Below are 55,575 nucleotides of genomic sequence, written 5' to 3'. Positions count from 1 at the left end.
GACTTTCCGGCGCTGGATGGCGCTGCCGATGGGGCTCACCGCCCTGGCGCTTGGCTGGCTGGTGTGGCGATTGGGAGGCAGCTTCTACCTGATCGCGATGATGATCTGCGCACTCGTCTTGCTCGCGCTTCTTGCCTCGCTTGGACAGCGGCAGCGCAGGGGACAGGGCGGTGCGCGCCTCTATGGCTTTGCCGTGGGTGCGATTGTGATTTTCGCCATCTTCTTCATCCCGCAACCCGATCCAAGTGAAGGGAGGCCCGCCTCCGCACAAAGCATTCTCGCGCCGCAGGAATTCAGCGCGGCGGCGCTTGCCGCGGCGCGCACATCGGGCAAGCCGGTATTCGTCTGGTTCACCGCCGACTGGTGCGTGACCTGCAAAGTCAACGAGCGCGTGGCGATCGAGCGCGAGGCAACGCTCTCCGCCTTCGAAGACGCTGGCGTAGTTTCGCTGCGCGGAGATTTTACCCGGCGGGATCCGGAAATTGCCCAGTTCCTGGCTGACCAAGGCGCGGCCGGCGTGCCGTTATACCTGTGGTACGAGCCAGGCAGTGAAGCACGGCAATTGCCGCAGGTGCTTACTCCGGATTCGCTGGTCGATCGGGCGCGTCGCTAGGCTGGCCTTCCGCCGCTGCGCGGCAGGCGTCGATCAATCGTGCGGGAGCATTGCTGGCATTCAGCCTGAGCGTACCGGCCCCCGGGATGGTCGCCTCTACGGCATTCCTGCCGGTGAGGACTTCGAGCCGGTCATTACCGACAGGAGTGCTGCCTTGCCAAAGCGTCGCCTCACCCATTTCGGTGGCATCCACCTTGAGCCGCGCAACATGTCCGTTCCCGATCAATGCCATGAAAGCCTTCGCCCCTTCATCGGCGGGAGCGTAGCGCGTGAATTGCACGTGCTCCCCTCCATCGGCCTCGATGCATGCCAAGGCAAAGAGGGGTTGCTCTCCGGGCTTGCCATAAAGAAGGCGCTGCGCGCTGGCCGCTTCGGCCCAGACAGCGCCCTGCGCATCGGGAGAGGGCAGGGGCGCGCTTGCCTGCGCGGATTTCTGGTCTGAAGCCGGTTTGCGATCGACATAATTTTCCGCCGCCGGCGGTTGGCAGCCCGCCAGCGTGATCGCCAATGCGAGAATCGGGAATCTAACCTGGGCGGCCCTCATGCTCACGCCACATAGTGATGAAGTCGCGCCGTGTCTTGGGGCCATAGGTCGCAAAGCTGGGGTTATTCTCCGCTCGGTGCGCCTCGCGTACATTATCGAGCTTGCGGCCGGCTAGTTTCTCGACATCAAGGCCATATACTTCGGCACCGTTGAGCCCGAAAATGCGCCGCTTGGCCTGCGCGGTGAGAGCGGGATAGCCGAATTTCTCCTGGTATTCCTCGCTGATTTCGAAGGCCCGGAACGCCTGGATCTGGTCTTGCGGGCTGCCATACCAGATGCTGTCTGTTCCCCACATGATGCGATCCTCGCCGAAGTATTTGAGCAGTTTACCCATGACATGCGCGGCCTCGTCGGGTCTGCCCATGAAATAGCGCCAGGTCGATCCAAGCTCGGCATAGAGATTGCCCTCGTTGGGCTTGAGGCCGACATCCTGGTGCGCCTTGATCAGCCGGTCGATACCTGCGGGGCTTTCGGGTCTATAGGCACCCTCGGTGACCTGTCCCGGCTCGAAGCCGGAGTGATAGACCAAGAAGGTCAGGTCCGGATTCTGGACGGCAGCGCGGCCCATGTCGCGCGGGTCGGAATAAGCATATTCGAGGCCGTAAAGCGGCACTCCTTTGTGGACAGCGATAGTGGTGACGCCCAGCCGCCGCGCTTCTTCGAAAGCGCGATCCGCATAGTCGCTCTGGTCGAGGAAGAAGCCTTTCCCGTCCGGTCCCCACTGCGGATACATCTTCCAAGCATCGACTTTGTGGACCTTCGCCTTCTCTTCCATAGATTCAAGATGGCCCGGATCGTTGGGCAAGAGACCGCCGTGGATCAGGCAGCGCGCCCTCCCATTGCTATTGGCCCCGCCGATCGCTTCGATGATCTCGCGCGCTTCGGCGGCGTAGTGCGTGGGCGTGGGATTGCTCTTCTGGCTACCCCATAGCGCGCTTACCACCGCGACATCGGTATCGCTGTCGAGATAGACTTCCTTGGCGAGCGTCTGCGCCGAATAGCAATCATACTGCCCCGCTTCGCACTTCTGCGCCTGGCCGAAGGCTTGCGAGAGTGCTGCTTGCCAGATCTGCCCGTCCTTGCCCACGGCCCATGCGCCGGAGGGATCCACACAATGTGTCTGCACATCGAAGATGAACTCGTCGCCGGTAAGGACGCTGTCAGCAGCCGCTTCGTCGAGACCGGCTTCCGCGGGCAGGGCATAGCGACCGCCTGCATCGGGATTGGCCGAGTTGCAGGCGGCGAGGGTGGCGGCAGCCCCCGCACTGGAAGTCAGGAATGCGCGCCTGCCAAGCCCTAGTCTCCGTGAATTCTCGTCCGCGGCTTCATGCGCGAGTGCATTGGCGCGCTGTTGGCGCGGCGTGAGCGACAGCGGAAAGAACTCGCCATTGCTGGTTTCGTCGATGCGGATGGGAAGGCGCGTGCCTTCAGGATCGAGATCGTGTTTCATGCGCAGCCTCCCTCTCTTTCGAGAAAGCTACCCGATCATGAGGTATTGGCAAATCGGCTTCGGCAAAGAGGTGCTGGGGGTGGATGGGCAGCTACCGTCCCTACTTCCGCTGCGTTCGGCCATACCGCATCTTGCGCGTGCCGGGCTTGCCTTCGGTCGCGCGGCCAATGAGCGGCGCTTTCTTCTCGCCATCGGGAATGCCGAGCTCGTCATTTTCTAGACGGCGGATTTCATCGCGCAGGCGGCCGGCTTCCTCGAACTCGAGGTCGGCGGCGGCTTCCCGCATGCGTTTCTCCAGGTCCTCGATGTAGGCGCGCAAATTGTGGCCGACTAAGTTGTTGACCTCGTCATCACCCGTATCGACCACCACGCCATCGCGGCTGGCGGCATGCGCGACGATATCGGCTATATCGCGCTTGATTGTCTGCGGGGTGATCCCGTTTTCCTCGTTGAATTCGCGCTGCTTTTCGCGGCGGCGATCGGTTTCGGCAATGGCGCGTTCCATGCTGCCGGTGATCCGGTCAGCATAAAGGATCACTTTGCCATCGACATTGCGCGCTGCGCGGCCGATCGTCTGGATGAGGCTGGTCTCTGAACGAAGGAAACCTTCCTTGTCGGCATCGAGGATACAGACCAGACCGCATTCAGGAATGTCGAGCCCTTCGCGCAGCAAGTTGATTCCGACGAGCACATCGTAGACGCCGAGCCTGAGGTCGCGGATCAGTTCGATCCGTTCGAGCGTTTCGACATCGGAGTGCATGTAGCGAACCCTGAGGCCCGCCTCGTGCATGAATTCCGTGAGATCTTCGGCCATCCTCTTGGTGAGCGTAGTGACGAGCGTGCGATAACCCTTGGCCGCGGTTTGGCGGCATTGTTCGATGCAGTCCTGCACCTGGTCTTCGACCGGGCGAATCTCTACCGGCGGATCGATCAGGCCGGTCGGGCGGATGACCTGCTCGGCGAAGACGCCGCCGGTCTGCTCCAGTTCCCACGACCCGGGAGTAGCAGAAACGCAGAAGGTTTGCGGACGCATCGCGTCCCATTCGTTAAAGCGCAGCGGACGGTTGTCGATACAGCTGGGCAGGCGGAAGCCGTATTCCGCCAGCGTGATCTTGCGGCGATGATCGCCCTTCGACATCGCGCCGATCTGCGGCACGGTCTGGTGGCTTTCGTCGACGAATAGCAGCGCGTTTTCCGGCAGGTATTCGAACAGCGTGGGCGGAGGCTCGCCGGGTAGCCGCCCGGTTAGGAAGCGGCTGTAGTTTTCGATCCCCGCACACGAACCGGTCGCAGCGATCATTTCAAGGTCGAAATTGGTGCGCTGCTCGAGGCGTTGATGTTCGAGCAGTTTTCCCTCCGCTTCAAGTTCCTTGAGCCGCTCCTGCAGCTCGAACTTAATCGCTTCGGTGGCCTGCTTCATCGTCGGGCCGGGGGTGACGTAATGCGAATTGGCGTAAACGCGCACCTTGTCGAGGCTCGCGCCCTTCTTGCCCGTGAGCGGATCGAATTCGCTGATATCCTCGATCTCGTCACCGAAGAAGCTGATCCGCCACGCCATGTCTTCATAATGCGAAGGAAACAGTTCGAGACTGTCGCCGCGCACCCGGAAACAGCCGCGCGCAAAGGCCGTGTCATTGCGTTTATACTGCAGCGCGACGAGTTTGCGGATCAGCTCCCGCTGGTCGACCGTGTCGTCCTTTTTGATGTCGAACACCATCGCGGAATAGGTCTCGACCGAACCGATGCCATAAAGGCAGGATACCGACGCCACGATGATCACGTCATCGCGCTCCAGAAGTGCGCGTGTGGCCGAATGACGCATCCGGTCGATCGCCTCGTTCACCGAGCTTTCCTTCTCGATGTAGGTATCGCTGCGCGGCACATATGCTTCGGGCTGGTAGTAATCGTAGTAGCTAACGAAATACTCGACCGCATTGTTCGGGAAAAAGCTCTTGAATTCGCCATAGAGCTGCGCGGCGAGGATCTTGTTGGGTGCGAGCACAAGGGCAGGGCGCTGCAATTCCTCAATCACCTTGGCCATGGTGAAAGTCTTGCCTGAGCCGGTTACGCCCAGCAGGACTTGGGTCTGCTCATCGTCGCGGGCGGCTGCGACCAGTTCCTTGATAGCGGTCGGCTGGTCCCCGGCTGGCTCATAGTCCGAGACGATCTCGAATTTGCGCCCGCCCATGGATTTCTCCGGGCGTGCGGGCTTGTGGGGGACGAACTCGCCCGAAGTGTCCGGCTCTTCGAGCCCCCTGCGAATTACGAGTTCAGCCATTGCGCACATATGGGGAACAAATGCCGGGTTCGCAACGGGCGGTTTGCAGTGCGTCCCCACAATGGTAGCGTGCCACCGTTTCCACGTTGGAGGGTCACGCGATGAATTACAGAATGGCACTTGTTCCGGTGATGGCAGCTGCGCTCGGCGCGTGCGGCAGCGATCCGGTCGATACCAATGCCGATGGCGAGATCTCGGTTGCCGAGGCCGCGGCCCGCGCCGAAGCGAGCGGGATGAAGCCGCTTGCAGGTGAGTACAAGGTCACCGTCGAAGTCCTAGAGGTCAATATTCCCGGTGCGCCTGCCGATATGGCAGACATGATGCGCAATGCCATGGGCAGCAGTTCACACACCTATTGCATGACGCAGGAAGAGGTCGACAAGGGTTTCGAGGAGATGGCTCGCCAGTCGCAGGAAGGGCAGGACTGCAGCTTCGAACGGTTCGAAGTCGATGGCGGAGAAATCGACGGCAAGATGATCTGCAATGTCGATGGCCAGGGCAGCATGACCATGACCATGAAGGGCACCGGAGGCGAGACGCGCTCGGAAATGGACATGACGATGCAAGGCAATGTCGCCGGCATGGGTGACATGACCATGCGCATGAAGACCACGCATGAGCGCCAGGGCGATTGTGCATAGGGAGTCTGGCGGACAGGTTTGCAACCGATGATCCGTGAGCGCGTTCGCCTCGCTAGCCAAAAGCACGACGGGACCAGTGTCCCGCCTTCGCGCGCGCGATTTCTTGGCGAGGCGAGTTATGCGTTCTCGCCGCTGGCCATCCGGCTGGGCCGGCGTCCCGAAGTTGCTCCAAGCGATCGGCAGCGATCGGTCCTCATCCTGCCGGGGTTCCTCGCACATCCCGTATTGACCCGGTATCTCGGGCAACAGGTAGCGCGCGCCGGTCATCGCACGGCGCAATGGCAGCTGGGCGTGAACTTCGGTCCAAGCGAAGCGCGCATGGCAGGAATGGAGCGGCAAGTCCTCGAATTGCAGGAACTCCACTGCGAACCGGTGGTCCTGCTCGGCTGGAGCCTGGGGGGTATCTATGCGCGCGAGATAGCCAAGCGGCAGCCCGAAGCCGTCGCCAAGGTGATCACGATGGGTTCGCCGTTTTCGGGAAATAGACGTTCAAACAACGCCTGGCGCCTATACCAGTTCGTGACGGGCCATTCGGTCGATGCGCCGCCAATCGAAGCCGAGCTGCATGTAAAGCCGCCTGTTCCCACAACAGCAATCTGGAGCCCGCGTGACGGTATCGTCAGCCCGCGTTCGGCTTGCGGCCGGCCCGGCGAGCGCGACCGGGCAATAGCGCTGCGGTGCACCCATATGGGATTTTCCTACGCCCCCGAGTCAATAAATGCTGTCCTCTCGGAACTCGAAAGCGATTGAACCTTTATCAGTGGGAGTGCACAGTTCGCTTTCGGGTGGGCAACAGGACAGCCTTTTTCGCCTACCGCTTGGGGATTCATGACCGGTCATTCTGACCATTTCGACGAAATGCATGGTGCTGACGGATCCATCCGTTCGGCCTACACGCAATATGGCCAGTGGTTTGACGAGCAGGATCCGGCTGCGCTGCGGCGCAAGCATGGCGAGGCCGAGTCCAACTTCCGCAAGACCGGCATCACCTTCAACGTATATGGTGACGATGAAGCAGAGGAACGGCTGATCCCGTTCGACATGGTTCCGCGTATCATTTCGGCGAGTGAATGGCGCAGGCTCACGCGAGGGATCGAGCAGCGCGTAAGCGCGCTCAATGCGTTTATGCATGACCTCTATCATCGCCAGGAGATCATCCGCGCGGGAAGACTTCCTGAGCGGCTCTTGCGTGATAATGCGGCATGGCTCGCCAATATGGTGGGCTTCACTCCACCCGGCGGCGTCTACACCCATATCGTCGGGATCGATCTGGTTCGCACGGGTCCCGACGAATTCTACGTTCTTGAAGACAATGCGCGCACCCCTTCGGGCGTGTCGTACATGCTTGAAAATCGTGAGACGATGATGCGCATGTTCCCGGAACTGTTCCTGCGTGCCCCGATCGAAACTGTTTCCAATTACCCCCGCCGCCTCGCCAAGAGCCTGGCTGCCTGCGCGCCTCCGAAGACAGATGGTGACCCCGTCGTCGCGGTGCTGACGCCGGGAATCTATAACTCGGCCTATTTCGAACACGCCTTCCTGGCTGACCAGATGGGTGCCGAACTGGTCGAAGGTAGTGACCTGCGCGTAATCGACGGACGGGTTGCCATGCGAACCACGCGCGGTTTCCAGCCGGTCGATGTGATCTATCGACGTGTGGACGACGAATTCCTCGATCCGCTGACGTTCAACCCTGATAGCGTGCTCGGTGTGCCAGGTATCATGGACGTCTATCGTGATGGCGGGATCACGATCGCCAATGCACCGGGGACGGGAGTCGCCGATGACAAGGCGATCTATTCCTTCATGCCTGAAATCGTCGAGTTCTACACCGGTGAGAAACCGCTGCTCCCCAATGTCGAAACGCACCGCTGCGCCGACAAGGAGACGCTTCAGTATGTACTCGATAACCTTGCCGAACTGGTGGTGAAAGAAGTCCATGGTTCAGGCGGCTACGGCATGCTGATCGGTCCGACATCCTCCAAGAAGGAGCTAGAGGATTTCCGCAAGAAGCTTACCGCGCATCCTGAGAATTATATCGCGCAACCCACTCTTTCGCTCTCCACTTGTCCGATCCTGACCAAGCAGGGCCTCGCGCCGCGCCATGTCGACCTGCGCCCCTTCGTTCTCGTATCTCCCGACAAGATCGAGATCACTCCGGGCGGTCTGACGCGCGTCGCGCTCAAGAAGGGCTCACTGGTGGTCAATTCGAGCCAGGGCGGCGGCACCAAAGACACATGGGTGCTCAAAGACTGATGGCGGGCGCTCACTCATGCTAGGCCGGACTGCCAATGGCCTTTTCTGGATGTTCCGCTACCTGGAACGTTCGGAAAACGCCGCGCGCTTGATAGATGCAGGCCTGAGGATGTCTCTTACTCGGGACGAGGAAGCAGCCGAAGCCGAGTGGCGCTCGGTTATCGAGACGTCGGGACAGCGCGCACAATATGAGGCGCATCACGGTAGTTACACCGGGGTGCAGGCCTGGAACTACCTGCTGCGCGAGAAAAACAATCCGGCAAGCGTGCGCAGCATGCTGGGGCAGGTGCGGACAAACGCACGGCTCGCCCGAAACGTCATCAGCGACGAGCTGTGGGAAGCGGTCAACGAGAGCTGGATGCAGATCGACGAGCAAATGTCTCGTCCAGTGGGTCAGAATTCTGTTGGCGACGTCGTCGCGATGATCAGGCTGGCAGGGACTCGGACCCACGGCGCCATGGCCGGCACCTTGCTGCGCGACGAAGGCTTCCATTTCGCGCGCGCCGGGACAATGATCGAGCGCGCCGACAGCATATCGCGCATCCTCGATATCAAATATTACTTGCTTTTGCCCTCGCTATCCTACGTTGGATCGAGTCTCGATACGGGCCAATGGGACAACATCCTGCGCTCGGTATCGGGGGACCGCGCCTACACTTCTGTCTATGGCGGTCAGATGGATTCTCGGAAAATCATCGAGTTCCTCGTCCTAGATGATCGTTTTCCACGCAGTTTGGCCTTCTGTCACAGCGACCTTCGCCAGAACCTTGCCGCACTCGCACTGCTCCATGGCAAAGAGGGCGCATCGAACGAACTGATGCGCGAGTCCGATATCCGGCTGACCGACCTGACAGTCGACAAGCTATTCGAGATTGGCCTTCATCAGTTCCTGGTGGAGTTCAGTTCTACTAATGCCGCGATCGCCCAGGCGATTGCCGAAGATTATCGGTTCCTCGCCTGATCCATGCGCCTCTCGATCCGCCATACCACTCGCTATTCCTACTCGCAGCCGGTCGTGCACGCGTTGCAACGATTGCGGCTTACCCCGAAGCACACACAGGGTCAGGAAATCCTGGAGTGGAACATGGAATATCAGAACGCGACAGCCGAGCTGGAGTATGACGATCATCACTTCAATACCGTCACGCTGCTCTCGCTCGAACCCGACACCACCGAGGTGGTGGTCACATGTAGCGGGGTCGTGGACACTGAAGACAATGCCGGGGTGATCGGCCAACATTCTGGCCACATGCCCCTTTGGAGCTTCCTGAGCCAGACGCCGTTGACAAAACCCGGGCCGACTATTCGAGCGATGGTCAAGGAAGTCGAGCAGGAAACACAGGACAAGCTCGAGCAACTGCACGCAATGTCGAGCGCTGTGCTCGGCAAGGTTGACTACCGCATCGGTACAACCAACGTGACCACCACTGCCGAGCAGGCTGCCGAGGCTGCCAGCGGGGTATGCCAGGACCATGCGCACATCTTTATCGGCGGCGCACGCCTGCTTAATATCCCGGCCCGCTATGTCAGTGGCTACTTGATGATGAATGACCGCATCGACCAAGAGGCGACGCACGCCTGGGCCGAGGCCTTTATCGAAGGGCTGGGCTGGGTCGGCTTTGATATCTCTAACGGAATCAGCCCTGATGCGCGTTATGTCCGCGTTGCAACCGGATGCGATTACCGCGACGCCGCGCCGATCACTGGCATCAGCTTTGGGGCGAGTGCCGAAGTTCTGCAGGTCAACGTCGCAGTGGAACAGCAGCAACAACAGTGATTCTGCCGGCCAACAATGTTGGCAGGGCATGAGCGCTTGGCTAAAGGCGCGCGCCTGAGCGCGAAGCGCGGAACAGAGGAATAGTATGACGTATTGTGTGGGAATGGTGCTCGACAAGGGGCTGGTGTTGATGAGTGATACCCGCACCAATTCAGGCGTCGACAATATCTCCGTCTTCCGGAAGATGTTTTATTGGCAAGTGCCGGGAGACCGTATGATCTCGGTCATGACGGCGGGCAATCTGGCGACCACGCAGGCGGTTATCGGCCAGCTCGAGGAACGAACCAAAGCGCCCGAAGATCGGGACAACGTTCTCCTCAAGGCGGGTACCATGTTCCAGGTCGCAACCGAGATCGGCAAGCTGTTGCGCTCGACAGTGCAAGCGACCCAGAGCTCAAACGGGGAGAAGGGTAAGGGACGCTTCACTGCCTCCATTATCCTCGCCGGGCAGATTGCCGGAATGGAGCCGCGTCTGTTCCTGATCTACCCGGAAGGCAATTTTATCGAGGCGAGCTTCGACACGCCCTTCTTCCAGATCGGTGAGACCAAATACGGCCGCCCGATCCTGATCCGCGGCTATGATCGCGAAATGAGCTTTGAAGATGCCGTGAAGCTGCTGATGGTGAGCTTCGATTCAACGCTCAAAGCCAACCTCTCTGTAGGCCTGCCGCTCGACTTGCTGGTTCTCGGCCGCGACTCTTTCGAACCGGTCCATGAACGCCGCATCATGGCGGACGATCCCTATTTCACGGCGATATCATCAAGCTGGGGCGATGCGCTGCGAAATGCCTTCCATGCGTTGCCTGATTACAGTTTCGAACCTCCGGAATAGTACCTAGGGGCGGGGGCCTAAGCGCTCCTCCGGATAAGGGTTCTGGCCTAAATTCGCTCCAATTTGGTCCGAATCCAGTAGCTTAGCGCCGCGATCCATTGGCCCCGGCGGGTCCGCTATCCATCCAAATCCGTTTCAATCCGGCGTGATTGCGGCTGCTCGCCCTGCACAATGGTGTCCATGGAGAACAGGCGCACATTGCATATCGTTGATAGCTCGAGCCGGGTCAGGGCGGAACTCGCACGGATCGGGTTCAATCTCGGTCATCACGCGGAGGTTTACGGCAATCTGGCCGAATTTACGCACCATCCCCCGCGCAACGGGATCGTGCTGTTGCGCGATGATCCGCTTTCTCCGGCGCTCGAAGCCGTGATAGAGCAGCTGGCGCATTCGGACATCTGGCTTCCGGTGCTGGCGATGGATACCCAACCAAGCACCGCGCGGGTGGTTGCAGCCATCAAGGCGGGAGCCCTTGAATATCTCTCGCTGCCCATCGATTCAGCCTATCTGAGCCGAGTGCTCGCCAGTATTGCGGAGGAGGCTGAAGCCTACGGCAAGGCACGGCGCCGCATAATCGAAGCGCGCAACCGGATCACTTCGCTTTCGAACCGGGAGCGCGAGGTGCTCGATTGGCTCAGCCGTGGAAGCAGCAACAAGGTGATTGCTCGCGAGCTCGAAATCAGCCCGCGTACGGTCGAAATTCACCGCGCCAACATGATGTCGAAACTTGGCGCGAGCCATGCCGCCGATGCCGTGCGGCTCCGGATCGAAGCAGGTCTTGCGCAAGGAATGGAGTTTGGTTTGGGGCAGGGGCTGGACAAAGCATCTTGAAGGCGATGAGCCTTTCGGGTTCGCGGCTCTCCGGCAAACGGAGCGTCACTTGCAGTAGGCCGGTCCCTGTCCCTCCTGCAGGCTTCGTTCGAAATGGAAATGATCGTGGTGAGCGGTGTTGTAGTCAGGCCCGAGTACCGTCCCGAACCGCTTGCAGGCGCTCTGATGTACGATCCGCAGGAAACGGCGCTCGGCATTGGTGCCATCGTCCCAGTCGTGCTTCACGCTGATCCTGCGACCGTCTTCCAGCACAAAGGCGGCCACATCGATGGCTTCGGAGCGCGAGTGGGCTGAAAGTCGCGTGGTTCCCGCCACATTGCGGCAAGAATAGCTCCCCATGGTCTCGATCCTCGCCAGGCCGCTGCCGAGGTGCTGCCGCGCCGCACGGTCGACACCGAACCGTGTCCAGCCCGCGAACGTCTGCGCGATGGGGCAAGCCAGCGGACCGATATTCGTGATCGCTATGCTTCCGTCATCTCCCGAAAGCCGGTCAAGCTGCACTGTGCCAAGCTGGTGGCAGCCGGGTGCCAGATGCCGGTCGGGCAGGGCGGAAAAGCGTGCCCCCGCCTGCCCAAGGTCGGAAATACAAAGGCGCGCGCTTGTTGACCGCGTACCGATAGCGCCGGCTGAGTGAGATGGCAGGGTTGTTTGGCTTTGTGCAGGCCGCGGGGCAATGCCAGACTGCGGCACAGCGCCGCACGCCGTCAGTACGAAGAGAAGCCCAAACATTGCAAACCGGCTGAACATGGCAGGGATTGTCGCGCAAACATGGTTAATGAACCCCTAATTCCGGTTGCGACGAGTGTGATTATCCAAAGAGCCGGCAAAAAACTTGCGCTTCTTCGTTATTTCGCGTATTAGCTAAATACCAATGAACGATGTTTTTGACGCTCTTTCGCACCCGATCCGCCGTGAAGTGCTGACCTTGCTGAAAAGCGGGGGGAAGAGCGCGGGAGAGCTCGCAGAGCAGTTTCCCGTCTCCAAGCCGACCATGTCGGGCCATTTCACCAAGCTGAAATCGGCTGGGCTCATTTGCGGAGAACAGCGCGGCGGATCGATCATCTATACTCTCAACTTGTCGCTTCTCGAGGAAGCCTTGCTTGGTTTCGTCGATCGTATGGGAATCGATCCTGAAGGAGCGTCGCACCGGAATATCGGGGAGTCCGCATGAATATTCGTCCGCTTGCTATCGCATCGCTGATGCTGGCCGCGTCGCTGGCGATTTTCGCTTTTGTCACGGCTTCTCGCCTGCCCGCGGGCGCCGAATTGCCGATCCACTGGAACGCAGCCGGCGAGCCGGACGATTATGCACCCGCGCTCATGGCGCTGCTGATGCCGGTCGGTCTCGTACTGTTCGTGACTGCTCTTTTCGCGATCATTCCGCGGATCGAGCCGCTGCAGGAGAAGCTCGAAGGCTCTGCCCCGGTCCTGCGCGCAAGTTGGATCGGTGTCCTACTGCTCTGCGGTATCATCTCCTTGACCATTGGCCTGCCGGCCTACGGGATTTCATTGCCGATCAAGACCGTGTTTATCGCGACAGGCCTGTTGCTGGTGCTAATTGGCAATGCCCTTCCCAAAAGTAGGCCGGGATTTTTTGTCGGTATCCGCACGCCTTGGGCCATCATCGATACCGACAACTGGATTGCGACCCACCGCCTTGGTGGACGTCTTTTCATTATGGCAGGATTGGCGATCGTCCTTGCCGGGGTCCTGCCGATTGAGGCCGAAACGACAGCAATTGTGCTCATCTTGGCAGTCGCCGCCGCCGCGGTGATACCCTTCGTTTACAGCTGGTGGCTGTGGCGTCGGTCGAAGGATCTGTCAGCGTGACGGGGAATAGAATACGAAATTCAATGGTCGCTATAGTTGCTGCCATTGCCACTTGGAGCCCTCAAGTCATTGCACACGAAGCGCAGCAAGTGACGGTGCAGCACGAGGGTATCGTTGGTCCGCTTCATGGCACGCTCCTCGCGCATTTGGGTGCAGAGAATACCTCCGCAGTACTCATCATTCCCGGCTCCGGACCCACCAACAGAGATGGCAACAACACTCTTGGCGTACGAGCGTCCACCTACCGACTGCTGGCCGAAGCGCTGGCCAAGAAGGGGATCAGCAGCCTGCGGATCGACAAGCGCGGCATGTTCGCCAGCGTAGGTGCGGTGGCCGATGCCAATGATGTGACGGTTGGAGAATACGTTGCTGATACGCGCGCTTGGATCAGCAAGTTGCGCGAGGCGAGTGGGCAAGATTGCGTCTGGCTGCTGGGCCATAGCGAAGGCGGGTTGATCGCACTGGCCACAGTTGCAGCTGATCCTTCGGGCATATGCGGTCTTGTCATGGCGGCGTCTCCCGGAAGACCATTGGGAATGGCACTGCGCGAACAGCTCGAAGCCAATCCGGCCAATGCACCCATTCTGAAGCAGGCAGAAGCCGCGATATCTGCGCTTGAAAGAGGCGAGGATGTCTCGGTCCAAGACCTGCATCCCGCGCTGCTGCCGCTATTCGCACCGCAGGTTCAGGGATTCATGCGCAGCTTGTTGGCGCAGGATCCTGGCCGAATGCTGGCCGACTACAAGGGGCCTGCTTTGATCTTACAACCGGGAGAGGATTTGCAGACAGGCCTCGCCGAAGGCCAGGCGCTCGCAGCCGCCAATCCCGCTGCAAAGCTTGTGGTTCTTGAAAACGTCAATCATGTGCTCAAGCAGGTTCCCGCAGAAGATCGAGCAGCAAACCTTGCTACCTACGCCAATCCAGACTTGCCGCTCGCCGACGGTGTTGTGCAAGCGATCGCCGAATTCGTACTCGAGAACAGCTCTGGTTAGGGCAGTTCCTCCGCCACCTGTTCCCATAGCTCGATCTTGACGCCGTCCGGATCGAGCAGCCACGCGAATTTGCCGTAGCCCTCATCTGCTGTGTCTAGCACCTCGACGCCCTTGGCCTCGAGCTGCTCGACCATGCCATCGAGGTCATCAACCCGCAGGTTGATCATAAAGCCGCCTTTGCCGGGCTTGAGATATTCTTCGTCCTTGAAGTGGCTGATAAGCGAATAGGGATTGGGCTTCTTATCTTCCTCCCAAGCGAGTTGCGGGCCGTACTCGCCATCGACACCCAGCACATCACGATACCATGCCCGTGTCGCTTCGGGGTCTTTGGCGACGTAGAATACGCCGCCCAGTCCGGTAACCTTCGCCATCTCTTAACCTCCTGCTGCTCCTACTGCTCTTGCTGCACCTTGCATCGCAGCGCGGCGAGGCGCAACACGGACGCGATGAGCATGAGCTACATCCTGCTAACCGGACTGATGGCCGCCGCTTTTGCAGCGATCCACTTGTTTATCGGCAAGATTGCCCATTTCGAGCGCACACCGCGTAATGGCTGGTTGTCCTTTGCGGGCGGCGTGGCAGTCGCTTATGTGTTTCTTAATGTGCTGCCCGAACTGGGCGCGCATGGCGAAACTTTTGCCGATAGCCTCGATGCCCGGGCCGAGCGGGCCGAGGTATGGGTTTATGGATTGGCGCTGGCTGGCCTCTCACTGTTTTATGGTCTCGAGCGTGCGGTCAAAGGATCGCAGGAAGATCGCCGAGCGAGTAGTAGCCGAATGAGCGACCGAGTATTGCTGGCTCATGTTGCGAGCTTCGCTACGCTCAACCTCATCATCGGCTATCTCCTGGTCCACCGCGAAGACCCCACGCTTCCCGGTCTTTCGCTGTATTTCGTGGCGATGGCACTCCACTTCGCCACCGCCGATTTTGGCATGCGCTCCGATCACCGTGACGCTTACGACCGGTTGGGCCGCTGGATCATTGCGGTCGCGGTTTTAGCCGGCTGGGCGGTCGGCCTGCTGGTCGAATTGCCCAAGATTGCGATCGGCTGCCTATTCGCATTCGTTGCCGGCGGCGTGGTCCTCAACGTGATGAAAGAGGAACTGCCCGAGGATCGCAAAAGCCGCTTTCTGCCGTTCGCGCTTGGCGTCTTGGCATATGGCGCGCTGGTGTTTGGCAAGACTATGATTTAGCTGCTCAATACCCTGCAGCCTGCCCATCCTTGCGCATTTCGGTCGCCCCGATCAGCACGCCGGTTTCGGGATCGCGCGCGATGGCATTGTAGCCACCGAAGCTTCCATCGCCGTGAATTTCGACCTTGTGACCCATTGCGCGAAGGCGTTCGACAGTTGCGTCGGAGTAGCCGGGTTCGAGACGCAGAATGCCAAGAGGGTCCAACGTTGGACCTGTAAGCCCTTCGGTCGCCTCGCGACCGCCGGAGTGATAGATGCGCGCAGCATCGCCCGCTTCCTGCAAGTCCATACCGTAGTCTACAATATTGATCAGGACCTGCACATGGCCCTGCGGCTGCATATCGCCGCCCATCAGGCCGAGTGTCATGTAAGGCTCGCCGTCCTTCTTCACGAACGCCGGAATGATGGTGTGATAAGGCCGCTTGTTCGGCTCGTATGCGTTGGGATGATCAGGATCGAGACTGAAGAACTCGCCGCGATCCTGGAACATGAAGCCGAGCCCGTCCGGCACCAATCCGCCCCCCATGCCGCGGAAGTTGGACTGGATCAGGCTGACCATCATGCCTTCGCCATCGACAACTGTGAGGTAGGTCGTGTCGCCATCGCGCTCCATCTCCGGATTGCCAGGTCCGAACTCGGGTGAAGCCTTCTCAGGATCGATCAATGCAAAGCGCTCGGCGCCGTACTCGTCCGAGAGCAGTTCGTCTGGAAAGCGCTCGAAATCGGGATCAGCGTAGAAGCGCGCGGCATCGGCATACGCCAGCCGCTTCGCTTCGGTGAAGAGATGGACGAATTCCGCGCTGCCCCGGCTCCATTGCGCCGGATCGACATTCTTCAGGATATTGACCATTTGCAGCGCGGCAAAGCCCTGTCCGTTGGGTGGCAGCTCGCACAACTCGTATCCGTCGCGGTAATGCACGCATGCCGGATCGACCCACTCGGTACGATGCGCCGCGAAGTCTTCGAGTGTGTATGCGCTGCCTTGTCGCTGCAGGTAGTCGACCATGATGCGGGCGAGCGCGCCCTCATAGAACGCGTCGCGACCGTTACGCGCGAGGATCTCAAGCGTATTCCCCAGATCGGGATTGCGGAACATTTCTCCTGCTTTGGGAGGCTCACCATTGGCGAACCAGACCTTGCGCGCATTCTCGAACTCGAAGTCGTATATTTCCCGCCGGCGCTCATAGGCTGGTAGCGCATAGCCGAAGAACATGCCGATAGTCGGCGCGATCGGGTGGCCTTCGCGCGCGTAGCGGATCGTCGGCGCGAGATTGTCCGCCATCGAAAGCTTGCCGAAGCGCCCGTGCATCGTAAACCACGCGTCGACCGTTCCCGGGATCGTGACCGAGAGGTGGCCGACTGGCGGGATCGAGGTCTTGTCGCCGGGCAACTTCTCAGTCAGCTGTTCAAGCGTTTGTCCGCTCGGCGAGCGACCAGAGCCATTGATGCCATAAAGTTTCTCGGTCTTTGGATCGTAGATGATGGCGAACAGGTCCCCGCCGATACCATTGCCCGTGGGATGCATCAGCCCAGTTGCGGCGTTCGCGGCGATGGCAGCGTCAACCGCAGTCCCGCCTGCTTTCAGAATATCAATTGCCACCTGCGTAGCCAAAGCGTGCTCGGTAGCGGCCATGCCATTGCTCGCGATAACGGGGCTACGTGACCAGTTGGCCCCGGAAAGCCGTCCGCCGCCGCCAACTTGCTCCTCGATTGGGGGTAATTCGACAGCATCAGGTTCTGCACCCGGCTCATCCTGAGCAACGGCTGGCGCAACCAGCGCCAGCGAAGCCGCGAGTATCGTGAAGGTCTTGCGCATTATGCTCTCCTGTCCCTTTCCGCCCGTTCTAAGCCCATATCGCAGGGGGGCAAGTCGGTTGGAAAGTCCGCGCGAAATCCTACGCGATGGAGCACATGGAGCACTGTCCTGAGGCAGAAAAATCTTATGGTATTGAGGTTCTTGCGAGTCGCTAGCGGGAACGGACAAGAGCACGGGCTCATGGCGCTAATTTATGCCTCGCAGGTCATGTAGGAAATAGCGGCGCCGTGACGTAGAGAATCGCGTCCGTGCTTGGCAACAAGGCAGGTAGGTATGCGACAGTGCCCGCTCTAGCGGCAGCGTTATCAGGAGGACACATGGGCTATTTCATGTCTAAGCCAATACTCGTTCCTACACTATTTGCTCTAAGCGCGTGTAATCCGGCGCAGGAACAACCAATGCCGGCAGAGACAACTGCAACGGCAAATGCCACTGCCGAGGCCATTGAGGTGTGCGGCGCAGATGGCACGCGCTTCGCGTCCGACCGGGAAGCGCTCGATACCGGTCTCGATATGGCGCTATTTGGCGCGACAATGTGTCCGGAATACCAGATGCACCCAAGCTGGGATGCCGATCAGGACGGTTCGAACGACTGCTATAACGATCAGACCTGCGACGTAACAGTCGATTACACTGCGCCCAGACCCACCGAATAGCTCGCGTCAGGCGGCTTCGGATTTGCGCGACTGGCGCTTGCGCTCGTGCGGATCAAGGTAGCGCTTGCGCAGGCGGATCGTCTTGGGCGTCACTTCGACCAGCTCGTCATCCTGGATGTAGGCAATCGCCTGCTCCAGCGTCATCCGACGCGGCGGAGTGAGGCGCACGGCGTCATCCTTGCCGGTCGAGCGGAAATTCGTGAGCTGCTTCGACTTGAGGGGATTGACTTCGAGGTCCTGCGGCTTGGCATTCTCGCCAATGATCATGCCCTCGTAGAGCTTGTCGCCAGGCGAAACGAACAGCACGCCGCGATCCTCGAAGGCGTTGAGCGCGTAGGCGACCGCTTCGCCCTGTTCCATCGAGATCATTGCGCCGTTCTGGCGGCCTTCGATCTTGCCCTTGTAGGGGCCGTATTTCTCGAACAACCGGTTCATGATCCCGGTGCCGCGCGTATCGGAAAGGAATTCTCCGTGATAGCCGATCAGTCCTCGTGACGGAGCCGAGAAGGTGATGCGCGTCTTGCCCGAGCCGGAAGGGCGCATGTCGGTCATCTCTGCCTTGCGCAGCGCCATCTTCTCGACGACCGTGCCGGAATACTCGTCATCGACATCGACCACGACCGTTTCGTAAGGCTCTTCGCGGCCTTCAGGGCCATCGCGGAACAGTACGCGCGGTCGGCTGATCGAGAGTTCGAATCCTTCGCGGCGCATGGTTTCGATCAGTACGCCAAGCTGCAATTCGCCGCGGCCAGCGACTTCGAAGGCGTCCTTGTCGGCGCTTTCGGAGATACGAATGGCAACGTTGCCTTCGGCTTCGCGCTCTAACCGGTCACGAATGACGCGGCTTTGCACCTTGTCGCCTTCGCGGCCCGCATAGGGGCTGTCATTGACCGAGAAGGTCATGGCGAGTGTTGGCGGATCGATCGGCTGGGCAGCAATCGGCGCTTCGATGACCTGATCGCACAGCGTGTTGGAAACGGTCGCTTCGGTCAGCCCGGCGATGGCGACGATGTCGCCTGCCTTCGCGCTGTCGACCGGAACGCGCTCGAGACCTTCGTAAGCGAACACCTTGGTAGCGCGTCCCGCTTCGACCAACTTTCCGTGCACGTCGAGTGCCTTGATCGCCATGCCTGTTTCGAGGGTGCCGGATTCGATCCGCCCGGTGAGGATACGGCCCAAGAAGCTGTCACGATCAAGCAGCGTCGCCAACATCGAAAACGCGCCATCCTGGTCGAGGCCTGGGGCAGGGACGTGGCTGGTGATCAGTTCGAACAGGGGCAGCAGATCGCCATCGCGTGCTGCGGGATCTTCGCTGGCGAAACCGGAGCGTCCCGAGGCGTAAAGCACCGGAAAGTCGAGCTGTTCGTCATTGGCGTCGAGCGCGACGAACAGGTCGAACACCTCGTCGAGCACTTCTGCAGCGCGGGCATCGTGACGGTCGATCTTGTTGACGACTACGATTGGTCGCAGGCCAAGTCCGAGCGCCTTGCCGGTGACGAACTTGGTTTGCGGCATCGGGCCTTCGGCAGCATCGACCAGCAGGATCACGCCGTCGACCATCGAGAGGATACGCTCGACCTCGGCGCCGAAGTCGGCGTGGCCGGGCGTGTCGACGATGTTGATGTGATAATCAACGCCGCTGGCCGAAGTCCACTCGACGCTGGTCGGCTTGGCAAGGATAGTGATCCCGCGTTCCTTTTCCAGATCGTTCGAATCCATCGCACGCTCTTCCACGCGCTGGTTGTCGCGGAAAGTGCCGGATTGGCGGAACAGCTGGTCGACAAGAGTGGTCTTGCCATGGTCGACGTGGGCGATGATCGCCACGTTACGAAGATCGGACATGTGTGAGCCTTACGGGTAAAAGTCGCCGCAAATTGTGCAGCGCAATATTTGTGCGCGCCCCTAGCCGAGCGCGGGCATAAGAGCAAGCGTAGCGGGAAGGGGAGCGGAGCGGGTTTTACAGAGCCCTGAGCGCCTGTGCAGGTTTGGCGCGGAGCAGCGGCAGCGAACCACCGATGGCAAAGCCGAGTACTACGGCGATCCCGGCTGCCAGCACTGCGAGCACCATGTTCCAGTCCGGTAGCCAGTCGAATTCGAACAATTGGGTCACCACGAGCCATGCGGTGAGGCTGCCGAGTGCTAGTGCTACGACAGCGAGAAGGGCTGCCAGCAGTGCGTATTCGGCGAATTGCATGAGCAGGATCTGTCCGCGGCTGGCGCCCAGCACTCGCAGGACGACGGTATCGTAGGTGCGCGACGCTCTGGCTGCGGCGATACTCCCAAGCAGCACGGCAAGGCCTGCGAGCACGGCAACGGATGCGGCTGCAAGAGTAGCGAGGCCCACCTGCTGGAGGATCGTGCGGGCTTGCGAGAGGACCTGCCCGATCTCGATCACTGAGCTCGAAGGGAAATTGCTGACGAGGCTGCGCAGGAGCGGGCCGGTCTCGGCGCCTTCGGGCAGCTCGATTGTTGCGGCGATATTATGCGGGGCGTCTTCCAGCGCATTGGGAGAGAAGACGAGCGCATAGTTGAAGCCCATGCTTTCCCAGTCGATCCGGCGCAAATTGGCGACGCGCACAGTGCGCTCGACACCGAGCAGCGCGATCGTGAGGTAATCGCCGATCTCGAGATTGATCGAATCGGCGAATTCCTCATCGATAGATACCAACGGTTCGCCCGAGTAATCTTCCGACCACCAATCGCCTTCAGTGAGCGAATTGCCCATCGGCAGCGTTGCTGAATAGGTCAGTCCCCGCTCGCCGCGCAGCGCCCATGCACCTTCGGGAATGCGCTCCATGTCAGCGACGCGGACCATGCTGTCTTGCTCGCCATAGGCGGTGATCGAACCGCGCAGCGCCGGGACTGCCCGGATGACCGCGTCGGGCTGGTCGGCAGCCACAAGGCTTTCGAATTCGTCCAAACGGTCGCGCGGGATGTCGAGAATGAAGTAGTCGGGCGCTTCATCGGGAACGCGGCTCTGGATATTGCCGTCGATGGCGGTCTGGATTGCCGCAAGCACTACGAATGCGGCGAGGCCGAAACCCAGGGCAGTCACCAGCGCGCCGGTGTTCGATCCGGGGCGATGGAGATTGGCGAGCGCATTGCGCAGTATCGGATTGCTTGGCCGCCCGACGCTCCCGGCCAGCTTCTTGATCCCGAAGCCGAGCAGAAATAACAGAACGAGCACAGTGCCCGCGCCCATGAGGAAATAGAGCGACAGCAGCGGCTGGCTTGCAGTTGCAAGCGCTATCGCCACGATCATGAACAGCCCTGCGACTACCCAGCCAATCGCGGCCTTGTCGCGCGCGAGCGGGGCGATGCGTGACCGCATGAGTGCCATGGCAGGGAAATGGCGTGCCCTCACGATGGGCGTTGCGGCGAATACGAGCGCTACCAGCATGCCATAAGCGAGCGCGGTCAACAGGGCAGCCGGAGCGATGGTGATACCGCCTTCGACAGGGAGCAAGCCGCTGAGCGCCTGACCGAGCAAAGGCGTGATCGCGATCCCGGCGATCAGTCCGAGCATTGATCCGATGAGCGCCGCCGCGCCGATCTGCAGCGCATAGATGCGGGCGATATCACCGCTGGTCGCGCCAAGTACCTTGAGCGTCGCAATGCTGGTACGCCGCGCGTCGAGATAGGACGTAACGCCGCCGCCAATGCCGATGCCGGCAATGACCAGTGCCGCCAAGCCCACCAAAGTGAGGAAATCACCCATACGGTCGACAAAGCGGTCCGCGCCAGGCGATGCGCGGTCGCGCGTGCGAATTTCGAAGCCCGAAAGCGGGAATCGCTCCTCCAGCTCCTCGCTTGCAACGTCAGGATCGACGCCGTTCTCGAAGGCGATGCGGTACTTGCTGCGGAACATCGAGCCGGTCACGAGCAGACCGGCGGCTTCGGGCACGTTCTCAGCCACGATCACGGTTGGGCCGAGCTGGAAGCCTTCGCCAAGCCTGTCAGGCTCTTGCGCGATAGTTCCGGCAGCCAGCAATTCCACTCCACCGACTTCGAAGCGATCACCTTCGGAGATGTCGAGACGGTCGAGCGCGCCTTGCGCCAGCCATGCTTCGCCTTCCCCGGGTGCGCCGACTTCGCGCCCATCGGTGAGCAAGAAACGTCCGTAAAGCGGATAGGCTTCGTCCACAGCCTTGAGTTCGACCGGAGCGGCATTGCCATCCGCATTGGCCATGACTTGCAGGCGCACGCCGCCTGAAACTTCGCCAAACTCCTCCATCGCGGCGACTTCTTCGCCGGTCGGTTCGCGCTGCCAGACCGAAACCTGCATATCGCCGCCGAGCAATACCTGCCCGCGCGATGCGAGCTCATTCTCGATCGCCGATGTCAGAGTGCCGATGGCGGCGATCGCGCCGGTACCAAGGAAAAGGCAAACGAGCAGCAGCCGCAGCCCCTTGAAGCGGCCACTGAGATCGCGGCGCGCGATCTGCCAGGCCTTGCCCCATGACAGGGTGCTGCCCATCAGGTGGGCATGTCGCTGGCGATCCGGCCGTCAGCCAGCGTCACAATGCGATCGCATTTTTCGGCGAGCTCGGGATCATGCGTGATGACCAGCAAGGTGGCGCCGGTTTCTGCGCGGCGCGCAAACAGCACATCGATGATCTCGTGACCGGTCGCGGCGTCGAGATTGCCGGTCGGCTCGTCAGCGAAAATCAGTTCAGGGCCGGGGGCGATTGCGCGGGCAATGGCGACTCGTTGCTGCTCGCCCCCCGAAAGCTGTGTCGGATAGTGATCGAGACGGTGTCCCAATCCCACTGCTTCAAGCTCGGCGATGGCGCGATCCCGCGCGCCCTCCATGCTGGCCAGTTCCATCGGCGTCGCGACATTCTCGGCGGCGGTCATGGTCGGGAGCAGGTGGAAAGCTTGCAATACGATGCCGATCTTGCCGCGCCGGGCAAGCGCCAAGCTGTCTTCATTCATGGTCGAGAAGTTCTCTCCTGCCACGGTGAGCGAACCGCTGGTGGCGCGCTCAAGGCCCGAAAGTACCGCCATGAGCGAGCTCTTGCCCGAGCCGGAAGGGCCAAGCAGGGCGAGCGTTTCGCCCTTGGGAACAGAGAGGTCGATACCGCGCAAGATCTCGACGGGAGCGGTTTCGCTGCCGAGTGTAAGCGTCAGTTCGTGCGCGGAAATTGCTGGAGAGGGGGTTGTCACCAGCGCCGGATGGCATAGGCAGGGTTTCGATACAAGGAGGTCTGCCGATGCGATTGCGCGTTTCGTCGATAGGTGTTGCTCTTGCAACCTTTCTGCTGGTGGCGTGTAGCGACGCTGCGCCGGATGCCGATGCGGGCAGCGCCGCCGGAAACGACCTGGAAGCCATCCCCGTCATGGGGCCTGAGCAGCGGATCCTGGCATTCGGTAACAGCCTCTTCGCTGGGTACGGGGTAGACAAGTCGGACAGCTATCCCGCGAAGCTGGAGGCTGCTTTGCGTTCCAAGGGAATCAATGCAGAAGTCGCCAATGCGGGCGTATCCGGCGACACGAGTGCAGCGGGTCTCCAGCGGCTGGCATTCACGCTTGATGCGCAAGCGGAAAAACCCGATCTCTTCATTCTCGAGCTGGGCGGTAACGATCTGCTGCGCGGGATTTCGCCGGAAGAAACCCGGGCCAACCTCGCGGCGATGCTCGAAGAGCTTGGGAAGCGTGAAATTCCCGTGCTGATGATGGGCATGCGCTCGCCGCCCAATTATGGGCCGGAGTATCAGGCGCAGTTCGATGATCTTTATGGTGACCTCGCCCGGGAATATGATGCCGATCTGATCCCGTTCTGGCTGGAATCGATATACCAGAGGCCGGAATTGTTCCAATCGGATCGGATTCATCCGACCGAGGAAGGTATCGAGGAACTGGTGGCCACCACTTCGGCGTCGGTGGCCGAGGCGCTTTCCTAGCCCAGAGTTTCGACCGAGCCATTCGACACGCGCCAGCCAGCAGAACTGCTCAGTATCGCTTCGAAGGGTGCGGCTTCGGTGCCGGTCATCCAGACTTGCGCTGCGCCGGGTGCCAGCCGTTCGAATAGCGCTTTGCGCCGGACCGGATCGATATGCGCGGCAACTTCGTCGAGCAGGAGCACGCTCGGCCGGTCGCGGGCCGCGAGGTCTGAATGCGCCAGAGTGATGGCGATGAGCATCGCTTTTTGCTCGCCGGTCGAACATTGGGCTGCGGGCATCCCGCTGCGCGACATAGTGACTTCCAATTCGTCACGATGCGGGCCCGCGAGCGTGCGGCGCGCGGAGCGGTCGCCACGGCGCGAACTGCGCCACAGGGTCTGCAAGTCCTGCGGTGAGGACGCCTCGGTCGTCACGTGGGACAGGGCAGGGCGGGCGAACGGTTCTTCGGGAACTTCCGCGAGCGCTGCGCCGACCTGCTCGACGAGCATTCGCCGGCCTTGGGTGAGCGAGGCACCGTGCTCGGCCATTTGCGCTTCGACCCCTTCGAGCCACGACGGATCGGGTTCGACGTCGTCGGACAGCAAGCGGTTGCGCTCGCGCAACGCCGCCTCATAGCGCGTAGCATGGCGCGCATGCAGCGGATCGAGCGCGACGGCGAGGCGATCCATATAGCGCCGCCGTGCGCCCGCGCTGTCGGCGAAAAGGCCATCCATCGCCGGGGTAAGCCAGCTGATGGCGAGCCATTCTCCCAGCCGGGTTGCTGCTGCCGGTGCGCCGTTGATCTGGACCAAGCGCCGGTTGGGAAAATCTGGTTCGACATGTGTCGCGAGGCGAACATCGTCTCCTGCAGCCCCGAGTGAAGCGGCAACGGCAAAGCCGCCATTCCCGCTCTCCGAGGCCATTTCGCTGACCTTGCTACGCCTTAGTCCGCGTCCGGGCGCGAGCAGCGAAAGCGCTTCAAGGATGTTGGTTTTCCCGGCGCCATTCTCGCCCAGCAGCAGGTTGAACTTTCCCGTCCCGTCGAGACGGGTCTCCTGGTGATTGCGGAAGCTGGAAAGGGTGATGCGATCGAGCGTCATGAAGGCTTGGGCGTTAGCGGGCGAAGCTGCGCTCCGCCACTGCGAAACACAGAAGCCAAGAGTTGGTGAAAAAGACCATAAGTTGGTATTCGTTAATGTGTCGTTCAGTCGAGAATTCCCGAAAAAGCGCCGAATTCTGGGGTTTTTCAAAACTGGCACACCCTATGCATTAGTTGGTGTGTCAGCGGAAATCACTCCGCGACAGTACAAAAAGGGAAATACAATGACTGATTTTTCGAGCCGTTTCGTCGCTGCATTCAGCTCACTGGCCGTTTCGGCGATGTTCCTCGCCATGGCAATTGCACCTGCAACGCCCAACCTCGCTGGCACCGGAGTTCTGGCATGAGCAAGATCGACGTAAGGCCGGTCGGGACATCGCCATCACGCAGTTTCCGTCTCGACCGACAGAATGACAAGATCTGGGGCGTGTGCTCCGGCATCGCAAACTACACCGGTATCGACGCCACATGGGTTCGCATCGGTTTCGTCGTCAGCGCCTTCATCAGCGTGGGTACGACAGCACTGGTCTACGCGGCAATCGCACTGATTGCCGACTGAGGGGGCGGGGTTTCCCGCCCTTTCACACTTTCCTTGCCCTGCGCCAGGCGCAGGGTCACATGGCCGAGATACCGCCGTCGAGCTTAAGCTCCGCGCCGGTCATGAAGCGGCTCTCGTCGCTCGCGAGATAAAGCACCGCATTGGCAATATCGTTGGGTTCGCCGACGAACCTGAGCGGGATCTGCCGCGCCAGCTTGTCCATCAGCACATCCTTGTCCAACCCCGAATTGATCGCCGTGCCATCGAGGATGGGCGTATCGACGAATGTCGGGTGCACCGAGTTGCATCGGATATTCATGTTGTTCCTGGCGCAATAGAGCGCGATCGCCTTGGACTGCATCCACACCGCAGCCTTGCTGGTATTGTAGGCAGGCATGTTGTGGCTTGCGATCAGCCCCGCAATCGAGCTGATATTGACGATCGAACCGGGCGCATGTTCGCGCATCAGCGGCAGGGCAGCCTGGCACGAATGAAAGATCGAATTGACGTTGACATCGAAGCAGCGCTGCCAGTCCTCGAAGGTACAGGTCTCGATATTACCCGCAACGCCCATTCCGGCATTATTGACCAGCACATTGAGCCCGCCGAGATTCTCGCGCGCTGCTTCCACTGCCGCATCCCAGGCGGCGCGGTCGGTCACATCGTGTTGAAGACTGAAAGCAGTCCCATCGCCCATCGCTTTGTTGATCGAAGCCGCGGTCTCAGCCGCACCTTCGCCATTGATATCGGTGCACAGCACCCGCGCGCCTTCCTGTGCCAGGAGGGCGGAATGCGCTGCACCCAGACCCTGCGCCGCGCCTGTGACCAGGGCCATCTTGCCCGCTACCCGTCCTGCCATATCAATTCTCTCCCGAAATCAGATCCGCGCCGAGCAGCAGGAGCAATCGCACATCGATGCCCACGCCTTCAGCTCGCTTGCTGGCAATAAAGCCCTCCAGTTCGCTCAGGGCAACCCTGTGCACGGTGATGTTCTCGCCATGGACACCGCCGCCTTCGCCGACCTTCTCCAGCAGGCGAGCCCGCACTAACGTAAAGCTCTCGCTGACCATGCCGGGAGAGGAGTAGAATTCTCCACAGTCCTCGAGGCGCCCAGCGCGATAACCGGTTTCTTCCTCAAGCTCACGGCCGGCGGCAGAGAGAGGATCGGTTTTCTCGCTTTCGTCGATATCGCCGATCAGGCCGGCAGGAAGCTCGATGCAGGATTTGCCGAGCGGGACGCGATATTGCTCGACAAGCAGGACATGCCCGTCCTCCACTGCGAGGATCACCGCTGCTTTGATCCCGCGGCTGCGCGAGACATATTCCCAGCGGCCGCGGCGCTTGGCTGTTACGAACTTGCCTTGCCAGACAATTTCTTCGGGTTCGTTCGCGTCGATATCGCTCATTTGCAGAGCGTTAGACTTCGATCAGGCGATCCGGCAACTCATTCTGGTCGTCTTCGGCGCGCGGGAAGTGTTCGGACAACACGTGACCGACATCGCGCACCCCTGCGGCCAGACCTTCGGCGATCCGGCCCTGCTTGATCTCGACCAGCATGTCGACCATCGCTTCGCCCCAGACTTCCGCATTCACCTTCTCGGCAATCGGTTCGTCCGCGACGATTTCTGCGCGATGCTCGCGCATCGAGAGATAGAGCAACACCCCGGTGCGGCCATGCGTGCGCCGCTCGGCACCGACCTTGAAATGGACGATCGCGGCCTGATGCGCACGCGCGGTTTTGACCGGGCCAGGGATGAGCGCGAAGCGCAGCGGCTGCCACAGCTGAGCGGCCCATGTCGCGATGAATGCGATCAACCCCAAAGCAATGGTCATGCTGGCCAATTCGCCCGTGGTCCATTCGTGGCTCCAGCCGCCGATGAGCCGATCCCACAGGTCCAGGAAGGGCTGAGGGAAGAGCGCAAACAGGCTCATCGCAGTAAAAGCGATTGCTGCTGACCAGACAAGGACGACATCGGTGTATCCATCCGATCGATCGGCCAGCACGGTGACGATCTCGCCCGAAGTTGTAAGCTCAGCCGAAGCCACCGCCTGCGTGACGATCGCGTGCTGTTCCTCATTGAGATAAGCCATGTGCTACCACCCCCCAGAGGCGCCGCCGCCTCCGAAACTGCCGCCGCCGCCCGAGAAGCCGCCACCGAAACCGCCACCGAAGCCTCCTCCGCCGCCGCTGCTACCGCCGCCAAGCGCACCGCGCGCAATCGCCGAGCCGACTTCCCACAGGATGATGTCACGCGCGGTGTCCCCAAATTCGCGCCCGCGCCCGCCATAGCGCCGCCGTCTTCCGCGGCCGCGCAGCATCGGCAGGATGAAAAAGAAGAATATGAAGCCGAACCAGATCAGCCCGCCGATCGGGAATCCGCCATCACTGGCACGCTGCTCGCCGGCTTGTTGTGCGATCAGGCGCGCTTCGTCTTCTGGAAGGACGAGCTGTTGCATGATTGCGTCTGTGCCCGCGAGGATGCCGGCCGGCATGTCGCCGTCACGGAAACGCGGCAGGATCTCGTTCTGGATAATGATCGCGGAAAGCGCATCGGTCATGATGCCTTCAAGGCCATAGCCGACTTCGATCCGCACCTTGCGCTCATTCGGAGCCACAAGCAGCAGTGCGCCATCATTGCGTTCGGCATCGCCCAAGCCCCATTCGCGGCCGAGCTGGTAGCCGTAATCGGCAATGTCATAGCCTTGCAGGTCGGGCACCGTTGCGACCACCAACTGGCGCTGCGATTGGTCTTCAAGCGCTGCCAGCCGCTGTTCGATTTCCGCTTCCTGCGCCGGGCTGAGAAGGTCGGCATTGTCGACCACCCGCCCCGTCAGCTCGGGGAACTGCGGCTGCGCCAATACTGGCGACACGAATAGCGCCGCCAGCATGGCGAAGAGTAAGGCTATCCGCCGCATCAGGCGGCTCAGCTAGACGTCAGGTCGATTTCAGGAGCGACGTCAGCGCCTTCGGTGACAGATGCGTAGGGTTCCAGCGGCTCGGCACCATGGATGATGTTCGCCCCGATGATGTCCGGGAAGGTGCGGATCGTGGTGTTATACTGCCGCACGGACTCGTTGTAGTCACGTATGGCTACGGCAATCCGGTTCTCCGTCCCTTCCAACTGGCTTTGCAGCGCGAGGAAGTTCTGGTTCGACTGGATCTGCGGATAAGCTTCGAAGCTCGCCAACAGGCGCCCAAGGCCTTGACCAAGCTGGCCCTGCGCGGCGGCAAACTCCTGCATCTTGGCGGGATCGCCCAGATCATCGGCGCTGACATTGATGCTAGTGGCGCGTGCGCGCGCTTCAGTCACTTCGGTGAGAATTGAGCGCTCGTTTTCGGCGGCACCCTGTGCCACTTCGACGAGGTTGGGAATGAGATTGGCACGACGTTGGAACTGCGCCTCAACATCCGCCCACTTGGCCTTCGCGTTTTCTTCTGCAGCGGGGACCGAGTTGATCCCACAAGCGGCGAGCCCCATCGAGGCTATGGCGGCAAGTGCAAAGCGGCGCATGGAAGCAAGATTCATCGAATTCCCCTAGTCGTAGATGCTCCCGGCGGAGCATGAGTTACCTGTATTGTCTATATGGCACACCCTTGTGGATATTCAAGAAGTTGCCGCACTTGTGAGCCAATTCGGGCGCTGGCAGAAACCAGGCCACAGCAATGCGAGGAAGTCTCATGAGTATAGCTACGGAATTCAAGAAGTTTATTGCGCGCGGTAATGTCATCGATCTCGCGGTCGGTGTGGTGATCGGGGCGGCGTTCGGAAAAATCACGACCTCGCTTGCGGAAGGGGTCATCATGCCGTTCGTCGGCTGGTTGTTCGGCGATATCGATTTTTCAAACAAATTCATCCTGCTTGGCAGAGTTCCCGAAGGCTACAGCGGATCGCCCACCAACTATGCGGAACTCAAGGAAGCGGGCGCGCAAATGATTGGCTATGGCGACCTGCTCACGCAGGTTCTCAATTTCCTCCTCATAGCATTTGCCGTCTTCATGCTGGTGAGAGGCGTGAACAGAGCCATGGATGAAATACAAGACTTGGCGGGCCAGACCGAAGACAGCTCAAAGTCCAACGATGTCCCCACCGATCCGCAGCTTGATGTGCTCAAGAAGATCCTTGCGGAAATGCGTAATAGCAGGCCCGTTGCAGCACCCGCCTGAATCGTTTTCCACAAGCGGCTTGGCTTTCTGCCCCGAGAATGGAAAATAGCGCTCAAGCAGCGATCTAAAGGTGGAGGGACAAGATGCTTTCGGAATTCAAGGAATTCATTGCCAAGGGCAATGTGATGGAACTGGCTGTCGCGGTGATTATCGCGGGCGCATTTGCAGTGATAGTCGCATCAATGACTTCAGATCTGATCATGCCGCTGGTGGGCGCAATCTTCGGCAATGTCGATTTTAGCGACAAGTACATGGTTTTGAGCGGCGAAGTCGAAGCGGGCATGAGCCTCGAGGCTGCGCGGGAAGCGGGCGCCAATGTGCTGGCCTGGGGCGCATTCGTGACATCGATCATCAACTTCCTGATACTGGCTTTCATCATCTTCATGCTGGTCCGCTACACTAACAAGGTGAAGGCGCGCTTCGAGAAGCCGGAAGAGCCGGCAGCCGAAGAAGATGCAGGTCCAAGCGAGATCGAATTGCTGACCGAGATTCGTGACGCTTTGAAAAAATAGGGTTGTTTGATGTGTGCGGGCTGGACCTCCGTCCAGCCCTTGCGGCACCGGCCCACTCTCTCCCTCCCGATCACCCGCCGGATTATCCTGATTGGGTGGCCGGGAGGGGGAGTGGGCCGGCACCGCTCCCGGCGGCCCGCGGGAAGCAGCCGGGAGGCACCTATCCAGCCGCCTGAGAACGTGAATCTTTCACTCACTTCCCATTAACGTGAGATCGCCTATATAGGTCTCGCTCGCTTCGGCGGGCTATGGCGATAAATTGCGGTGTGCAATAGGCACAGCGGACCCGGGGGCAGTACCCGGCGGCTCCACCACAAAGCCCTGTTTCGGCAGGGAATTCTGACGGGGCCGAACTAGGATCGACGTGTGTTGAAAGGCACTGTTTTCGCCCGGGCTGAGTAACCCGTAATAGGCTCAAACACACAAGTGCCAATGATAATGAAGCACTCGCTATCGCAGCGTAATCTGACGGCCTAACGGCCTGATCTTACAAAGCTAAAGCGCGGTTGGACCCACCGGGCAACAGAAGCGGATTCCGGGGCTCCGGGGGTAGCTAGCAACAGAAACCCCCACCTATTCCCTAAATCACAAACTCCACGCCCAACCGGGTCTGGACATTGCGTTTTTCAAGGTCACCGCCGACCGCTTCACCATTCTCGATCGCTTCGAGGTTGGCATTGGTTTCTTCGCGCAAGAACACCGCGATCTCTGCTTCGCGCTCTGCGGCGAATGGAAATTCGTGCCACGTACCAAGGTCGAGCATCACACCTGCGCTGCCATCGAATGAGAGCGCAGTTACCTTTTCGAGATCAGGCACTTTGCGATCGTTCGGCGGGGCAAGCACCATAGTGAAGGGCGCTCCGTTGACCGGCATAAACACCTGCGTGTGCTTGAAATGCCGCTCCATCCAGATGACACTTCCCGGGCGAGGGCGCACGCGCGCAATCGAAATACAGGCCTGTTCGTCCGTTACCATACCGGGGATATCCCAGACCGCGACGGCGTCATTGTAGAAGGTAGTGTTCCTGCCGGCAGATCGGTTAGAACGGATCAATCGCCCGAAGGGCCGCATATTCTCGTCATCGGCGGGAGCGGGTTTAAGTCTGGTCTGTGTCACATCCATGCGAATCTCTTTATCCCTGCATGCTGGTCCGGACCAGTTCCGAGATTAATGGCCGCTCTGATTTGTCCAGACATAACGGTTCATCGCAGTTCGGGCTCGACATATCCGCCCAATTGGGGTTGCTGCCGGAACTGTTCATCTAAGAGAAGGGTTATCTTTCACAATCGCGCTTTTCCTCGTGAAATTCTGCGCCGTACTTGCAGAATGGCGTGAATGCACGAATAGGAATCTTTAAAACACAGCCGCTATGCATAGGCGGGAAATCACTTCCAAACGGGTCTGCAGATGGAAGTTATTAGGAGTAACACAATGAGTTTCGTATCCAAGGGTACAAAGGGCCTGGCTCTTTTCGCCGCGCTAACGCTGCCGATGTCGGCAAGCCTTTACGCGCAGGACCAGGTCGCTGCGGAAACCGTCCGCGACATTACCGTTGAGGGCATGGTGCCCACAGATTTGAGCGGATTTCCGGAAGGACCGGAAATCGAAGGCTTCATCTCGGCGCGTGCGCTTGACCGGATGCAGGTGACGGGCGTCGGCGGTACCAACACCACCGTTTCCATCAGCGAAGCTACCGAAGTGCGTGCCAAGGGCGGCTTCCTTGGCCTCAACCGCAACACGCTGGATGCCGGCGCGCTGCTCAATGGCTTGCCCGTCACTGTTGAGACGGTGCGCTGGAACCAGGGACTGATTGCAACCCGCGTAAAGGTCTCGAACAAGAACCTCGAAACTGCGGCGATGATCCAGGCCGGCACCAACCAGCGCTTCTCCGAAAACGAAGCGGCCATTGATGCTAACGCTGCGGCAACCGAGGCGCTGCGCGGCCGCGTAGCCAATATCGATCAGTACAATATCAAGGGCACCACCAACGTCTATTTCGACACAGGCAAGTGGAACCTTAAGCCGGGTGCCGCGCGCGAACTGTGCGATGCCGCGAACCAAGCCAACAACATGGACAACGCCCTGCTGCTGGTTGTCGGTTACACCGACAGTGTTGGCAACGAAGATTACAACCAGGTCTTGAGTGAGCGCCGCGCTGGCCGCGTCGTGAACTATCTCCAGCAGAAGTGCAGCTGGCAGCCCTGGCGCATGATGACGCCGACTGGCATGGCCGAAAGCGATCCGCTGGCGGACAACAGCACAGCCGAAGGCCGCGCGCAGAACCGCCGCGTTTCGGTGAATATTCTCGTGAGCAAGGCGCTCGAAGAAGGGTAAATTGTCGTAAGTGGGCGCTGCCCGCTACGCCGAAAAATCAGGAGGCGGGAGCTTCGGCTTCCGCCTCTTGTCGTTTGGCACCCTGTTCGTAGCGGATGGCATCGAGGATTTTTGCGCCGCCAAGGAATACTGCGCCAGCCGTAGCCGCAAAAAGTGCCCAACCGCCCCATCCAGGGTATTCGACTGTGTAATGCGCACCGCGGGTCATCGCACCCAAAGCCAGGGCGTAGATGATCAGATACGCTTCAAATCGCGTCTTGATCACAAATAGCCGTTTGACTTTGGCCAGCATGCTCTTCCCCTTGCAACCGAGCGAGTTGGTGCGGTTGGTTAATAAGGGGTTATCCTAAGCGCACTTGCGCCGAGGGCAAGGGCGTTAACCCAATTCTGAAAGGTCCAGTGCGGCCAACAGCGCATCGCGTGCCGAAACGACACAATCTTCCAGCTCGGCTGAGCCGATTTGCTCCGGATTAATGGTTTCGGGCCATTTCTCGGCGATAACCTGCTCGATTCGTGCAGCTTTTTCCTCGTCGAGCAAAAAGCGTTGGTCGACGGTGGCAGGATCGGCGACGACGCGTAGGCGCAGGCAAGCAGGGCCGCCGCCATTGGCCATCGATTGCCGCACATCGACCGGGATCACCTTGCGGATCGGACCATTGCTGGCAAGCATCCCTTCCAGCCAGTTCCAGACCGACGCGCTTTCCTGGCATTCGGTTGGAACCACGAGCGCCATCTCGCCGCTTGGCAAGCTCAGAAGCTGTGCGTTGAACAGGTAGCTCCTGATCGCTTCGGCGAGGCTCACCGCATCGGCCGACACTTCGACGATTTCCAGCGCAGGATAGGCAGCGCGGATAGCGCCGTAAGCGCCTTGCTGGTCAGCGAAGGCCAGTTCGTGGGTGAAGAGCACGCTGCCATTGGCGACCGACACCACGTCATTGTGGAACGCGCCGGCTTCGATTGCCGCTGGGTTTTGCTCGATGAAGACCGAAAGATCCGGATCCAGGCCGTGGAGGCGCGCGACGGCGCGGCTGGCCTGTTCGTGCTGGCGCGCGGGAAACTTGCCGCCGGGTTTGCCGTAGACAAACACTTCTACACCTGCGGCATCGTGGCTGGCACAGAAACGCATGTGGTTGGCCGCGCCTTCGTCACCGAACGCCGGGAGCACCGCATCATGCACGGTAAAGTGCTGCTCGTCACCGAAAGCGATCGCTAGTTGCGCCTGAGTGTCCTGCCATTCCTGGGCGCGGTGCGGCATTGTGACAAGATTAGCGGGGGTAAGGTGGCAGCGCCCGTCGGCCGTATCCGGCGCGGGGCTGACAGTCGCGGCATTGGCGGTCCACATGCTCGAGGCCGACCAAGCAGCAGCAAGCAACTGTCGCGGAGCAGTCTCATCAATGGCAAGGCCGCGGATCAAGTCGCCATTGGGGCGGGGTAGAGGCAGGAAGAAGCCCTGTGCCAACCCCAACGCCATGTTCGAGCGCATCTTGGCGATGCCTTGCAGTGCCGCCGCGCGCGGATAGGAGGTGTCACCTGCATGGCTGGTTGCTGCGAGATTTCCGAGACTTAGCCCGGCGTAATTGTGCGAAGGTCCGACAATCCCGTCAAAATTGATCTCGACCAGATCGCTCACCGCGCCACACTCCAGACCGGATCGCCTGTCCCGACGCTGAGCAGGTCTGCGGCATGCGAGTCGATTGCGAGCGACCCGTCATCGGCGACTGCCCGCGCGCCGTAGCAGCAGCGGAAATCACTCAGCGAGCCAGTTGCAAGCAACGAGCGTTCGCCCTCGGGAAGGTCGATGTCGGACACCGCGCGTGATTGCGACTCTGCAACGCTTTTCACGGCGTCGGTCCGAGCAATCATCGTCGGACCACCGTCGAAGATGTCGACATAGCCTTCGTAAGCGAAGCCTTCGTTTTCGAGCATACGCATCGCGGCACGCCCGGTCGGGTGCGGTACGCCAATGGTGCTCTTGGCGCTTTCGTCGAGCATCGCGATGTAGACCGGATGTTTGGGCATCAAATCGGCGATAAACTGGTTGCCGTTGATGGCGTTGAAATAGTCGGCTTCCTGAAAGCTCATGCCGAAGAAACGCCCTGCAACGCCGTCCCAGAAGGGCGAACCGCCGCGCTCGTCGATAATTCCGCGCAATTCGGCAAGTGTGCGCTCAGCGAAGCGCTGCCGGTGCGAGGCGATAAAGAGATATCGACTGCGTGCTAGGAGCAGGCCTAGCCCACCTGCGCGCTCATTCGGGTGGAGGAACAATCCGCCGACTTCACTGCAACCTTCAAGATCGGTCACTAGGCTGAGCATTTCCGCGCGCACCGTGCGGTCTAGCTCTTGGCTGTGCTGGGTCAGAGTGGTGAGGCGATAGGAATAGAATGGCCATTGCTGGCCGACTTTTGTCATCAACTGGCATGTGCCGCGCACCGCGCCGGTTTCGGCATTCTCCAGAACGAGTACGAATTGCTCGTCAGCCAGTTCATCGATGGTGTTGGCGAAGGCGGCTTCGGCGCGCTCAAGCTTTTCGGACAGCGCGTTACGGTCTGCCGGTAGGTTGGTGAACCCGCCGCCGGTCAGCTTGGCCATCTCGTACAGCGGCTCGAGATCTTTCGCGCGCGCGGCGCGGATAACAAAACTCACAAATGCTCTCCTGATGCCAGTCGCTGGAGGACAAGCGCGGACAAGGCCGCGCGTTCTGCCAGCGAGGCGGTGATGAGGAATTCCTGCGGGGAATGGATCGACCCGCCGCGCACGCCCATGGTGTCGACCACGGGTATGCCGCAGGCGGCGATGTTGTTGCCGTCGCACACGCCGCCGGTCGATTGCCAGCCAATCTTCTGGCCCAGCACTGCGCCGCAGTCCCTGACGAGGTCGAAAAGCTTTTGCGCGCGCGCATCGACCGGCTTGGGCGGGCGGGTAATGCCGCCATGGCAATGGATCGAGACGTCATGCGCAGTCTCAACCGCAGCGATCAGCGCCTTGAGATCGGCTTCGAATTGCTCGGCGGCTTCGACTGCCTTGGGCCGGATATTGAACCGCAGCACGGCATGATCGGGCACGACATTATTGGCCGCGCCGCCATCGATCTTCGCCGGGTTTACGGAGATTTTCTTCGTGTGGAGCGCCTTGAGCCGCACGGCCAGTTCGGCTGCCGCGACAATCGCATTGCGGCCATCTTCGGGATTGCGCCCTGCATGTGCCGATTGCCCGGTAACAGTCAGCGAGTAATTTCCGCTTCCGCCGCGCGCATGGGCGAGCGTGCCATCGGGTAGGGCGGAGGGTTCATAGGTCAGCGCCGCATACTTGCCTTCGGCCAGTTCAGCGATCAGCGCCGCGCTGGCGAGCGATCCTGTTTCCTCATCCGAGTTGACCATCACGTCGTAGCCTAGCTTGTCAGCATCCTCGCTCGCTTCAAACGCCTTGAGCGCATGCAGGATCACATCGAGCCCACCCTTCATGTCGGCCAGGCCCGGACCGTTGAGCACGCCGTCTTCCAGCCACTGCTGGTCCTGGAACGGGTGATCCTCGGGAAACACCGTATCCATATGACCGGTGAAGAGGATGCGCCGCTCAGCCTCGGGCCGCGCGCGCAAGATCAGGTGCTGTCCATGGGCTTTCTCGACCTCGCGCCCCTCAGCATCGACGACAGTCACTGGTGCCGGATCGACCAGTTCGATCTCACCAGGCAATGCGGAGAATGCATCGGCCAGCTGCCCTGCCTGCATTGCGAGCCCATCCAGATTGGACGTGCCGGTGTTGATCGCGCTCCACGCGCGGGTCTCCGACAACATCACGTCGCCGTCGATCGGCTCGATCAGGGCCGACTGGGAGGGAGTAAGTTGTTGCATTGGCAACCGCCTTTAGCGCCCGCCCGCCGCCAGTCCAACCCCGACTCGACACATGCCTCCAGGCGGTTGCAATCGTGTGGTCGATTGGCCATAGGCGCAGCGCTGTCCTCCCCGGTAAGGCATTAACAACTGACGCGTCTTCTGTGGCGTGGTTCTTGGCGAGGAATTATGAGCGAAACAATCGATAAATCCGGTCTTCAGGTCGATGCCGCGTTGGCGCGCTTTCTCGATGATCAGGTCTTGGCTCCGCTTGGCCACGATAGCGCAGCGTTCTGGACCGGATTTGCCGCGCTGGCAGGCGAATTTGGGCCTCGGAACAAGGCGCTTCTCGCCAAGCGTGACGAGCTGCAGGAAACGATCGATAGCTGGCACAAAGAACGGCGCGGCAAGCCGATCGACCAGGCCGAGTACCAATCGTTCCTGAAAGACATCGGCTATCTCGTTTCGGAGCCAGGCGATTTCACCATTGGCACCCAGCATGTAGATCCGGAAATCGCGACGATGGCCGGGCCGCAGTTGGTGGTCCCGATCCTCAACGCCCGCTTCCTACTCAACGCCGCCAACGCGCGCTGGGGCAGCCTATATGACGCCTTTTACGGCACCGATGCGCTCGATGCGCCCCCTCCAAAACCGGGCGGCTATGACGAGGAACGCGGCGCTGCGGTGATCGCGCGCGGGCGGAATTTTCTCGATGAGACGCTGCCGCTGAAAGAAGGCAGCTGGGCCGATCTAACTTGGGATGGTCTGGTGCATGATGGTCTGCCGATTGCTGACGAGAGCCAGTATGTCGGCGAGACCGAAAACGGCCGCCTGTTCAAGAATAACGGCCTGCATATCGAGGTGGTGTTCGACCGCGATCATCCGGTGGGGAAAGGCGACAAAGCCGGCATCGCCGATATCGTGCTCGAAGCTGCGCTCACCACTATCGCCGACCTTGAGGATTCAGTCGCAGCGGTCGATGCAGAGGACAAGCTGGTCGGCTATTCGAATTGGCTCGGGGTGATTCGCGGCGATCTGGAAGAAAGCTTCGAAAAGGGCGGTTCGACCATGACCCGCTCGCTCAATGGCGACAAGGGTTATACCGCGCCCGACGGGAGCAAGCACTCGCTTCCCGGTCGCAGCCTGATGTTTGTGCGCAATGTCGGTCATCTGATGACCAATCCGGCGATCCGCCTGCCCGATCGCAGCGAAATCCCCGAAGGGATTATGGACGCGGTTATCACCGGCGCAATCGGCGCGCATGACGTGCGTGGGCAGGGCAAACACGGAAATTCGCGCTGCGGCTCAATCTATATCGTGAAGCCCAAGATGCACGGGCCGGAAGAATGCGCCTTCACCAACGACCTGTTCGATGCGGTCGAAGACCTCATGGGTCTGCAACGTAACACCATGAAGGTTGGCGTTATGGATGAGGAGCGGCGCACCAGCGCCAACCTCGGCGCGTGTATCCATGCGGTGAGGGACCGGATCGTATTCATCAATACCGGCTTCCTCGACCGCACGGGTGACGAGATCCACACCTCGATGCAAGCTGGACCCATGGTCCGCAAAGCCGATATGAAATCGAGCGACTGGCTCACCGCGTATGAAGCGCGCAATGTCGGCATCGGCCTGCGCCATGGCCTCTCGGGCCGTGCCCAGATCGGCAAGGGCATGTGGGCCGCTCCCGACCTGATGGGGCAGATGATGATCGAAAAGATCGGTCATTTGAATGCTGGTGCGAACACGGCATGGGTACCATCGCCGACCGCTGCCACACTGCACGCGCTGCACTACCACCAGAAAGACGTGTTCGAAGTGCAGAAAGGTCTGGGTGATGTGCCGGGCCTCGAAAAGCTCCTGAACGTTCCGCTCGCGCAAGGCACCAATTGGTCCGAACAGGAAATCCGCGAAGAGCTTGATAACAACGCTCAGGGCTTGCTGGGTTATGTGGTGCGCTGGATCGACCAGGGCGTGGGCTGCTCAAAGGTACCGGACATCAACGATGTCGGTCTGATGGAAGACCGCGCAACGCTGCGCATTTCCTCGCAGCATATGGCGAACTGGCTGTTGCACGGCGTTTGCAGCGAAGAGCAGGTGATGGCATCGCTGCGGCGTATGGCGGCCAAGGTTGATGAGCAGAATGCCGGTGATCCGTTCTACGAGCCGCTCGTCGGTAATGAAGATGGCGTCGCATTCACGGCGGCCAAGGACCTGATCTTTAAGGGTGTAGAGCAGCCGTCCGGCTATACCGAACCGCTGCTGCATAAGTGGCGACAGGTGAAGAAAGCGAGCTGAGGTCTTTCGGTTTCTTCTGCCCCACGCTAATCTGAGTGCGCATGTCCGAGTGGTACCGCCAGACCGAGTGGAACGACGAGATCGATGATTTTTTCTTCGATAAGCTCTCTCGCGCCCGCTCGCAGCGCGATCAATACATCGTCATCCAGGCGCTGACGCTTTCGCAAAGCTTCCCGGAAGTCGCCTTGCGGCTGGTGGATTATTACTTCGAAACCCGAACCGACGATTTCCACGATGGCCGGGCTCGTGTCGCCGCATCAAACGCGCGCTTTGCCATGGGCGGCTACGAACAAGCGCTTGATGAGTATCTTGAGGGAATGACCGGGGATAACAGCGAAGGTGGGCTACTTGTCGGCTCGCCGATCAAGTTTGCCTTCCTGACCGCGCGGTACCGTTCGCAGAAGCATTACCTGCCGGCGCTAGATGTGCTCGACGGACTGGATGAACCGCCCGAAACGGCTCTGGAAGTGAGGTTCATGTATCTAACGAGCTATGCGCTCATTCTGCATGAGAGCGGCAAGGATCCGCTTGGCGCCGTGCCAATGGCGGAACAGGCGCTTGCCATGCCGCAAGAGTTAATCTCGACCTTTGCCGATGTGGTTTGGCGCCTGCGCGGTGTTACGCGCAGCTAAGCGCGCGCCCGATTGCGACGAACTCTTCGACCGAAAGCGTTTCGGCGCGGCGTGTCGGATCTATGCCAAGTGCATCAAGAGCATCTAGCGCTCCGGGAAGCCCTTTCAGGCTCTGGCGCAGCATCTTTCGGCGCTGCCCGAAAGCGGCTTCAGTCACGCGTTCCAGCATGCGAGCGGAAACGCCTTCAGGCATCTCGCTAGGCTCGATATGGACTATCGCGCTCATGACCTTCGGCGGCGGCGTGAATGCGCTGCGATGGACCTTCATCGCCAGCTTCGCCGACGAGCGCCATTGGGCGAGAACCGCGAGCCGCCCGTAGGCGTTGGTGCCGGGTGCGGAGACAATCCTCTGCGCCACTTCCTGCTGGAACATAAGCGTGAGTGAAGACCATTGCGGAGGCCATTCCTCACCGCCAAGCCAACGCGTGAATAGCGCTGTCCCGACATTGTAGGGCAAGTTGGCGACCACCGCGAAAGGCTCGCCCATCAGCTCTGCATGATCGAGTTTCATTGCATCGCCTTCGATCACATGCAGCTGCCCGGGATATGCCGCCAAAAGCTCGGCAAGGGCCGGCAGGCAACGGGCGTCCATCTCTATCGCGGTAACGCGTGCGCCGGCACGCAGCAGCGCGCGGGTCAGTCCGCCTGGTCCAGGACCGATTTCCAACACGGCTGTCCCCGCAAGATTACCCGGAATCGCCGCGATCCGGTCCAGCAGCTGCTCGTCGAATAGAAAGTTTTGCCCCAGCGCCTTGCTGGCGGAGAGGCCATGGCGCGCGATAACTTCGCGCAGCGGCGGCAGGTCAGTCATGCGCAGACCGTCGAGCAGCCATGTCACTGGCCATGCGGATCGCTGCAATGGTCGCTCCCGGATCGGCCATGCCCTTGCCAGCAATATCGAAGGCGGTGCCATGATCGGCACTGGTACGCACGATCGGCAGGCCGAGCGTGACATTCACACCGGCGTCGAAGTCCAATGCCTTCAGGGGGATCAGCGCCTGATCATGATACATGCAGATCGCGACGTCGAAGCGTTCGCGATACCTCGGTGTGAACAGTGCATCGCCCGGAACGGGCCCTATGGCGTCGATTCCGGCAGCCTGAAGCGCTTCGATCGCCGGCGCGATAATCTTGGCTTCCTCATCGCCGAACTTTCCGCCTTCTCCCGCATGCGGATTGAGTCCGGCAACGGCAAGACGGGGGTTCTCGATCCCGAAATCGTGCTTGAGTGCGCTTGCCACAATCGCGCAGCGGCTGCCGATCAATTTGGTGGATAGTCTATCGGAAACTTCCGCAATCGCGCAATGCACGGTCAGCGGTACTGTCCTGAGATTAGGCCCCGCCAACATCATGACCGCCTGGTCGCCCGATTCGCCGCAAGCGTTCGCAAGAAACTCTGTCTGGCCCGGATATTCGAAGCCGACTGTCGCGAGTAGACCCTTCGCTATCGGTCCTGTGACGATTGCAGATGCTTCGCCGAGCACAGCAAGCCCAGTCGCACTCTCAAGCGAGGCGAGGGCCAGTTCTGCTCCGGCGCGATCGGGATTGCCCGGCGCATACTTTGCATCCGCATGGCCCAGAACCGACAAGGCTCCTGCAAAAGCATCATATGCTTCGGCAGGCGAATCGATCCGCACAATCGGGACGTTGAGACCGCGCTTCCGGGCTGCTTGAGCGAGAACTTCCGCCCCTCCAATAACGAAGAATGGCGGCAGGTGCTCCGCTTCACGCTGCGCCCATGCCTCGCAGATCAGTTCCGGTCCTATGCCCGCAGGATCACCCAGCGACAGGACGAGAGGGCGGGGCGACGTTTGGCTCAATTATAGTCGATGACCGCGTCGTTGCGCAGGTCACGAAGGTAACGCTGGGCACGCTTGTTGATGCGTTCGTCCTCAAGCTGGGCCATCAGCTCGTCAAAGCTCGGACCGCCGACCGCTTGGGGATCATCGCGGCCGCAAAGTTGCAGGACCCGAACACCTTCGTCGATCGAACCGAAGGGGGGCGTGGTTTGACCGATTTGCAATTGCAGAAGGATGTTCTGCAACTGCTCGGGCAAGGAGCGAACTGCGATCTGGTCGTTCGTTACGACCTCCGCATTGATCTCACCCGCTGCTCTCTCGGCATCACCGCAACCGCGGATCGACTGTACTGCTGCTGCAAACTGGTCGACCTGCGCCGCGGCGGCTTCCTCGGTTACATCGGGCGCAAACCCGATCGAAATCTGTTTGAGGCTCAAGAGAGCATCGCGCGGATCGGCCATCAGTACCTGACGCTTGTCGATCAGGTAGAGGATCGAAAAGCCGCCGGGGATCTGGATCGGGCCGACCAGCTGTCCGACTTGCATTTGCGAAGCTGCGGTCGAAAGTTCGCTCGGCAACTGACCGGGGCGAATCCAGCCAAGATCGCCGCCCACGGCAGCGGTCGATGCTTCAGAGAATTGCCGGGCGTAGCCGACGAAGCTGCCGCCCTGTTGCAGCTGCTCCATGATACGCTGGGCATTGTCGAAGACTGCCTGCGAGTTCTCGGCGGTCGCGGAAAGGTATATCTCTCCGATACGGTATTCATCGGTACCGCGCGAAGCCTCAAGCCGCTGCAGCAGCTCGTTCACTTCTTCCTCCGACACGTTGATGAAGGGCTGGATATTGCGCTGGAGGAGGCGTTGCCACGCCAGCTCACCCTGGATCTGACGCTTCAGCGAGCCCACCGACGACCCGATCGAAGTCAGGTACTGGTCCATCGCGGCAATATCCTGGCCGAAGTTTTGTGCCGCCACACGGGCGTAGGTCTGGTCGACTTCGGCTGGATCGATCACGATTTCCTGCGCGCCAGCTTCCTGCACCTGAAGCGTTTCGTCGATCAGGTTCCGCAGAACCTGCATTCGCAGACGCTGCAATTCCTCCTCGGGAAACTCAGTCTGCGAAGCAGAAGTAATCAGCGCGAGCCGCTGCTCGACATCGGTTCCAGTGATGACCTGACCGTTGACGACGGCCGTTGCAACTCGGACATTCGGGTCATTGTTCCGCAAAAGGTTGATGTCAGAAGGAAGTTCGATGCCCCCCCGCGTGCCTGAAGCCTGGGCAAAAGCTGCACCCGGCGTGGCCAGGAGGCTGGCTGCTGCAAGCGCTGAGACAATCTGCTTCGAAACGGTTTGGATCACGTAATATACCTGTCTGCCGGTGAGATTCTCACCCAATGATGGCTTGGCCTTTGCTCAGCCGTGGCTGAACCGAAGCTGAGCTAGCGGCGCGGATAGCGTGTTTGAACCCTGCTGCCAATCGGTCTGGCTAGCGGAATCCCAGATTACGCAGGGAGAAATAGAGCTGGAAGGTATCACCGCGTTCGGCGTCGCCTGCATCGGTATAGTCGCGCCGCCATGTCACGCCCAATTCGATGCAATCATCCTCGTAAGCGATGCCGAGGCGCGTACGGACAGGATCGAAGCCGTCCGAGGTCAAATTAGGGTCTTCGTTACGATCGGTCAGGTTGAAAACCCCTGCGCCAAAAATTGACCAGTATCGTGCGAAGGCGACGCGCACGGCGGCGCGGAGCTCCTCACGATCCTGCAAATCTTCCACAGTCGAGATATTGCGATTGAGCCGCAAGTAGCCGACCTCCGCATAGGTTCGCCGACTGCCAACTGTTGCATCAAATTCGTTGCGACGGATGGCAAGGTTGTCCTTGTCGAGGCGGAAGCGATGCGTGAGCTTGAGGAAGTCGCGATACCGCACCTGAGTCCGCCCGACGAAATCCGAAACCTTTTCCGAAAGGCCGGTTCCATCGGGCAGGATATCCCGATCCGAATCGAGGCTATAGGATTGTCCGATGGTCGTATCGATTTGCCACTCTGGCACTTTCAGCTGCCAGTCGAAGCCATAGACCATCCGAGCTCCATCCTCGATCCGGTCGTAGCCAGGGAAGCGGTTGAGAGCGAACAGGTTCGAATCCTCAAGGTCGATTGCGCGGGCGTCCTCATTGGGGATCGACAGGTTCCGGATCGGCGGGCTGGCGACGAACTGCACCCTCGGAGTGAAGACCTGGGTGCCGCCGAGCGCTTCGCCAACAAAAGGCCACTGAATGTCGATTGCGCCCACCGCGATGCCGCGCGTTTGCCAGCCGGATTCGCCGCGATAGCTGGCCGTATTAGTGAGAAGGTTCTCGTCCGAATGATAGATATCGCCGCGCACCAGTGCGCTGGCGGTAACTACCTGACCCATCCCTGTGAGCCGCCGCAAATCCCAGCGAGCGCCAGCGAAAGCACGCTGTGTGTCTTGGCCTACATCGCGTGTGATCGCGAGTGAATTGACTTGCAGTTCTATCTTTCCGCCCGCGATCGGATCGTCGAGCCGGTAGCGGAAATCCATCACCGGCAAGGCGACGGGAACCTGGCCCTGCGGTTGATTGAGACGCAGCGTTTGCGTCGCCCAGCCCGCGAGGCTGAAATAGCTGTTGTTGTCTATCCGCTCTACATCGATCGTCGAGCGCAAGCGGTCGTCGCGGCTGATATCGTAGCGGCGCAGGAAGGTGCGATCACTTGCGCGGCGCACCGAGGCGGTGACACTCCAATAGGGATCCAGCTGGAACCGGCCGTTGGCAAAGAAGTAGCCGCGCAAATCGCGTTCGGTTGTCGGCTCTCCTGTGAAAGTGGAGATGCGGCGGCTGTTCGTGGCATAGCCGGTGATCTGGTAGGCACCCTTGCTGGTCAAGTGACGCCACTGGACCGATGCCATCGGAGTAGCCTTGGTATAAAAATAGGCGCCCAGGTTTAGATCGGCATTGTCAGCAACGCGGACGTAGTAGTTGCCGCTGACCTCAAGACCATTGGTCTCCGAAATCCGCAGGTCCGGCACAAGGAAGCCCGACACGGCGCTGCCATCGGTGCGAACCGAGAGACCGGGGAGGGGCAGGATGCGGGCCCCGAATAACTCGAGAAACGCACCGCGAAAACTGATGCGGTCCTTCTCGTCATCGTAGATCACCCGGTTGGCAACAATACGCCAGCTCGGATTCTTCGAGCATCCTTCTTCATCGACCACTGCGCAGCCGCTGTATGCTGCATCGCGCAGTTCGACTTCGCCCGATTCGATGCGCTCACCGCTGCGCGCAGCCAGCCGTCCACCCTCGCGCAGTGCAATCAGGAGGTCTTCCATTGCCCCGGTTTCAAACTCGTCGGTGAGAATTATAGAATCGGTGTAGAGCTGGTTGCCATCGGCATCGACGAAGTGGACATTGCCTTCGGCCAGTATCTCGCCTTCGGGCCGGTTCCATGAAACGTTGTTGGCCCTGAGCGAGCTGTCTTCGCTCTTTAGCAACACATTGCCTGACGCCCTGACGATGTCATTTTCCGCATCATAGGCGAGCTCGTCAGCTTCGAAATCGATCATACGCTGATCGCCGGGTGCGTCGTGATTCTCGAAGTCGACGCTAAAGATCGAACCGGTGTCGCCGACTGGCTGGCTTTCGTCCTGCGCCGCAGCCTGCGCAATCGGCATAGCCGCAAGCATCGCGCTGGCAAGCGCAGCACAGGCGCGAGGCAAGCCGGGTAGGTATGCTTGCGCAGGTTTCGCAGAGGCCGGGAGCATCACTTGCCTATCGCACCCTCTCCGCCTAATCGCAATCGCCATTGAACATGCGATGCAGCACTGCATCCACAGTCCTGAAGAAACAGTTTCCGGAGAATCCATGCAAGTCCAATTCCGCACCGAACCGGCACAGGATGCACGCTTCATCGCTTACATCGTCGATAAGGCTGCCGTTCCAGCCGATATGGAAAAGGCCATCCGCGAAGGTGCGGCGGCTGCCCGCTTTACTGGTGCTGCCGGCCAGCTATTCGATGGGTTCGCTGAACGTAACGGAAAGACCGTGCGCATTGCGCTTGCAGGCGCAGGCAAGCCGAATTCGGATGATCGAACAGAGGCACTGGAAAAGGCAGGCGCTGCATTGGCAGCGAAATACTCGACGTCCGGTGAGAAGACTTTGACGCTGGATGTTGCAGGTTCGAGCCTCTCTGCAGAGGAAGTTGCAAGTGTCCTTCTTGGGCTGCGGCTGCGCAGCTGGCGCCACGATCTCTATCGCACAAAGATGAAGGACGAGCAGAAGCGCACGCTGGAAAATGTGACCGTTGTCGGCGCTCCTGACGGCACGGAGGCCGCGTGGACCGATGCCGGACATGTTGCAGATGGTGTCGAATTTGCGCGCGACCTCGTCGCTGAGCCCGCAAACAAGGTTTACCCTGAGAGCTATGTCGAGCGCTGTCAGGAGAAATTTGCCGACACCGGTGCCGAACTGGTCATCCTCGATGACGACGCAATGGAAAAGCTCGGTATGGACGCGCTGCTTGGCGTCGGGCTTGGTTCGGAGCGTGCTTCACGCCTCCTCGCGATCGTATGGCGCGGCGGCAAGGATGGCGACCCGTTTAGCGCCTTCGTGGGTAAGGGCGTGACCTTCGACACGGGCGGCATCTCGATCAAACCCGCGGCCGGCATGGAAGACATGAAGTGGGACATGGGCGGCTCGGCCTCGGTCGTAGGCGGGATGCTGGCGGTGGTGAAGCGCAAGGCAAAGGCCAATATCGTAGGTGTGGTCGGTCTGGTCGAAAATATGCCCGATGGCCGCGCCCAGCGTCCTGGAGACGTCGTGACTTCGATGTCGGGTCAGACCATCGAAGTGATCAACACTGATGCGGAAGGCCGCCTCGTGCTTTGCGACGCTCTCCATTGGGTGCAGCAGGAGTATGAGCCTGTCCGGATCGTCGACTTCGCAACGCTCACCGGAGCTATGATCATTTCGCTCGGCCATGAACACGCCGGTGTATTCTCAAACGATGATGATCTCACCGATGGCTTGCTGGCAGCGGCAAAGGAGAGCGGTGATAAGTTATGGCGCCTTCCGCTCGACCCAGCCTATGACAAGCTGATCGATTCCCCGATTGCCGATATGAAGAATGTTGGTCCGCGCGGCGCCGGATCGATTACTGCTGCGCAGTTCCTCAAGCGCTTTATCGCGGACGGAACACCCTGGGCGCATTGCGATATCGCGGGTATGGCATGGGCCGACAAGCCCGGTCGCACCTGGGGCAAGGGCGCAACCGGCTATGGTGTGCGCCTCATTGACCGCTTCGTCGCCAACTCGGTGGAGTAATATTTCCTGCGCGTTGATTTTTATCAGTTGAGCCAAAGTACACCGGAAGCCGTCGTGCCGCTTTTGGCGCGCGCGACCTTGCAGGCAGGCGAGCGTTTGCTGGTTGTCGCAGAAGACGAGGAACTTCGCAGTGCTTTGAGCGATGCGCTATGGGCAGCCTACCCTGACGCGTTTCTTGCTAATGGAGACGGGGGCAGCGAGGCTGCTTCCCGGCAGCCGGTCCTTCTGTCTGGCGATTGCGAAGCTGAAAATGCGGCGCAGTTTATTCTTTTCGCAGATGGCAAATGGCGTGATGAAGCAAAGAGCTTCGCTCGTACTCTGCTCGTTTTCGGCGAAGATCGCCTGGAAGACACGCGCGGAGTCTGGCGCATGCTGGATGAAGTTGAGGGTGCGGAGCGCCATTTCTGGAAACAGGAAGGCGGCAAGTGGCGCGAAGGCCCATAAGTCTTTCTGCACTTGCGAAGAGAGGGCCGCGCGGCTAGTTGCGCGCGCAACAAAACCACCCAATAATTCGTTCAAGGAAATTTCCATGGCGGTTACCCGCACCTTTTCGATCATCAAGCCCGATGCCACCAAGCGCAACCTGACCGGGGCTGTCACCAAGATGCTGGAAGAAGCCGGCCTGCGCGTCGTCGCCTCCAAGCGCATCCATATGACGCAGGAACAGGCCGAAGGCTTCTACGGCGTTCACAAGGATCGCCCCTTCTTCGGCGAACTGGTCGAATTCATGACCAGCGAGCCCGTCGTCGTACAGGTTCTTGAAGGCGAGGACGCTGTGAAGCGCAATCGCGACATCATGGGCGCAACCAACCCGGATGAAGCCGCAGAAGGCACGATCCGCAAGGAACACGCGCTTTCCATCGGTGAAAACACCGTCCACGGTTCGGATAGCGACGAGAACGCGAAGATCGAGATCGATTTCTTTTTCGACGAGAGCGAAATCGTCGGCTGAGCCAGAAGGACGTTCTAAGAATTTTTGGGGCCCTCGAGCAGCGATGCTCGGGGGCTTTCCTTTTGCTTGCGCACCTGTGCGGATTGGTGACCGCCCGATTCTTGTGCTAGTTCTCCGCACGGGTCGCCTGTTGGTCTTGGGGGGAAGACAATGGGAAGAGTATTAGTGATGGCCGTGTCGCTGACCTGCTACGCGGCATTTTTTGCATCTTTTGTGTATCTGGTTGGCTGGGTCGGCGCGTTCGATTTCATGCCCACGCATGTCGATAAGGGGCTTACTGCCAACACCTCGACAGCGGTCGTGATCAATATCCTTTTGCTATTGCTGTTTGGCTTCCAGCATTCGGTCATGGCTCGCCAGGGCTTTAAGGTCGGTTGGACGAAGATCGTCCCGCAGCCGCTCGAGCGCAGTTTCTACTGCCTCGCGACGGCTATCGTGCTGGGCGCGATGTTCCTCTGGTGGCATCCGATTGAGGGCTCGCTGTGGACGGTCCAGAACGAGACGGCGCGGATGATCATTTGGGCGATCTTCTGGTTTGGCTGGGCGTTCCTGTTCGTCGCGACATTGCTGCTCAACCATTTCGAGCTCTTTGGACTGCAACAGGCTTGGCATCATATGCGCGGGAAAGCAGCGGCGCCGATGACCATGAAGACGCCGCTTTTCTACAAGTTCGTACGGCATCCGATCCAGACAGGTGTGTTCATTGCGATATGGGCAACGCCCGACATGACCTACAGCCATTTGCTGTTTTCGATCGGCTACACTGCGTACATCTTCATCGGGTTGCACTATGAGGAAAAAGACCTCGTGCGCGAATTTGGCGATGATTACGTCGAATATCGCCGCAATGTCGGGTCAATCCTGCCGGGGATCGGCAAGAAAGGCTGATCTGCGCCGCCGCTCAGTTCTCGGACGCGAAACTCTCGATCTGCTCGCGGTGGCCATGGTGGCCGTCGCGGGTCGATTGCGCCATTTCCGCTCGCATCGCTTCAAGCGCCGCTGCTTCTAGCTCAATATCCAGCTCGCGATACACACGTGTGATTTCGCTCTCCCAGTCCTCTCCCAACGTCTCGAAATCGACTGCACTTGTTGGACCGGCGAAAGTGCGGAGCGCCTGCTCCATGCGCGTTTCCCGCAAAGCGAGCTTGCGTCGCCATTCGGACCGGATCTGCCCGACATCGGCGCTATCGGTCTGGCAACCCATCTGGCTGGCAACCATCGAAACGCTGCTTTCGAGCATTTCGCTTTGCTTGCGCCGAGCGATAACCAGCCGCGAATCCGGGAACTGGTCGAGCAACGCCGCGAGATCTTCCGAGAATTGCGGACATTTGAGAATGCGCGGGCGATCGGCATTCTCTTCGAGCGCGCTGTCGACGCGCAAGATGCGGGCAAACTCGTGGTAGATCGGCCCAGAATCGCGCGCTTCGCTCCATTCGAGAAACGAAGGGATGCGGTATTGTGCTTCCAGCGCGCAGGGGCTGAGTGAAAGCGCCAGCCAACCAAGCTCTTCGTCAACACGCATAGCGCCAAACGGATGCATCGTCTCCAGCCACGGGTTGACCGACCGCGCCATGGCCAGCGCCATTCGCGCCTTGAGTGCGCGCCAGTCGACCGGCTCGGACGGCACCGGCTCAATGCTGTTACAAAACATGGTCCCGGCATGCGCCGGATCCGCCGCAAGCAGCCGGTGAAGGCGCGTAGTGCCCGAACGCATTTGTCCGACCACGATGATCGGAGGCGCAATCGCGGTTTCGAGGAGGTGAGGGCGATCGCGCCACAGCTTGCCCAACCTATGACGCTTCGCGATGGCATTGCGCAATTGGCCGTAGGCCATGGCATGGCCCAGTGCATTCAGATCGGCTTCCTCGCCAAGCGATATGCAGAGCTTTTCCAGCCGCTGGCGAAAATCTTCGACATCGTCGGGCGAGCGCCCCGAATGCTCATCCTGGCTGGCAAAACCTGATGCGCCGCGCTCCCACAGGTACTCGGGATCAAGCGGCGGCTTTTCCGAAAGCCCCGAATCCCAGGTCCAAGCAAAGAAGGCTTCCATCCGGCGCGCGGTGGCGGAACTTTCCAGCGGATGATTGCGAGGCGGCGACATGCGGGCGGCCTAGAACTCGTCTGCAGCGTCGAGCAGCTTGGTCAGGCGCTTCGGCGCAACCGCCTGCCAACTGCGCTTGAGCCAGTATTCGACCTGTTCCCAGTCAGCACCCGGGCGGTTGAGGACGATCCCGACCCAGCCGCTCGCGCCATAGTAGGCCGGTCTGTAGAATGCGTCAGGGTCGCGTTCGATCAGCGCGGTCATTTCATCGATCCCGCTGGTCTTGGCGAGCAGCGCGATCGCATCCTCGCCGTGATGTTGGTCGCTGAAATAGGCGAAGTATTTGCCGCTCTTGCCGCCAGTGCGCCACCCCGGCGCGCCGTGGCTGGGGCGCTCCTCGACTTCAGGAAGATCCATGGCGCGCACCCGGACCTGGTCGAGCAACCATGCAGCATCGAATGGCCTGGAAACATAGTCCGCCAGCACGCGCGGATAGAGCTGATGCTCGGCAAAGAGCACTCGTGCTGCAAGGCTTTCCGGTGTGTCTTCCGGCAAGACCGCGACTTCAGTTTGACCGAGGATCTGGCCCGCATCGAGTTCGGCAGTGACAAGGTGGACGGTAACCCCCGCCACTGTATCTCCCGCTTCGATGGCTCGCTCATGTGTGTCGAGGCCGGGATACTTGGGCAGCAACGAAGGATGAATATTCAGCGCGCGGCCTTCCCATGCCCTTACGAAATCCTCGCCCAGGATGCGCATGTAACCCGCCAACGCGATATACTCCGCACCGGAATTGCGCACCGCTTTGTCCATCGCCGCGTCGTGTTCGCCGCGATTCATGCTCTTGTGCGAGAGTGCGAATGTCGGAATGCCTTCTGCTTTCGCCAATTCCAGACCCGCAGCATCGGGATCATTGCTGGCGACGAGGACTAACCTAAACGGCGCATCGGGCAATTTGCTGGCATAAAGCAGCGCGGCCATATTGCTTCCGCGGCCGGAAATGAGGGCGGCGACTTTGGCCTTGTCAGGCAAGGTGCTGCGCTTCCCATGCATCGCGCGCCGACCATGTGCCGGCCGCTCCACGCACGGTGCAGCCGCGCGGGCCTTCGACAATCTTGCCGACTGGGATTACCATCTCGCCTGCTTCCTCCAGCTCCCTCGAAACGGCAGCGGCATGCTCTTCCGTCACCGCGAGCACCATGCCCACGCCGCAGTTGAACGTGCGCGCCATCTCGGCCGGTTCGATATTGCCCTGCGCTTGCAGGAACGCCATCAGGCCGGGCTGCTCCCACGCGGCGGCATCGACCTGCGCCTGCGCGCCTTCGGGCATCACGCGGGGGATATTCTCCAGCAATCCGCCGCCCGTGATATGCGCCAGCGCGTCGATCTTGCCTGCGCGGACGAGCGGCAGGAGGCTGGCGACATAAATCCGAGTCGGCTCGATTAGCGCATCAATCAACAGGCGCTCCCGGTCGAATAGGGCAGGGCGGTCGAGTCGCCACATCTTGTCTTCCGCGAGCTTCCTGACCAGCGAGTAACCGTTCGAGTGGACGCCTGAACTGGCGAGGCCCAGCAGCACATGGCCCGGCGCAACCTTATCGCCGGTCAGCTGCTCGCCGCGCTCGACCGCTCCGACGCAGAACCCGGCGAGATCGTAATCGCCATCGCCGTACATGCCCGGCATCTCCGCCGTTTCGCCGCCGATCAGCGCGCATCCGGCCTGCTTGCAGCCATCTGCAATACCGGCGATCACACGCTCTGCGATACCGTTCTCGAGCTTGCCGGTGGCGAAATAATCGAGGAAAAACAGCGGTTCTGCGCCCTGAACGATCAGATCGTTGACGCACATGGCGACCAGATCAATCCCAACTGTGTCATGCCGGTCATACTCTATCGCCAGCTTCAGCTTGGTCCCGACCCCGTCATTCGCTGCCACGAGCAGCGGATCATCATATCCCGCAGCCTTGGGGTCGAAAAATCCCCCAAATCCGCCGATTTCGCCGTCTGCGCCGGGCCTGCGCGTGGCTTTCACTAGCGGACCGATCGCCTTGACCAGCGCGTTGCCTGCATCGATCGAGACACCGGCTTCGGCATAGGTGTAGGAGGGCGTGTTCGAACTCATACACACGCCATACTTATTCGCGCTTGGATTTCCATGGTCGATTGGGCAAAAGAGCCTCGGTTTTCCCCGATGACCCAAATCGCAACCCTTCCTCGCCCGTCGCTCCGTTCGCTTCCTCTGCTGTTGGCGCTGTGCGCGGCCGCGCTTTCGGCGGGTCTTCTGCTGAATGCGCTTTTGGCACAGGTTTCCGGCGAAAGAGGTATCGCGCCGGTTGCGGCGAGCAGCGATATCGAAGTCAGCGGGATCGATGTCGATGTCAGCAGTTCTACGACCCGTGAAGCGCGCGAAACGGCCTGGCGGCAGGCCCAGCGAAGCGCCTGGGAACAGTTGAACGGTCCAGACCTGCCCGATTCGCGGTTAGATGGGCTCGTTTCTGCCATCGTAATCGAAAAGGAGCGAGTTGCGCCGGGTCGCTACATCGCTACGCTAGGCGTGATTTTCGACCGGACGCGCGCCGCTGGCTTGTTGGGCGGTGACGGCGAAGCTCTCGCCCGGGCTTCGGCTCCAATGCTGGTTGTTCCAGTCACTTATAGCGCTGGTTCGGCCACCGTCTTCGAAATGCGCAATCCATGGCAGCGCGCGTGGGCAGAGTTCCAACCTGGGCGGAGCCCGGTCAACTACGTGAGGCCGACGGGCTCGGGCGGGGATTCGCTCTTGCTGACTTCGGGACAGGTGCAACGGCGCAGCCGCACCTGGTGGCGCAATATCCTCGATCAGTTCGGTGCGGCCGATGTGATAGTCCCGATCGCGCGGCTCGATTATCGTTGGCCCGGCGGACCGATCGACGGGACATTCACGGCTCGCTACGGCCCGGACAACCGTTTCCTCGAGAAGTTCGAGATGAGTGCAAACACGCCGGCAGAGTTGCCCAACATGCTTGGCAAAGCAGTCACCCGCTTCGACACGATATTCCGAAAGGCGCTCGCCAAGGGTAAATTGCGACCCGATCCCACGCTGAACCTCGGTTCGGGAGAATCAGATCCGGCTATTGCACGCCTTATCCAGATTGGCTCCGCAATCCGCGATCGCGAGCTTGCCGTGCTCGAAGGCGCAAGCGAAGTGCCGGTAGTGACGGCGACTGAAGCACCCACTGTCCTGCGCCAGCACTCGGTCCAGTTTGCGACGCCTGACGCGCAAGCTTTCGACGCCACGCTCGGCCAAGTTCGCGGCACGCCAGGAGTACGCGGCGCGGCAATCAGCAGCACTGCAATCGGCGGCACATCGGTCATGCAAGTGACTTATGCCGGATCGCTCGACCAGTTGGCTGCTGCCTTGCGAGGGCGTGGATTTACGGTCGTGCAGGGCAGCAGCGCGCTCGCAATAAGCCGCTGACGAGCCGCGCGATGTCGCAGATCATCCTTCCGTTATCCCTGCGGCGCGAGCTTGAGCAAATTCGCATCGTGGTCGGGAATGCCAATTGCGCGGCGGTCGACGCATTGGCCGATCCGTCGCCCTGGCCGTTCCGGACTGCGATCCTGCTGGGACCGCCGCGATCGGGTAAGACGCTGCTCGGCCGCTGGTTCGAAGCACAGGGGAAGGGCGCAGTGATCGACCATGCGGACGCGATGGACGAGACGCAGTTGTTTCACCGGTGGAACCGCGCACAGGAAGAGAATTCTCCGCTCCTCTTGATCGCCGATCGCGAAGGCTGGGATATTGGCTTACCGGATCTTAGATCGCGGCTGGGCGCTGCGCTTCATCTCAGCATCGGCGCGCCCGATGACGAAATGATCGCCGGATTGATTGAAAGTCATGCGGAACAACGCGGACTTGCACTGGGCGAGGGCGCACTTACCTATCTTGTACCGCGCACCTTGCGCAGCTTTGTCGCGATTGAGCGGCTAGTGGAGGAAATCGACCGGTTAAGCCTCGAGCGCAAAGTCCCCGCGACGCAGGCCGTTTGGCGTGCCGCGCTGGAAGCTGTGACCGGTCCGGAGCAGGCGCGCTTGCTTTAAGCGTGCGAAAATGAAAGGATCATGCCGATGTTCGACCGGCTGAACGCCTATCTCGACTCGATCAAGGCGCGCGATCCCGCTCCGCGTTCGCGCTGGGAAGTGCTGTTGTACCCCGGTGTATGGGCGATGTTTTATCACCGCATTGCGCATTGGCTGTTCGGAGCGAAGCTGTTCTTCCTTGCCCGGCTGGTGAACCATTTCTCGCGTTTCCTCACGGGGATCGATATCCATCCGGGCGCCAAGATCGGGAAGAATTTCTTCATCGATCACGGCTTCAGCGTTGTCGGTGAGACAGCGGAGATCGGCGACAATGTGACCATGTACCAGTGCGTTACGCTGGGCGGTACCAATCCCACTAATGGCAAGGGCGGGAAGCGCCATCCGACCATTCGCAGCAATGTGATCATCGGCTCGGGAGCCCAGATCATCGGGCCGATTGTCGTGGGCGAACGCGCCCGAGTTGGCGCCAATGCCGTGGTGACGGATGATGTTCCCGATGGCGCGACAATGATCGGTATGAAAGCCCGCTCCACGCTTGTGCCAGCAGAAGAGTGGATCAAGGAATTCATTCCTTATGGCATGACCCCTGAATGCGAAGATGCGGAAGGGAACCGCATTGATTGCATCGAGAAGCTGGAAGGTGAACTGATCGCCTTGAAGGCGGAAATTGAAGCGCTGAAATCGGCTCCGACGGCAGATACCATGCCGCCGAGAAGTGGAACTGATAGCTGATGGCATCTTACCCGATTGCCGGCTCGGGTGGGTCGGTACTTGCTTTTCCCGGACGGCGTGTATCGCAAGTCGGTTTTTCTCGCGACGAGCTACAGCGTATCCTCGACCTGTACGGAAGGATGGTCGCCGCCGGACAATGGCGCGACTATGCGATGGACTTCACCCGGGATGTGGCAGTTTTCGCGGCCTTCAGGCGCGCAGCGGAGCGGCCCCAGGCCTGTATCGAAAAACGCCCCAGCCTGCGCAATCGTCAGGGCATGTGGACGCTGACGGGCGAACACGGGCAGGTGCTGAAGCGAGGTCATGAACTTCCTGGCGTGCTGGCTCCGCTTGAGCGCAAGTTAGTGAAAGCGGTCGACGGCTGAACCATAGGCCCAGCCGTCGTTCCTACCGCCCATTGCAAGCCCTTACTCTGCCGGAAGCATGTGTGCTTCGGGCAATCGCGCCTGGATGTCGTTAGGTAGCTTTTCAACCACCAGTCGCCGCATCGGCGTCCAGAAGGCCGAAAGTGTCAGCAAAGCCGATCCGATGACCAGCGCCGTAAGCGCGAAATTCAGCTCAACCGCGCCGAAGCGATCGAACAGGAAAGTCAGCGCGATCAGCACATAGGCGAGGGCCGAAACAAGCAGTGCGCGGCGGTCGATTGCCAGGGCCACCAGTCCCATCGCGATATATACCAGCAGCACGCCAGCAGCGGCACCAACGCCGATATCGCCGCCATCGGTCACACCCAGCCAATGGAAAAGCGGGTGGGCGAGCATCGGGGCAGCTGCGAGATGCAGCCAAAAAGCCACGTCACTGCGCCGGGTTGTCCTTGCGCGGTCGCTGGCGTCCCACCGCATGGCGAGCGCAAAGATGGCGAGGCCGACCATGAACACGAGCGGGATTATGATCCGCTCGCCATCATTGTCGAACATCGGCATCACGATTGCCGCAACGAGGGCAATAACCGAAACGCCGACCGCAACCGCGCCTGCGGCTACGGTGATTGGCACCATGAAACGTCGCCAGTGGAGCCAAGCGGCTCCCGCAGTTATCAGCGCCGATATGGCAATCAGGCCTGCCGCCAGGCGTTCGTTGTCGTTCTCGGCAAGGCTTACGATAAGGCCCAGCTGAGCAGCGAAGACGCCGCCAACGAATGCCAGCAACAAAATGATGCTGGGGAGCGCCATGCGCCGCTTGCGTGTGAAGAATTCCGCCAGGCCCCAGGCCGTCGCTGCCACAAATGCACCGGCCAGCATGGATGGACCGTCAACCGACGGCATGATTGCCTCGCCTATTGCTCCAGCTGCCACCAGCATGATTACCGCGCCGATAGCTACGAAAACGTCGTTGAAGCTTGTGATGAGGCGGAAATTCTCTTCGTCGCCGCGCGGCATGTCACGAATCTTGCTAACATGCGCTCGCAGGGCCGATGCCGCTTCTGCGCTCACAGCGCCCGCGGCAACCGCCGAGTTTAGATCTTCGTCTGAATACATGGGTCTCTCCCCCCGATTTGATCAGGGGGAGGTACCGCAGGCTGTATTACTGTGTCAATACAGCAATCAAAATTGCTTGAGCTTATCCACGCGTGCTGGACGGACCGGCTCCGGTCACTTTCTGCATCGCCTTGAGGATATTCTGGCTCTGCTCGCCG

General features: G+C 60.3%; 58 protein-coding genes and 1 other RNA gene (2 of these 59 cut by a window edge). 30 read left to right on the top strand and 29 right to left on the bottom strand.

What is annotated here, in order from left to right; all coding sequences use genetic code 11:
• Positions 1-613, top strand: partial view of a protein-disulfide reductase DsbD family protein gene (locus tag ACEWMW_RS14320; protein WP_409414631.1) — the end only. The gene continues 1,457 nt to the left of window position 1, outside the view; the window shows 613 of its 2,070 coding nt (coding positions 1,458-2,070); the start codon falls outside the window, past its left edge; its stop codon occupies positions 611-613.
• Here ACEWMW_RS14320 and ACEWMW_RS14315 read toward each other — a convergent pair.
• The 3 genes from ACEWMW_RS14315 to uvrB form a co-directional block, all read right to left on the bottom strand.
• Positions 576-1,157: a hypothetical protein gene (locus ACEWMW_RS14315; protein ID WP_409414630.1), complete on the bottom strand. Its 582-nt coding sequence runs from the start codon at positions 1,155-1,157 to the stop codon at positions 576-578. The genes ACEWMW_RS14320 and ACEWMW_RS14315 overlap by 38 nt on opposite strands.
• Positions 1,138-2,607 carry an amidohydrolase family protein gene (locus ACEWMW_RS14310; RefSeq protein ID WP_409414629.1) on the bottom strand — a complete coding sequence of 490 codons (1,470 nt, stop codon included), beginning with the start codon at positions 2,605-2,607 and terminating at the stop codon, positions 1,138-1,140. Before ACEWMW_RS14310 ends, ACEWMW_RS14315 begins: the two co-directional genes overlap by 20 nt.
• Before the next feature lie 100 nt (positions 2,608-2,707).
• Entirely contained in the window at positions 2,708-4,885 is a 2,178-nt protein-coding gene (gene uvrB / locus ACEWMW_RS14305) for an excinuclease ABC subunit UvrB (RefSeq protein ID WP_409414628.1), read from the bottom strand.
• A gap of 113 nt (positions 4,886-4,998) precedes the next feature.
• Here uvrB and ACEWMW_RS14300 point away from each other — a divergent pair, with 113 nt between their 5' ends.
• From ACEWMW_RS14300 to ACEWMW_RS14270, 7 genes are all read left to right on the top strand, one after another.
• Positions 4,999-5,526 (top strand): DUF3617 domain-containing protein, encoded by a 528-nt coding sequence (locus tag ACEWMW_RS14300; protein ID WP_409414627.1) that lies wholly within the window; start codon positions 4,999-5,001, stop codon positions 5,524-5,526.
• Positions 5,527-5,553: 27 nt separating this feature from the next.
• Entirely contained in the window at positions 5,554-6,276 is a 723-nt protein-coding gene (locus ACEWMW_RS14295; protein WP_409414626.1) for an esterase/lipase family protein, read from the top strand.
• A gap of 78 nt (positions 6,277-6,354) precedes the next feature.
• Positions 6,355-7,782, top strand: a complete 1,428-nt coding sequence (locus ACEWMW_RS14290) for a circularly permuted type 2 ATP-grasp protein (RefSeq protein ID WP_409414625.1) — start codon at positions 6,355-6,357, stop codon at positions 7,780-7,782.
• A gap of 16 nt (positions 7,783-7,798) precedes the next feature.
• Entirely contained in the window at positions 7,799-8,743 is a 945-nt protein-coding gene (locus tag ACEWMW_RS14285; protein ID WP_409414624.1) for an alpha-E domain-containing protein, read from the top strand.
• A gap of 3 nt (positions 8,744-8,746) precedes the next feature.
• Positions 8,747-9,559, top strand: coding sequence for a transglutaminase family protein (locus tag ACEWMW_RS14280; RefSeq protein WP_409414623.1), 813 nt, complete (start codon positions 8,747-8,749; stop codon positions 9,557-9,559).
• An 85-nt stretch (positions 9,560-9,644) separates the two neighbouring features.
• On the top strand, positions 9,645-10,391 hold the full coding sequence (locus ACEWMW_RS14275) for a peptidase (RefSeq protein WP_409414622.1): 747 nt from the start codon (positions 9,645-9,647) through the stop codon (positions 10,389-10,391).
• 171 nt (positions 10,392-10,562) lie between these two features.
• Positions 10,563-11,222: a response regulator transcription factor gene (locus tag ACEWMW_RS14270; protein WP_409414621.1), complete on the top strand. Its 660-nt coding sequence runs from the start codon at positions 10,563-10,565 to the stop codon at positions 11,220-11,222.
• Between the two features lie 45 nt (positions 11,223-11,267).
• Here ACEWMW_RS14270 and ACEWMW_RS14265 read toward each other — a convergent pair whose 3' ends face one another.
• A complete protein-coding gene (locus ACEWMW_RS14265) occupies positions 11,268-11,951 on the bottom strand; it encodes an extensin-like domain-containing protein (RefSeq protein ID WP_409414620.1) in 684 nt (227 codons plus the stop codon).
• A gap of 142 nt (positions 11,952-12,093) precedes the next feature.
• Here ACEWMW_RS14265 and ACEWMW_RS14260 point away from each other — a divergent pair, with 142 nt between their 5' ends.
• Genes ACEWMW_RS14260 through ACEWMW_RS14250 form a run of 3 tightly spaced genes read left to right on the top strand, consistent with a single transcriptional unit; the run spans position 12,094 to position 14,044 of the window.
• Positions 12,094-12,393, top strand: coding sequence for a metalloregulator ArsR/SmtB family transcription factor (locus ACEWMW_RS14260; protein WP_409414619.1), 300 nt, complete (start codon positions 12,094-12,096; stop codon positions 12,391-12,393).
• Complete coding sequence (locus ACEWMW_RS14255) at positions 12,390-13,052, top strand: SdpI family protein (protein ID WP_409414618.1); 663 nt, start codon at positions 12,390-12,392, stop codon at positions 13,050-13,052. Before ACEWMW_RS14260 ends, ACEWMW_RS14255 begins: the two co-directional genes overlap by 4 nt.
• Positions 13,049-14,044 carry an alpha/beta fold hydrolase gene (locus ACEWMW_RS14250; protein WP_409414617.1) on the top strand — a complete coding sequence of 332 codons (996 nt, stop codon included), beginning with the start codon at positions 13,049-13,051 and terminating at the stop codon, positions 14,042-14,044. The genes ACEWMW_RS14255 and ACEWMW_RS14250 overlap by 4 nt, the downstream gene beginning before the upstream one ends.
• Here ACEWMW_RS14250 and ACEWMW_RS14245 read toward each other — a convergent pair.
• Positions 14,041-14,415 (bottom strand): VOC family protein, encoded by a 375-nt coding sequence (locus ACEWMW_RS14245; protein WP_409414616.1) that lies wholly within the window; start codon positions 14,413-14,415, stop codon positions 14,041-14,043. The genes ACEWMW_RS14250 and ACEWMW_RS14245 overlap by 4 nt on opposite strands.
• Positions 14,416-14,490: 75 nt before the next feature.
• Here ACEWMW_RS14245 and ACEWMW_RS14240 point away from each other — a divergent pair, with 75 nt between their 5' ends.
• On the top strand, positions 14,491-15,237 hold the full coding sequence (locus tag ACEWMW_RS14240) for a hypothetical protein (RefSeq protein ID WP_409414615.1): 747 nt from the start codon (positions 14,491-14,493) through the stop codon (positions 15,235-15,237).
• Between the two features lie 4 nt (positions 15,238-15,241).
• Here the strand turns inward: ACEWMW_RS14240 and ggt are convergent, their stop codons facing one another.
• Positions 15,242-17,053 (bottom strand): gamma-glutamyltransferase, encoded by a 1,812-nt coding sequence (ggt, locus tag ACEWMW_RS14235; protein WP_409414614.1) that lies wholly within the window; start codon positions 17,051-17,053, stop codon positions 15,242-15,244.
• A gap of 398 nt (positions 17,054-17,451) precedes the next feature.
• On the opposite strand from ggt, the gene ACEWMW_RS14230 reads away from it, so the two are divergent.
• Positions 17,452-17,709: a hypothetical protein gene (locus tag ACEWMW_RS14230; protein ID WP_409414613.1), complete on the top strand. Its 258-nt coding sequence runs from the start codon at positions 17,452-17,454 to the stop codon at positions 17,707-17,709.
• Between the two features lie 6 nt (positions 17,710-17,715).
• Here ACEWMW_RS14230 and typA read toward each other — a convergent pair whose 3' ends face one another.
• From typA to ACEWMW_RS14215, 3 genes are all read right to left on the bottom strand, one after another.
• On the bottom strand, positions 17,716-19,551 hold the full coding sequence (gene typA, locus ACEWMW_RS14225; RefSeq protein ID WP_409414612.1) for a translational GTPase TypA: 1,836 nt from the start codon (positions 19,549-19,551) through the stop codon (positions 17,716-17,718).
• A 115-nt stretch (positions 19,552-19,666) separates the two neighbouring features.
• A complete protein-coding gene (locus ACEWMW_RS14220; RefSeq protein ID WP_409414611.1) occupies positions 19,667-22,186 on the bottom strand; it encodes an ABC transporter permease in 2,520 nt (839 codons plus the stop codon).
• On the bottom strand, positions 22,186-22,875 hold the full coding sequence (locus tag ACEWMW_RS14215; protein ID WP_409414610.1) for an ABC transporter ATP-binding protein: 690 nt from the start codon (positions 22,873-22,875) through the stop codon (positions 22,186-22,188). Before ACEWMW_RS14215 ends, ACEWMW_RS14220 begins: the two co-directional genes overlap by 1 nt.
• 47 nt (positions 22,876-22,922) lie before the next feature.
• Between ACEWMW_RS14215 and ACEWMW_RS14210 the strand changes: the two genes are divergently transcribed.
• Positions 22,923-23,612: an arylesterase gene (locus tag ACEWMW_RS14210; RefSeq protein WP_409414609.1), complete on the top strand. Its 690-nt coding sequence runs from the start codon at positions 22,923-22,925 to the stop codon at positions 23,610-23,612.
• Here ACEWMW_RS14210 and recF read toward each other — a convergent pair.
• Positions 23,609-24,691, bottom strand: coding sequence for a DNA replication/repair protein RecF (recF, locus tag ACEWMW_RS14205; RefSeq protein ID WP_409414608.1), 1,083 nt, complete (start codon positions 24,689-24,691; stop codon positions 23,609-23,611). The genes ACEWMW_RS14210 and recF overlap by 4 nt on opposite strands.
• Before the next feature lie 223 nt (positions 24,692-24,914).
• Between recF and ACEWMW_RS14200 the strand changes: the two genes are divergently transcribed.
• Entirely contained in the window at positions 24,915-25,037 is a 123-nt protein-coding gene (locus tag ACEWMW_RS14200; protein WP_409414607.1) for a hypothetical protein, read from the top strand.
• Positions 25,034-25,249: a PspC domain-containing protein gene (locus ACEWMW_RS14195; protein WP_409414606.1), complete on the top strand. Its 216-nt coding sequence runs from the start codon at positions 25,034-25,036 to the stop codon at positions 25,247-25,249. Before ACEWMW_RS14200 ends, ACEWMW_RS14195 begins: the two co-directional genes overlap by 4 nt.
• Positions 25,250-25,304: 55 nt before the next feature.
• Here ACEWMW_RS14195 and ACEWMW_RS14190 read toward each other — a convergent pair whose 3' ends face one another.
• The 5 genes from ACEWMW_RS14190 to ACEWMW_RS14170 are packed head-to-tail and all read right to left on the bottom strand — an operon-like array spanning position 25,305 to position 28,755.
• Positions 25,305-26,087, bottom strand: coding sequence for an SDR family oxidoreductase (locus ACEWMW_RS14190; RefSeq protein ID WP_409414605.1), 783 nt, complete (start codon positions 26,085-26,087; stop codon positions 25,305-25,307).
• 1 nt (position 26,088) lies between these two features.
• A complete protein-coding gene (locus ACEWMW_RS14185; RefSeq protein ID WP_409414604.1) occupies positions 26,089-26,634 on the bottom strand; it encodes an NUDIX hydrolase in 546 nt (181 codons plus the stop codon).
• A gap of 10 nt (positions 26,635-26,644) precedes the next feature.
• A complete protein-coding gene (locus ACEWMW_RS14180; protein WP_409414603.1) occupies positions 26,645-27,319 on the bottom strand; it encodes a TPM domain-containing protein in 675 nt (224 codons plus the stop codon).
• A gap of 3 nt (positions 27,320-27,322) precedes the next feature.
• On the bottom strand, positions 27,323-28,144 hold the full coding sequence (locus ACEWMW_RS14175; RefSeq protein ID WP_409414602.1) for a TPM domain-containing protein: 822 nt from the start codon (positions 28,142-28,144) through the stop codon (positions 27,323-27,325).
• 8 nt (positions 28,145-28,152) lie between these two features.
• Positions 28,153-28,755 (bottom strand): LemA family protein, encoded by a 603-nt coding sequence (locus ACEWMW_RS14170; protein WP_409414601.1) that lies wholly within the window; start codon positions 28,753-28,755, stop codon positions 28,153-28,155.
• Positions 28,756-28,907: 152 nt separating this feature from the next.
• Between ACEWMW_RS14170 and mscL (ACEWMW_RS14165) the strand changes: the two genes are divergently transcribed.
• The 3 genes from mscL (ACEWMW_RS14165) (at position 28,908) to ssrA (ending at position 30,442) form a co-directional block, all read left to right on the top strand.
• Positions 28,908-29,393, top strand: coding sequence for a large conductance mechanosensitive channel protein MscL (mscL, locus tag ACEWMW_RS14165; protein ID WP_409414600.1), 486 nt, complete (start codon positions 28,908-28,910; stop codon positions 29,391-29,393).
• Positions 29,394-29,476: 83 nt separating this feature from the next.
• Entirely contained in the window at positions 29,477-29,905 is a 429-nt protein-coding gene (gene mscL, locus ACEWMW_RS14160) for a large conductance mechanosensitive channel protein MscL (protein ID WP_409414599.1), read from the top strand.
• 193 nt (positions 29,906-30,098) lie between these two features.
• Positions 30,099-30,442: a transfer-messenger RNA gene (gene ssrA / locus ACEWMW_RS14155) on the top strand.
• Positions 30,443-30,485: 43 nt separating this feature from the next.
• Here ssrA and ACEWMW_RS14150 read toward each other — a convergent pair.
• Positions 30,486-31,028 (bottom strand): ureidoglycolate lyase, encoded by a 543-nt coding sequence (locus ACEWMW_RS14150; RefSeq protein WP_409414598.1) that lies wholly within the window; start codon positions 31,026-31,028, stop codon positions 30,486-30,488.
• Between the two features lie 309 nt (positions 31,029-31,337).
• Here ACEWMW_RS14150 and ACEWMW_RS14145 point away from each other — a divergent pair, with 309 nt between their 5' ends.
• Positions 31,338-32,240, top strand: a complete 903-nt coding sequence (locus tag ACEWMW_RS14145) for an OmpA family protein (protein WP_409414597.1) — start codon at positions 31,338-31,340, stop codon at positions 32,238-32,240.
• A gap of 37 nt (positions 32,241-32,277) precedes the next feature.
• On the opposite strand, the gene ACEWMW_RS14140 is transcribed toward ACEWMW_RS14145, so the two are convergent.
• The 4 genes from ACEWMW_RS14140 to ACEWMW_RS14125 form a co-directional block, all read right to left on the bottom strand.
• Positions 32,278-32,532: a hypothetical protein gene (locus tag ACEWMW_RS14140; protein WP_409414596.1), complete on the bottom strand. Its 255-nt coding sequence runs from the start codon at positions 32,530-32,532 to the stop codon at positions 32,278-32,280.
• Positions 32,533-32,616: 84 nt separating this feature from the next.
• Positions 32,617-33,870 (bottom strand): N-succinylarginine dihydrolase, encoded by a 1,254-nt coding sequence (locus tag ACEWMW_RS14135; RefSeq protein ID WP_409414595.1) that lies wholly within the window; start codon positions 33,868-33,870, stop codon positions 32,617-32,619.
• The gene (locus tag ACEWMW_RS14130; RefSeq protein ID WP_409414594.1) at positions 33,867-34,883 is read right to left on the bottom strand and encodes an arginine N-succinyltransferase; all 1,017 of its coding nucleotides are present in this window, start codon (positions 34,881-34,883) and stop codon (positions 33,867-33,869) included. Before ACEWMW_RS14130 ends, ACEWMW_RS14135 begins: the two co-directional genes overlap by 4 nt.
• On the bottom strand, positions 34,880-36,091 hold the full coding sequence (locus ACEWMW_RS14125) for a hydrolase (RefSeq protein WP_409414593.1): 1,212 nt from the start codon (positions 36,089-36,091) through the stop codon (positions 34,880-34,882). The genes ACEWMW_RS14130 and ACEWMW_RS14125 overlap by 4 nt, the downstream gene beginning before the upstream one ends.
• A gap of 168 nt (positions 36,092-36,259) precedes the next feature.
• Between ACEWMW_RS14125 and ACEWMW_RS14120 the strand changes: the two genes are divergently transcribed.
• A complete protein-coding gene (locus ACEWMW_RS14120) occupies positions 36,260-38,368 on the top strand; it encodes a malate synthase G (protein ID WP_409414592.1) in 2,109 nt (702 codons plus the stop codon).
• A gap of 41 nt (positions 38,369-38,409) precedes the next feature.
• On the top strand, positions 38,410-39,000 hold the full coding sequence (locus ACEWMW_RS14115; protein ID WP_409414591.1) for a hypothetical protein: 591 nt from the start codon (positions 38,410-38,412) through the stop codon (positions 38,998-39,000).
• Here ACEWMW_RS14115 and rsmA read toward each other — a convergent pair.
• From rsmA to ACEWMW_RS14095, 4 genes are all read right to left on the bottom strand, one after another.
• Positions 38,987-39,811 (bottom strand): 16S rRNA (adenine(1518)-N(6)/adenine(1519)-N(6))-dimethyltransferase RsmA, encoded by an 825-nt coding sequence (gene rsmA, locus ACEWMW_RS14110; protein WP_409414667.1) that lies wholly within the window; start codon positions 39,809-39,811, stop codon positions 38,987-38,989. The two genes, ACEWMW_RS14115 and rsmA, sit on opposite strands and share 14 nt — an antisense overlap.
• Complete coding sequence (pdxA, locus tag ACEWMW_RS14105) at positions 39,804-40,820, bottom strand: 4-hydroxythreonine-4-phosphate dehydrogenase PdxA (protein WP_409414590.1); 1,017 nt, start codon at positions 40,818-40,820, stop codon at positions 39,804-39,806. Before pdxA ends, rsmA begins: the two co-directional genes overlap by 8 nt.
• Complete coding sequence (locus ACEWMW_RS14100; protein ID WP_409414666.1) at positions 40,817-42,154, bottom strand: peptidylprolyl isomerase; 1,338 nt, start codon at positions 42,152-42,154, stop codon at positions 40,817-40,819. The genes pdxA and ACEWMW_RS14100 overlap by 4 nt, the downstream gene beginning before the upstream one ends.
• A gap of 130 nt (positions 42,155-42,284) precedes the next feature.
• The gene (locus ACEWMW_RS14095; protein ID WP_409414589.1) at positions 42,285-44,579 is read right to left on the bottom strand and encodes an LPS-assembly protein LptD; all 2,295 of its coding nucleotides are present in this window, start codon (positions 44,577-44,579) and stop codon (positions 42,285-42,287) included.
• A 100-nt stretch (positions 44,580-44,679) separates the two neighbouring features.
• Between ACEWMW_RS14095 and ACEWMW_RS14090 the strand changes: the two genes are divergently transcribed.
• The 4 genes from ACEWMW_RS14090 (at position 44,680) to mddA (ending at position 47,977) form a co-directional block, all read left to right on the top strand.
• The gene (locus ACEWMW_RS14090) at positions 44,680-46,137 is read left to right on the top strand and encodes a leucyl aminopeptidase (RefSeq protein WP_409414588.1); all 1,458 of its coding nucleotides are present in this window, start codon (positions 44,680-44,682) and stop codon (positions 46,135-46,137) included.
• Between the two features lie 6 nt (positions 46,138-46,143).
• Complete coding sequence (locus tag ACEWMW_RS14085; RefSeq protein WP_409414665.1) at positions 46,144-46,581, top strand: DNA polymerase III subunit chi; 438 nt, start codon at positions 46,144-46,146, stop codon at positions 46,579-46,581.
• 85 nt (positions 46,582-46,666) lie between these two features.
• The gene (gene ndk / locus ACEWMW_RS14080; RefSeq protein ID WP_409414587.1) at positions 46,667-47,089 is read left to right on the top strand and encodes a nucleoside-diphosphate kinase; all 423 of its coding nucleotides are present in this window, start codon (positions 46,667-46,669) and stop codon (positions 47,087-47,089) included.
• 150 nt (positions 47,090-47,239) lie between these two features.
• Positions 47,240-47,977: a methanethiol S-methyltransferase gene (gene mddA, locus ACEWMW_RS14075; RefSeq protein ID WP_409414586.1), complete on the top strand. Its 738-nt coding sequence runs from the start codon at positions 47,240-47,242 to the stop codon at positions 47,975-47,977.
• A 13-nt stretch (positions 47,978-47,990) separates the two neighbouring features.
• Here the strand turns inward: mddA and ACEWMW_RS14070 are convergent, their stop codons facing one another.
• From ACEWMW_RS14070 to purM, 3 genes are read right to left on the bottom strand one after another with little or no spacing between them, the layout of a single operon-like run.
• Positions 47,991-49,190 (bottom strand): sulfotransferase, encoded by a 1,200-nt coding sequence (locus ACEWMW_RS14070; RefSeq protein WP_409414585.1) that lies wholly within the window; start codon positions 49,188-49,190, stop codon positions 47,991-47,993.
• Between the two features lie 9 nt (positions 49,191-49,199).
• On the bottom strand, positions 49,200-50,162 hold the full coding sequence (gene purN / locus ACEWMW_RS14065) for a phosphoribosylglycinamide formyltransferase (RefSeq protein ID WP_409414584.1): 963 nt from the start codon (positions 50,160-50,162) through the stop codon (positions 49,200-49,202).
• A complete protein-coding gene (gene purM / locus ACEWMW_RS14060; RefSeq protein ID WP_409414583.1) occupies positions 50,155-51,252 on the bottom strand; it encodes a phosphoribosylformylglycinamidine cyclo-ligase in 1,098 nt (365 codons plus the stop codon). Before purM ends, purN begins: the two co-directional genes overlap by 8 nt.
• Positions 51,253-51,321: 69 nt before the next feature.
• On the opposite strand from purM, the gene ACEWMW_RS14055 reads away from it, so the two are divergent.
• The 4 genes from ACEWMW_RS14055 to ACEWMW_RS14040 are packed head-to-tail and all read left to right on the top strand — an operon-like array spanning position 51,322 to position 54,304.
• Positions 51,322-52,584 (top strand): heavy-metal-associated domain-containing protein, encoded by a 1,263-nt coding sequence (locus ACEWMW_RS14055; RefSeq protein ID WP_409414582.1) that lies wholly within the window; start codon positions 51,322-51,324, stop codon positions 52,582-52,584.
• Between the two features lie 11 nt (positions 52,585-52,595).
• A complete protein-coding gene (locus tag ACEWMW_RS14050; protein WP_409414581.1) occupies positions 52,596-53,207 on the top strand; it encodes a P-loop NTPase family protein in 612 nt (203 codons plus the stop codon).
• 27 nt (positions 53,208-53,234) lie between these two features.
• Positions 53,235-53,939 (top strand): serine O-acetyltransferase EpsC, encoded by a 705-nt coding sequence (epsC, locus tag ACEWMW_RS14045; RefSeq protein WP_409414664.1) that lies wholly within the window; start codon positions 53,235-53,237, stop codon positions 53,937-53,939.
• A complete protein-coding gene (locus tag ACEWMW_RS14040; RefSeq protein ID WP_409414580.1) occupies positions 53,939-54,304 on the top strand; it encodes a DUF2794 domain-containing protein in 366 nt (121 codons plus the stop codon). Before epsC ends, ACEWMW_RS14040 begins: the two co-directional genes overlap by 1 nt.
• A 42-nt stretch (positions 54,305-54,346) precedes the next feature.
• On the opposite strand, the gene ACEWMW_RS14035 is transcribed toward ACEWMW_RS14040, so the two are convergent.
• Together ACEWMW_RS14035 and ACEWMW_RS14030 are read right to left on the bottom strand one after the other, a co-directional pair.
• Positions 54,347-55,417, bottom strand: coding sequence for a hypothetical protein (locus ACEWMW_RS14035; RefSeq protein ID WP_409414579.1), 1,071 nt, complete (start codon positions 55,415-55,417; stop codon positions 54,347-54,349).
• Positions 55,418-55,499: 82 nt separating this feature from the next.
• Positions 55,500-55,575 carry the final stretch of an SDR family NAD(P)-dependent oxidoreductase gene (locus ACEWMW_RS14030; RefSeq protein WP_409414578.1) on the bottom strand. 854 nt of this gene lie beyond the right edge of the window, so the window shows 76 of its 930 coding nt (coding positions 855-930); its start codon lies beyond the right edge, outside the window — the gene reads right to left on this strand; it ends in the stop codon at positions 55,500-55,502.

This window comes from Litorerythrobacter xanthomarinus (assembly GCF_046254955.1).
Taxonomy (GTDB): domain Bacteria; phylum Pseudomonadota; class Alphaproteobacteria; order Sphingomonadales; family Sphingomonadaceae; genus Qipengyuania_C.
Note: the sequence above shows the minus strand (reverse complement) of the source record. Positions and strands in the feature narration are given on the sequence as shown.

Coding starts and splice junctions, on each gene's coding strand:
- ACEWMW_RS14315 (WP_409414630.1), bottom strand. CDS start 1,157: ATGAGGGCCGCCCAGGTTAGATTCCCGATTCTCGCATTGGCGATCACG.
- ACEWMW_RS14310 (WP_409414629.1), bottom strand. CDS start 2,607: ATGAAACACGATCTCGATCCTGAAGGCACGCGCCTTCCCATCCGCATC.
- uvrB (WP_409414628.1), bottom strand. CDS start 4,885: ATGGCTGAACTCGTAATTCGCAGGGGGCTCGAAGAGCCGGACACTTCG.
- ACEWMW_RS14300 (WP_409414627.1), top strand. CDS start 4,999: ATGGCACTTGTTCCGGTGATGGCAGCTGCGCTCGGCGCGTGCGGCAGC.
- ACEWMW_RS14295 (WP_409414626.1), top strand. CDS start 5,554: ATGATCCGTGAGCGCGTTCGCCTCGCTAGCCAAAAGCACGACGGGACC.
- ACEWMW_RS14290 (WP_409414625.1), top strand. CDS start 6,355: ATGACCGGTCATTCTGACCATTTCGACGAAATGCATGGTGCTGACGGA.
- ACEWMW_RS14285 (WP_409414624.1), top strand. CDS start 7,799: ATGCTAGGCCGGACTGCCAATGGCCTTTTCTGGATGTTCCGCTACCTG.
- ACEWMW_RS14280 (WP_409414623.1), top strand. CDS start 8,747: ATGCGCCTCTCGATCCGCCATACCACTCGCTATTCCTACTCGCAGCCG.
- ACEWMW_RS14275 (WP_409414622.1), top strand. CDS start 9,645: ATGACGTATTGTGTGGGAATGGTGCTCGACAAGGGGCTGGTGTTGATG.
- ACEWMW_RS14270 (WP_409414621.1), top strand. CDS start 10,563: ATGGTGTCCATGGAGAACAGGCGCACATTGCATATCGTTGATAGCTCG.
- ACEWMW_RS14265 (WP_409414620.1), bottom strand. CDS start 11,951: ATGTTTGGGCTTCTCTTCGTACTGACGGCGTGCGGCGCTGTGCCGCAG.
- ACEWMW_RS14260 (WP_409414619.1), top strand. CDS start 12,094: ATGAACGATGTTTTTGACGCTCTTTCGCACCCGATCCGCCGTGAAGTG.
- ACEWMW_RS14255 (WP_409414618.1), top strand. CDS start 12,390: ATGAATATTCGTCCGCTTGCTATCGCATCGCTGATGCTGGCCGCGTCG.
- ACEWMW_RS14245 (WP_409414616.1), bottom strand. CDS start 14,415: ATGGCGAAGGTTACCGGACTGGGCGGCGTATTCTACGTCGCCAAAGAC.
- ACEWMW_RS14240 (WP_409414615.1), top strand. CDS start 14,491: ATGAGCATGAGCTACATCCTGCTAACCGGACTGATGGCCGCCGCTTTT.
- ggt (WP_409414614.1), bottom strand. CDS start 17,053: ATGCGCAAGACCTTCACGATACTCGCGGCTTCGCTGGCGCTGGTTGCG.
- ACEWMW_RS14230 (WP_409414613.1), top strand. CDS start 17,452: ATGCCGGCAGAGACAACTGCAACGGCAAATGCCACTGCCGAGGCCATT.
- typA (WP_409414612.1), bottom strand. CDS start 19,551: ATGTCCGATCTTCGTAACGTGGCGATCATCGCCCACGTCGACCATGGC.
- ACEWMW_RS14220 (WP_409414611.1), bottom strand. CDS start 22,186: ATGGGCAGCACCCTGTCATGGGGCAAGGCCTGGCAGATCGCGCGCCGC.
- ACEWMW_RS14210 (WP_409414609.1), top strand. CDS start 22,923: ATGCGATTGCGCGTTTCGTCGATAGGTGTTGCTCTTGCAACCTTTCTG.
- recF (WP_409414608.1), bottom strand. CDS start 24,691: ATGACGCTCGATCGCATCACCCTTTCCAGCTTCCGCAATCACCAGGAG.
- ACEWMW_RS14200 (WP_409414607.1), top strand. CDS start 24,915: ATGACTGATTTTTCGAGCCGTTTCGTCGCTGCATTCAGCTCACTGGCC.
- ACEWMW_RS14195 (WP_409414606.1), top strand. CDS start 25,034: ATGAGCAAGATCGACGTAAGGCCGGTCGGGACATCGCCATCACGCAGT.
- ACEWMW_RS14190 (WP_409414605.1), bottom strand. CDS start 26,087: ATGGCAGGACGGGTAGCGGGCAAGATGGCCCTGGTCACAGGCGCGGCG.
- ACEWMW_RS14185 (WP_409414604.1), bottom strand. CDS start 26,634: ATGAGCGATATCGACGCGAACGAACCCGAAGAAATTGTCTGGCAAGGC.
- ACEWMW_RS14180 (WP_409414603.1), bottom strand. CDS start 27,319: ATGGCTTATCTCAATGAGGAACAGCACGCGATCGTCACGCAGGCGGTG.
- ACEWMW_RS14175 (WP_409414602.1), bottom strand. CDS start 28,144: ATGCGGCGGATAGCCTTACTCTTCGCCATGCTGGCGGCGCTATTCGTG.
- ACEWMW_RS14170 (WP_409414601.1), bottom strand. CDS start 28,755: ATGAATCTTGCTTCCATGCGCCGCTTTGCACTTGCCGCCATAGCCTCG.
- mscL (WP_409414600.1), top strand. CDS start 28,908: ATGAGTATAGCTACGGAATTCAAGAAGTTTATTGCGCGCGGTAATGTC.
- mscL (WP_409414599.1), top strand. CDS start 29,477: ATGCTTTCGGAATTCAAGGAATTCATTGCCAAGGGCAATGTGATGGAA.
- ACEWMW_RS14150 (WP_409414598.1), bottom strand. CDS start 31,028: ATGGATGTGACACAGACCAGACTTAAACCCGCTCCCGCCGATGACGAG.
- ACEWMW_RS14145 (WP_409414597.1), top strand. CDS start 31,338: ATGAGTTTCGTATCCAAGGGTACAAAGGGCCTGGCTCTTTTCGCCGCG.
- ACEWMW_RS14140 (WP_409414596.1), bottom strand. CDS start 32,532: ATGCTGGCCAAAGTCAAACGGCTATTTGTGATCAAGACGCGATTTGAA.
- ACEWMW_RS14125 (WP_409414593.1), bottom strand. CDS start 36,091: ATGCAACAACTTACTCCCTCCCAGTCGGCCCTGATCGAGCCGATCGAC.
- ACEWMW_RS14120 (WP_409414592.1), top strand. CDS start 36,260: ATGAGCGAAACAATCGATAAATCCGGTCTTCAGGTCGATGCCGCGTTG.
- ACEWMW_RS14115 (WP_409414591.1), top strand. CDS start 38,410: ATGTCCGAGTGGTACCGCCAGACCGAGTGGAACGACGAGATCGATGAT.
- rsmA (WP_409414667.1), bottom strand. CDS start 39,811: ATGACTGACCTGCCGCCGCTGCGCGAAGTTATCGCGCGCCATGGCCTC.
- ACEWMW_RS14095 (WP_409414589.1), bottom strand. CDS start 44,579: ATGCTCCCGGCCTCTGCGAAACCTGCGCAAGCATACCTACCCGGCTTG.
- ACEWMW_RS14090 (WP_409414588.1), top strand. CDS start 44,680: ATGCAAGTCCAATTCCGCACCGAACCGGCACAGGATGCACGCTTCATC.
- ndk (WP_409414587.1), top strand. CDS start 46,667: ATGGCGGTTACCCGCACCTTTTCGATCATCAAGCCCGATGCCACCAAG.
- mddA (WP_409414586.1), top strand. CDS start 47,240: ATGGGAAGAGTATTAGTGATGGCCGTGTCGCTGACCTGCTACGCGGCA.
- ACEWMW_RS14070 (WP_409414585.1), bottom strand. CDS start 49,190: ATGTCGCCGCCTCGCAATCATCCGCTGGAAAGTTCCGCCACCGCGCGC.
- purM (WP_409414583.1), bottom strand. CDS start 51,252: ATGAGTTCGAACACGCCCTCCTACACCTATGCCGAAGCCGGTGTCTCG.
- ACEWMW_RS14055 (WP_409414582.1), top strand. CDS start 51,322: ATGACCCAAATCGCAACCCTTCCTCGCCCGTCGCTCCGTTCGCTTCCT.
- ACEWMW_RS14050 (WP_409414581.1), top strand. CDS start 52,596: ATGTCGCAGATCATCCTTCCGTTATCCCTGCGGCGCGAGCTTGAGCAA.
- epsC (WP_409414664.1), top strand. CDS start 53,235: ATGTTCGACCGGCTGAACGCCTATCTCGACTCGATCAAGGCGCGCGAT.
- ACEWMW_RS14040 (WP_409414580.1), top strand. CDS start 53,939: ATGGCATCTTACCCGATTGCCGGCTCGGGTGGGTCGGTACTTGCTTTT.
- ACEWMW_RS14035 (WP_409414579.1), bottom strand. CDS start 55,417: ATGTATTCAGACGAAGATCTAAACTCGGCGGTTGCCGCGGGCGCTGTG.